Genomic DNA, 57,307 nt, shown 5'->3' on the forward strand with positions numbered 1-57,307 from the left:
CGCACCCCGCGGGTGGTCCTGGCCGCACTGGCCGGTGCGGGCCTCGCCGTGTGCGGCGCGGTCCTGCAGACCGTGGTGTCCAACCCGCTCGCCGACCCCACCGTGCTGGGCTTGTCCTACGGCGCCACGCTCGGCGCCGTCCTCGTCATCACCCTGGGCGGTGGCGCCGCGCTCGCCGGGCTCGGGGTGTCGGCGGCCGCCTTCCTCGGCGCGGTCGCCGCCGGCACGCTGGTCTTCGCCCTCGGGCAACGGCGGGGACGCCTGGCGCCAACCCGGCTGGTGCTTGCCGGTGTCGCCGTCGGCTACGCCCTTCTCTCGGCCACCAGCTACGTACAACTCCAGGCGTCACCGACCGAGTTGCGGACGGTCATGTTCTGGATGCTGGGCAGCGTCGCAGGGGCCCGGTGGGACCAACTCCCCACCGTCGCCGTGGTGGTGCTCGTCACGACCACGCTCCTCACCCTCTTCGGCCGACGCCTCAACGCCCTGCTGGCCGGTGACGAGTCCGCCACCGCTCTCGGCGTCAACGTCAACCGGCTGCGCGCCGTACTCCTGATGCTCACCGCACTGCTGACGGGGACCGTCATCGCCGTCGTCGGCAGCATCGGCTTCGTCGGCCTGATGATCCCGCACCTGGTGCGCCTGACCACCGGTGCCGACCACCGCCGACTGCTCCCCCTGACCGCCCTGCTGGGAGCCGTCTACCTGGTCCTCGTCGACCTGCTCTCCCGCACTCTCGACCGCCCCAACGAAATCCCCCTGGGCATCCTCACCGCTCTCCTCGGAGCCCCCTTCTTCCTGTGGCTCCTGCGCCGCAACAAGGGCCTGGACTGAACCATGAAACTCACCGTCGACCGACTCCACGTCACGCTCGACCGCAACCCGATCCTCCGCGATGTCAGCCTTCGGGCCCACCAGGGCGACATCGTCGGTCTCGTCGGTCCCAACGGCAGCGGCAAGTCCACCCTGCTGCGCGCCGTCTACCGCTCACTGCGACCGGCGGGCGGTGTGGTCAGGGTCGGCGAGGACGACATATGGGCCCTGTCCCCCCGCACCGCGGCCCGTCGCACCGCCGCCGTCCTCCAGGACAGCGGCGGCAACACCACCGGACTGACCGTCACCGAGATCGTCGCCCTCGGCCGCGCCCCCCACCACGGTCTGCTGGGCCGCGACGGAGCCGAGGACCGCCGGGCCGTGGCCGATGCCATCGACCGCTGCGGCGTCCGACCGTTCGCGGACCGGGACTACGCCTCCCTGTCCGGCGGAGAGCGCCAACGCGTCCTTCTGGCCCGCGCGTTGGCGCAGACCCCCCAGCTCCTCGTGCTGGACGAACTCACCAACCACCTCGACATCCGCGCCCGCTACGAACTGCTGGATCTCATCCGCGCCACCGGTATCACCACCCTGGCGGTCCTGCACGACCTCGACCTGGCCGCCCGGCTCTGCGACCACCTGGTCGTCCTGCACGAGGGAACCGTGACGGCGGCGGGGCCGGTGCTGGACGTACTGACCCCGCGGATCCTCGGCGACGTCTTCGGCGTCCGCGCCCGCACGGAACGACACGCCGACGGCGTCATCCGCATCACGTACGCCGCCCATGCCCTCGCCGGCGGAGAGACCACGGCGGACCGCGACCCGCTGACGTACCGGACAGAGCCCGGCCGTGGATAGGGTTGATCATGTCCCCGCCGCGCACGGGATGCCTTCGGGGATACAGTCCGACAGGGGTCATGGCCAGGTATCACGGGAGGGGCTGGGGTGTTCGAGATCGCGACGGTGGGTGCGCTCACCGCCTTCTTCACGGCGGTGGGCAACGGCGCCGCCGGGGAGGTCGGCAAGCAGGTGCTTCTGTCGACGGGCGCGCTGGTGCGGCGGACCCTGGGGCGGGAAACGCCGCTGCCGAGCACCCCGGAAGGCTGGGAGCTGCTGGCGCGTCAGATGCAGCCGCACCTCCGTGACGATCCACGGCGCAACGATGAGCTGGCCCTGCTGGCCCGCAGTCTGCCGCAGCTGGCATTGCGCCCCGGCACCGGACTGCCGCCCGCCACACGGGACTTCACTGACCGTCAGAGCGTCTTGCGGCAGCTGAGGCGCGAGGCGACCCGCCCCGCCGCCGGGCGGCCCCGGGCCGCGCTGCTGTACGGGCCGCCCGGCATCGGCACCAGCGCGGTGGCGCTGCACTGGGGCGCCGACCGGATCGCGCAGTACCCCGACGGGCAGTTCTACGTCGACGCCCGCGACGCCGCCGCCGACAACGGGCTGGAACCCGCCGCCGTCCTGGAGCGCCTGCTGCGCCAGATGGGCGTCGATCCCAGCCTCATGCCGCCCACGGAGGTGGGGCGCGAAGAGGTGTACCGGCGGCTGACGGCGGGCCGCCGGGCGCTGGTGGTCATCGACCACGCCTCCTCGGCCGCGCAGGTCCGGGGCCTCATCCCGGCCACCCCGGAGGTGTTCCTGCTGGTCGTCGCGTCCGGCCCGGCGTTCCTGCTGGAGGCCGAGCGGATCGCCGTACCCCCGCTGAAGGACCGGGACGCGATGCAGCTCCTGCGAAAGGTCGCGGGGCCGGAACCGGTCGCGCGCGCCAAGCCGCAGATGCCCGCCCTGCTCGACGGCTGCGCGGGCAACGCCTTCGCGCTCAAGGCCGCGGCGGTACGCCTGCTGACCGGCGAACAGCCCGCCGCGTCCGGAACAGACCGCCATCCGGTGCGCGCCATGGCCCAGGACGCCTGCCGCCGCCTCCGCCCCGAGACAGCGCGGCTCTGCCGCCTGACCGCTCTGGGCGGCTGGCCCGCGATCGACGCCCGCCTTGCGGCGGAGGCCGCGGACGTCGCCCCCGAGGACGCCGCCCGGATGCTCGCCGAGGCGGCGGACGTGCGGTTGCTGGAACCCCTGGGCGACGGCCGCTACCGCTTCCGGCCCGAGGTCCGCCGCCATCTGGCCGACGCCGCAGGGCCCGAGCACGGCATCCCGGAGTGCTTCGCGGCCATCTCCCGCGTCCTGAACGGCCTGCTGAACCTGGCCCTCCACGCCGCACACGCCGCCCTGCCGCAGAGCTGGCGCACCGAACCCGCACCGGCGGACGGAACCCCGTACGGCCACGAGTCCGCAGGCATGACGGCCCTGCGCGCAGAGGCGGGAAACCTCGTCCGGGCGGTCTCCGTCGCCGAGGAGTACCAGCACATCGAAACGGCACTGCGCCTGGCCCGCGCGCTGTGGCCCCTCCAGCTGAAGGCCGGGCACTGGGACGAGACGCTGCCCGCCCTCCGCATCGCGGCCCGCTGCGCCGACGAGCACCACCCCCGCACCCGCCTCGCGGGTGCCCTCCACTTCCAGCTCGGCCACTGCCTGGGCGAGCTGCGGCAGTGGGAGCAGGCCGAACGCGCGGTGCGCGCCGCCGTCGACTGCGAGCGCGCGGCCGGGCACGCCCGGGGCGAGGCGTCGTCCGTGGAGATGCTGGGCCTGCTGTGCCTGTACCAGTGGCGGTACCCGGAGGCGTACGAACGCTTCGCCGAGGCGGAGCGCGTCTACGGGCGCATCGGCCCCGACCAGGAGGGCGCCCGGGACCTCCCGCGCGCCCTCGCCCTGATCCAACGCCACCAGGGCCGCGCCCTGCGCGGTATGGGTGACCTGGCGGAGTCCCGCAACCGCCTGGAGTCCGCGCGGGACTCCTTCGCCGGGGAGGCGTACAACCTGGCCCGCACCCTCACCGACCTCGCCGAGACCCTGCACGACGCCGGGGACGACGCCGCCGCCCTGACGAAGATCGCCGAAGCGGAACGCCTCCTCACCCCAGAACAGGCAGCCCCCCACCTGGCCTACCTAGCCGGTCTGCGGGAGCGCTGCGAAACGTAACGCCCGCGCCCGGCAGCCGCCTGACGGTGGCTGGGGGGTGGGGAGCATCCCCCTGCCCCGCCCCGGACGTATCGCCCCGGCACCCGCGCCTCACGCGCGCGCCACCCCCACCTCGTGCACCCCACCCGCCACCCGCACCCGCAGGGTCACCGGCACCGCCCCGCCGCCTCCCGCCTGCCACGCGTGCAGCGACGACGCGTAGGCGGCCGGGTCCGCGTCCGCGTCCGGGGCGCCTGATAGGTGGAGTACGCCGTGATCCCGCAACCGCACAACGCACGTGTCCGGGCCCGTCACGTACGCCGCCACCGCACACCCCGGGTACCGCCGCAGCACCTCCGCCGTCCAGCCCTCCGCGCCGCCCAGGCGCGGATCGTCCGGCGTGCCCTCGCGCCAGATCACGTCGGCCCGCGTCAGGTCGCCCGGGTCGCGGGTGTCCTCGTGGACGGCCAGGTGGGCGTCGCCGACCGCGTCGTACGGGTGGCCCGTGGTGCGTTCGACCCAGACATCAGGCCCGCTCACCCGCGTGCGGACGTTCAGGGGCGCCGTACGACGCGGCGGGCCGTACGGGGGCAGGGGCAGCGGCTCCAGGAGGGCGGGGGACGGGGGTTCGGGGAGGTCCATCAGGGCGTAGAAGTGGCGCCGCAGCAGCGCCGCCGACGCGCCCGGGGCGGACGTGGTGAACGATGCCGGGCCCGGCGCCGGACGGTGCCGCGCCACAAGCTGCTCCACCTGGTCCCGCAGCGGACCCTGCGGATCCAGCCGTGGCGCGTCCCGGACGAACGCCGCCAGGGGCGCCTCCGGGTCCAGCCGGTCCTGCGCGGCGGACGCGGCGGAGGCCAGCAGGACGGGAGTGCCCAGCGCCGCCGCGTAGTACGAGACCGCCCCGAAGTCCCCGACCACGGCATCGGCGGCCAGCAGCGCCTGCCGCCACGCGTGCGCGGGGTCGACCAGGGTGAGCCCGCTGCGCAGGGCACGGTCCAGCCAGACGCGGATCTGGCCGGGCCCGTGCCCGTACCAGATGTTGGGGTGCAGCACGGCCGCCAGCCGGTAGTCGTCGGCGGGCAGTTCGGCGGCGAGCCGGGGGAGCAGCCCGGGCAGCACGTCCTGGTCGCCGCCGTTGCCGAAGAAACCCTCCGGGTTCCAGGTGGAGTTCAGGACGACGAGGCGCTGCCCCCGGCGTACACCCAGCGCCCGCCGGAACCGCTCCCGATGCGGTACGGCGGCCAGCATGCGGTCGAAGCAGGGGTCCCCGGCCAGTACGGAGGCGGCCTCGGCCTCGGGGCAGACCCGTCGCAGCCGCTCCAGCTGCTCGGGGTGGGACAGGACGAGCCCGTCCACGAACGGCTGCCCGTCCACGAGCAGCCAGTCAGGCGAGAGGCCGAACGTCGGCTCGCGGATCCTGCCTCCCGGCGCGGAAAGCCGCTTCGTGTAGCCGACCCCGTGCGACAAGACGGTCAGCTTGCCGCGCAGACCGCTGAGCTGGCCGCCGAAGCTCGCGGAGACCGCCAGATCCACCGGCGTCGCCAGCGCCTGTTCCCACGGCAGCACCGGCAGCTCCAGGTCCGCGAACAGCTCGCGCACTCCGCCCTGGAAGGCGGACGAGTCCGTCGAGGTGACCAGGAGCTGCAGCCGGAAGTCGTCGTGGAACAGCGGCAGCACGTCCAGCAGCCGCCCGGCCGAGGTGACGTTGTGCACGACGAGCAGGACGCGGCGGCTCGCCGCACGACTCGCCCAGCGCTCCGCGTCGTCCCCGACCGGCACGCGTATCGCCCGAGGATCAGCCGACGTCACCGGCCACCGCCATTCGTCAGCACTCGATGACGTTGACCGCGAGCCCGCCCCGCGCCGTCTCCTTGTACTTGACCTTCATGTCGGCGCCGGTGTCCTTCATGGTCTTGATGACCTTGTCGAGGGAGACATGGTGGCGGCCGTCGCCGCGCAGCGCCATCCGCGCGGCGGTGACGGCCTTGACGGCGGCCATGCCGTTGCGCTCGATGCAGGGGATCTGCACCAGCCCGCCGATCGGGTCGCACGTCAGGCCCAGGTTGTGTTCCATGCCGATCTCGGCGGCGTTCTCGACCTGCTCCGGGCTGCCGCCCAGCACCTCGGCGAGGCCACCGGCGGCCATGGAGCAGGCGGAGCCGACCTCGCCCTGGCAGCCGACCTCGGCGCCGGAGATGGACGCGTTCTCCTTGAAGAGCATGCCGATGGCACCGGCCGCGAGGAGGAAGCGGATGATGCCTTCCTCGTCGGCGCCCGGCACGAAGCGGCTGTAGTAGTGGAGGACGGCCGGGATGATCCCGGCGGCGCCGTTCGTCGGGGCGGTGACGACGCGGCCGCCCGCCGCGTTCTCCTCGTTGACCGCCATGGCGTACAGCGTGGTCCACTCCATCGCGCGGGCGGCCGCGTCGCCTTCGGAGCGCAGGGCACGGGCGGCGTTGGCGGCGCGGCGGCGGACCTTGAGGCCGCCGGGCAGGATGCCCTCCTGGCCCAGGCCGCGGGCGACGCAGGCCTCCATGACCTGCCAGATCTCCAGCAGGCCCGCGCGGATCTCGTCCTCCGTGCGCCAGGCCTTCTCGTTCTCCAGCATCAGGGCGGAGATGGACAGGCCGGTCTCGCGGGAGAGCCGCAGGAGTTCGTCGCCGGTGCGGAAGGAGTACTTCAGGGCGGTGTCGTCGAGCTTGATGCGGTCCTCGCCGACCGCGTCCTCGTCGACCACGAAGCCGCCGCCGACCGAGTAGTAGGTCTTCTCCAGCAGCGGATGGCCGGTCTCGTCGTACGCGAAGAGGGTCATGCCGTTGGCGTGGTACGGCAGGGAGCGGCGGCGGTGCAGGATCAGCTCGTCCGACGCGTCGAAGTCGATCTCGTGCCCGTGGCCGCCCTCCATCTCGGCGGCGAGCAGCCGCAGCCGCTTGGTGGTGCGGATGCGCTCCACCTCGCCGTCGGCGGACTCGACGTCGACGCTGCGCGGCGAGTGGCCCTCCAGGCCGAGCAGGACGGCCTTGGGGGTGCCGTGGCCGTGGCCGGTGGCGCCGAGGGAGCCGAAGAGTTCGGCGCGTACGGAGGCGGTGGGGGCGAGCAGACCCTCGTTCTTCAACCGGAGGACGAACATCCGTGCCGCCCGCATCGGGCCGACCGTGTGCGAGCTGGACGGGCCGATGCCGATCGAGAAGAGATCGAATACGGAGATGGCCACCGGGGACTCCTTCGTCTGCACGTGGGGGCGCGTGCGGGGTGGTGCGGTGCGGCGGCGCGCCGCGGTGGGCGCACCTCCGGGGGAGGCGCGGGGGCGCACCTCCGGGGGAGGCGCGGGGGCGCACCTCCGGGGGAGGCGCGGGGTGGGCGCGCCTCCAGGGGCGCGGGGGGTGGGTGCGCCCCCTGGGCGGCACGCGGGGTGAGCGCGCCGCCCAGGATCCGGCCGGGACCGGGGTTACTTCGTCAGGTGCGGGTACAGCGGGTGCTTGTCGGCGAGGGCGGTGACCCGCGCCTTCAGACCCTCCGCGTCGTACGACGGCTTGAGCGCCTCGGCGATGATGTCCGCGACCTCGCGGAAGTCCTCGGCGGTGAAGCCGCGGGTGGCCAGCGCCGGGGTGCCGATGCGCAGACCCGAGGTGACCATCGGGGGCCGCGGGTCGTTCGGGATGGCGTTGCGGTTGACCGTGATGCCGACCTCGTGGAGCCGGTCCTCGGCCTGCTTGCCGTCCAGCTCGGAGTTGCGCAGGTCGACCAGGACGAGGTGCACGTCGGTACCGCCGGAGAGGACGGAGACGCCCACCTCGCCGACGTCGGCCTGGGTCAGCCGGTCGGCGAGGATCCGGGCGCCCTCGACCGTGCGCTCCTGGCGCTCCTTGAAGGAGGAACCGGCCGCGACCTTGAAGGACACCGCCTTGGCCGCGATGACGTGCTCCAGCGGGCCGCCCTGCTGACCCGGGAAGACCGCGGAGTTGATCTTCTTGGCGAGGTCGGCGGTGGAGAGGATCACGCCACCGCGCGGACCGCCCAGGGTCTTGTGGGTGGTGGTGGTCACGACATGGGCGTGCGGCACGGGGGAGGGGTGGAGCCCGGCCGCGACGAGGCCCGCGAAGTGGGCCATGTCGACCATGAGGTACGCGCCGACCTCGTCCGCGATCCGGCGGAAGGCGGCGAAGTCCAGCTGGCGCGGGTACGCCGACCAGCCCGCGATGACCAGCTTGGGGCGGTGCTCCTTGGCGAGGCGCTCGACCTCGTCCATGTCGACCAGACCGGTCTCGGCGTCCACGTGGTAGGGCACCACGTTGTAGAGCTTGCCCGAGAAGTTGATCTTCATGCCGTGGGTGAGGTGGCCGCCGTGCGCCAGGTTCAGCCCAAGGATGGTGTCGCCGGGCTGGAGCAGCGCGAACATCGCGGCCGCGTTCGCCTGGGCACCGGAGTGCGGCTGGACGTTGGCGGCCTCGGCGCCGAAAAGCTCCTTGACGCGGTCGATGGCGATCTGCTCGACCACGTCGACGTGCTCACAGCCGCCGTAGTAGCGGCGGCCGGGGTAGCCCTCGGCGTACTTGTTGGTCAGGACCGAGCCCTGGGCCTCCATGACGGCGGCCGGAGCGAAGTTCTCCGAGGCGATCATTTCGAGGGTGGACTGCTGGCGGTGGAGTTCGGCGTCGACAGCAGCGGCGACGTCCGGGTCGAGCTCGTGCAGGGAGCTGTTGAGAAGCGACATCTGGGTCCCGATCGAAGAAGAGGGTCAGTTTCCGGAGAAGGCGGCGTATTCCTCGGCGGAGAGCAGGCCGTCCGGCTCGTCCGTCACCTTCACCTTGAACAGCCAGCCGCCCTCGAAGGGGGCGGAATTCACCAGCGCCGGGTCGTTCACCACGTCTTCGTTGATCTCGGTGACCTCACCGGAGACCGGCGCGTACAGGTCGCTGACCGACTTCGTGGATTCCAGCTCACCGCAGGTTTCACCGGCGGCGACGGTGGAGCCGACATCCGGGAGCTGGACGTACACGACATCGCCGAGCGCGTTGGCCGCGTGTTCGGTGATGCCGATCGTCGACACGCCGTCCTGGTCGGCGGCCGACAGCCACTCGTGCTCCTTGCTGTAGCGCAGCTGCTGGGGGTTGCTCATGGTCCGATTCTCCTGGATAGGGGGGAGTGCTTGGGAAACGGGTCTTAAGCGGTGGGACGGATCACTGGAGAGAGGCGGCGCGCGGGAGGTTTCAGCGCTCGCGGCGATAGAAGGGGAGCGCGACGACCTCGTACGGCTCCCGGGTACCGCGGATGTCCACCGTCACGCCCTTCGCGCCGGGCGCGGCGTACTCCGCGTCGACGTACGCCATGGCGATCGGCTTCCCCAGCGTCGGGGACGGGGCGCCCGAGGTGACCCGGCCGATCTCCGAGCCGTCGGGGCCCAGCACGGCGTATCCGGCGCGCGGTACCCGGCGGCCGTCGGCGACCAGGCCGGTCAGCGTGCGCGGCGGCCGGGCCTCGGCCTCGCGCGCCGCGGCCTCCAGAGGCGCGCGTCCGACGAAGTCACCGGGCTTCTGGAACTTCACGACCCGGCCGAGCCCCGCGTCGAACGGGGTCGTGTCGGTGGTCAGCTCGTTCCCGTACAGCGGCATCCCGGCCTCAAGGCGCAGCGTGTCCCGGCAGGACAGCCCGCACGCCACCAGGCCCACCGGGGCGCCCGCCTCGGTCAGCGCCTGCCAGACCCGCTCGGCGTCGTCCGGCGAGACGAACAGCTCGAAGCCGTCCTCACCGGTGTAGCCGGTGCGGGCGATCAGGGCGGACACGCCCGCGACGGTGCCCGGCAGCCCCGCGTAGTACTTCAGCCCGTCCAGGTCGGCGTCGGTCAGGCCGCCCAGGATGCCGGGGGACTGCGGCCCCTGGACGGCGATCAGCGCGTACGCGTCGCGGTCGTCCCGTACGGCGGCGTCGAAGCCGGTGGCGCGCTCGGTCAGCGCGTCCAGCACCACCTGGGCGTTGGAGGCGTTGGCCACGACCAGGAACTCCTGCTCGGCGAGCCGGTAGACGATCAGGTCGTCGAGGATGCCGCCCTCGCTGTCGCAGATCATGGTGTAGCGGGCGCGGCCCACGGCGAGCGCCGAGAGCTGGCCGACCAGGGCGTAATCGAGGGCGTCCGCGGCCTGCGGCCCGGTGAGAGCGATCTCACCCATGTGGGAGAGGTCGAAGAGACCGGCGCGGGTGCGCACCGCGGTGTGCTCGTCGCGCTCGCTCCCGTACCGCAGGGGCATGTCCCAGCCCGCGAAGTCGGTCATGGTGGCGCCGAGCGCACGGTGGACCGCGTCCAGCGCGGTGTGGCGGGGCGTGGGCGGGGCGTCGGTCATGGTTCAGCTCCCAGGGGCATGATCACGGCGATGACGGGACGGGTGGGCCGGATGGGACGACAAGGACGGCACACGCGTCCTCCCCATCTGTCATCGGAACCTGAGAGGTTCGCCGTGACCTTCCCGCGCGGCGGGGCTGGTCCGGCTTGCACCTTGGGTGGGGCCACCTGACGTGGCCCGCTTTTCAGATCTGCCTCATCCGTGCGGTATCGGGGCCTGAGAGATTCAAGGGAGGACTTGCTCCTTCGGCGCCTCGGACGACCCGGCGGATTCGCCGGTGCCCGAGAACTCTCCCGCGCGGATTCAAGCGGCCGGTATGCAGTTGGCGCGGACATCATCGCACGTCCGCTCCGGAAGGGAACCCCCGATCTGTGAGCGGGGTCGCTCCGGGGCCTCCTTGATGGGCATTACCTTTTCTTGACACTCTCGGGGTACGGAGCCGCTTGACCGACCTTGGAGGACGATCACGGTGCACGGGCAGGGAACATACGCGACAACCCGAGGAACCCTGCCCGCGCGGCAGGAGCAGACGCGATCAGACGGCGGCACGGTCAGACCGGACCGCCGCGCCCCCGTGCACGACCTGCGCGGCGGAGTGGGGACGGAGCTGCGCTACCCGGCGCGCGACCTGATCATCGCCTCCGGACTGCCCGGCAGCGGCAAGTCGACCCTGATCAACCGGGTGGTCCCCGGGCTCGACCCGCGCGGCACGGCCGTGGCCCGGGTGGACTCGCAGCGCACCCGGGAGGCCTGGGAAAGACGCATGCCCGGCTGGCTCCCGTACGCCGTCTACCGGCCGCTGGTCCGCTGCGCCCACTACGCGGGGCTGCGCCGGGCGCTCGGCTCGGGCGCGAGCGTCGTCGTCCACGACTGCGGCTCACAGCCCTGGGTGCGCCGCTGGCTGGCCCGGGACGCCCGGCGCACCGGCCGTGGCCTGCATCTGGTGCTGCTGGACGTGGACCCCGCGGTCGCCCTGGAGGGCCAGGCCGCCCGCGGCCGGGGGGTCTCCGGCTTCGCCTTCGGGCGGCACCTGCGGGCGATGGGGCGGCTGGTGGCGCGGGTGGAGGGCGGACAGCCGCCCGAGGGCTGCGCTTCCGCCGTGCTGCTCGACCGGGCAACCGCGAGCAGGCTGCGAGCCATCTCCTTCGAGTGACGCGGGTGGCCGTGTGAGGAAGTGCTGTGGAGATGCCCGGGCGGCCCATGGCCTTCCGCCGCGCAGCCGTTATGGTGCTGGTGCAGGTCGGACGAGATGGCGGTTGGGACGAAGATGAGTATTCCGGAGCACCAGGGCATAACCCCCGCTCACGGAGGATTTCCCGACGGCGCTTATCCCGGGTCCGCGTTCCCCGGCAATGAGCTGGAAGAGGTGCTCGCCGCCTCGATCGGCGTCCCGGGAGCCGGAGCGCGGATCGTCGAGACGCTCGCCCGCGCCCATGTCTGGATCCCGCTGCCGAACGGCGGCGGCCCCGACAGCCGCAGCCTCGACCTGCCCACCGTGGAGATCGAGGGCCAGGCGTACGTTCCGGTCTTCAGCTCCGAGCAGCAGTTCCTGCAGATCGTCGGCGGCCACATGTCGTTCACGGTCGCCCCGGCCGTGGAGTTCGCCCGCGGGCTGCCGCCGCAGCTCGGCATCGCGGTGAACCCGGACGGGCCGGTCGGCGTCCCGCTGCCGCCGCCCGCGGTCGAGGAGCTGTGCAAGGCCGGGCGCAGCGAGCTGGACGGCCCGGCGCGCGGCGGCAGGGTGCGGCTGTTCGAGCCCGACTGGCAGCAGGAGCCGGTCGACTTCCTGGCCGCGGCCGGGATCGAGTTCGGGAGGGAGCCCGGGGTACGCACCGCGCGGCGCGCGCTGGCCAGCGTCGAGGGCGATCAGCCTGCGCTGTTCGTCGGGGTCCAGCTGGACGCGCCGGGCCCGGAGGGGCAGGCCCTCGCGGTGGAGGCGCTCGGCAGGGCGCTCGGGTCGGTGCCGGTCCCGTGGACCGTTCAGCTCGTCGCGCTGGACGTCGCGCAGGGTGACCCGGTGGCCACCTGGATGCTGGAGCGCGTACGGCCGTTCTACGACCGTGACCTGTGACGCACCCCGGGGACGGCCACGGGGGCCCGTAAGCTGGTTGGATGACCAGACGGGGCGGCGCGCGTCCCGGTGAGTGCGGGCAAGGCCGAGAGAGGGGCGGACCCAGGTGAGCGCGGGCGCGGATTGGGGGGCGGCTGCCGGTCAGGTCGAGCGGATGCTGCAGCAGGTAGCTCCCGGCCGGTACGACGCCTACGAGGCGCTGCTGCACGCCCTCGCCGAGGGCCAGGTCTGGATGCTGCTGTGGAACGGCGCTCCCGGCGCACCCGACGCCCAGTACGGGAACATGGACGTGGACGGCCACGGCTACGCACCGTGTGTGACCTCCGCCCAGGAACTCGCCGCCAGTGGCTGGAACCGCGCGCATGAGGTGGTGGACGCGCGGCGGATCGCCGACTCCCTCTACCGCGACCACTACGGCCTGTGGCTCAACCCGCACGCCCACGGCGGCGGCGTCGGCATCCCCTGGCTCGATCTGCGGCGCATCGCGGGCGGTCTTGACCGGCTGCCCGCCGGTCCGCTGCGGCTGACCGAACCGGCCATCGAAATCCCGCAGTTCTACGCCCTGTTGGGGCAGAACGCGCACCGCACCGCCGTGGTGCGCTCGCTGCGCCGCGCCTGGGTGCAGCCCGCGCTGGGCGCCCCGTATCTGGCCATCGGACTCGATCTGTACGACAACAGCCAGCAGGCCGTGGAATCGGTGCGGCTGATGATGCAGCAGTCGGTCGGCGTGGTGCCCGAGGGGCTGCCGGTCTCGACGGTCGAACTGTCGGACGTGCACGACCCGGTGGCGATGTGGATGCGGGCCAACGCCCGCCCGTTCTTCGACCGTGACGCCCACGCCGGCGCGCCCGCGGCCCCGCCGCCGCCCCCGTCGTACGGGTACGGCTACCCGCCGCCCCGCCACGCGTACTGAGCCCATGGCCTGAAGCGCGCCCTCCGCCACCTGTACCGCCCCACCTGCGAACTGTCTGCGGTGGGGCGGTTGTTACTGATGCGTTCTCGTGTCACAACTGTCCGTATACCGGAACCGCTTACCGCACATCACGGTTAGGCATCCATTGCCCGTGGGTACTGGCGGGTGATCACAAACGCGATGAAGACTCCCGCTCCAAGGGGCGCGGTTCCTGCATTCCCGGATAACGACCCCTTTCGCTCACCTTGTGAACTTAAGCCGCCACAGCGGCGAGTCGTGGGCCGGTCACCGCCGGTCGAGAGGGGTCCCCACCACGATGACGGCACCATTGCACGGCACGAGCGCCGACGCAGAGCCGGTCGCGACTGCCGATGTAGCGGCGGATGTGGTCAAGGCGTCGGTCGAGGGAAGATCGCTGCGACAGATCGCCTGGAGACGCCTCAAACGCGACAAGTTGGCGCTTGCGGGCGGGGCCGTGGTCGTCTTTCTCGTGCTAGTGGCGATCTTCGCGCCGCTGATCGTGAGCCTGCTGGGCCACCCGCCCAACGAGTTCCACCAAGAGGAGATCGACCCGCTCTTCGGCACCCCCAAGGGCAGCCTGGGCGGCATCAGTTCGGACTTCCTCTTCGGCGTCGAGCCGTCCAACGGCCGCGACGTGTTCAGCCGGGTCGTCTACGGCGCGCGGATCTCGCTGCTGGTGGCGTTCCTCGCGGCCCTGGTCGCCGTTGTCCTCGGCACCGTTTTCGGCATCATCGCCGGATATTTCGGTGGCTGGGTGGACTCGGTGATCAGCCGGGTGATGGACATGCTGCTGGCCTTCCCGCAGCTGCTGTTCATCATCTCCCTGGTCTCGGTGCTCCCGAACGACCTGCTGGGGCTCACCGGCAGCGGGGTGCGCATCGCGGTACTGGTCTCCGTCATCGGCTTCTTCGGCTGGCCGTACGTCGGCCGCATCGTGCGCGGCCAGACGCTGTCGCTGCGCGAGAAGGAGTACGTTGAGGCCGCGCGCAGCCTCGGCGCGGGCCGCCGCTACATCCTCTTCAAGGAGCTGCTGCCCAACCTGGTGGCGCCGATCACCGTCTACGCGACGCTGATGATCCCCACCAACATCCTCACCGAGGCGGCCCTCAGCTTCCTGGGGGCGGGCGTGAAACCGCCGACCGCGTCCTGGGGGCAGATGCTCTCCAAGGCGGTGGGCACCTACGAGGACGATCCCATGTTCATGATCATCCCGGGTGCGGCGATCTTCATCACCGTGCTGGCCTTCAACCTGTTCGGCGACGGCGTCCGCGACGCCCTCGACCCCAAGGGCACCCGATGAGGCGCCCCGGCCGCGCAGCTCAGGCGGCACCCCGAAGCTTTCCCGGCGCCATGCCACGTACCGCTATCCCGGAGGTTGCAGGAACCATGAAACCCCTACGTTCGTCGAGAAGCAGGCGGATCGTCGGCGCGACGGCTGTCGTCTGCGCCCTGCTGAGCACCGCGGCGTGCGGTGGCGGCAGCGACGATGACAAAGGCTCCGGTGCCGGATTCAACGCGGGGGCGGAGGGCATAGCCAACAAGTCCGCCAAGAAGGGCGGCACCCTCAAGTTCATCAACAAGCAGAACTTCGACTCGCTCGACCCGCAGCGCCAGTACTACGGCTTCGCCTGGGACTTCGCCCGGTTCTACTCGCGTCAACTCATCACGTTCGCGCCGAAGCCGGGCGAGGCGTCCAACGAGCTGGTTCCCGACCTGGCCACCTCCACCGCCAAGATCACCGACGGCGGCAAGACGTACACGTACACCATGCGTGACGGGATCACCTGGGAGGACGGCTCGGCCATCACCTCCAAGGACGTCAAGTACGGTATCGAGCGCATCTGGGCCAAGGACGTCGTCTCCGGCGGCCCCGGCTATCTGCGCCAGGCCCTCGACCCCAAGGGCGAATACCCGGGCCCGTACAAGGACAAGTCCAAGGACAAGCTCGGGCTGAAGACGATCGAGACGCCGGACGACAAGACCATCGTCTTCCGTCTCGCGGAGCCCAACAGTGACTTCGAGCAGATGCTCGCGATGCCCACCGGCTCCCCCGTCAAGCAGGAGAAGGACACCGGCGCCAAGTACACCAACCGGCCGTTCTCCTCCGGCCCGTACAAGGTCCAGTCGTTCACCCCGGGCAAGAGCCTGGCCCTGGTGCGCAACGACAAGTGGAAGAAGTCGTCCGACCCGGTCCGCGCCGCCCTGCCGGACCAGGTCACGGTCACCTTCAACTCCAACCTGGAAGCCATCGACAAGCTGCTCGTCAAGGGCGACTACGACGTCTTCCTCAGCGCCACCGGCATGGGCCAGTCCGGCCGCGCCGCCGCGCTCAAGGAGCACAAGGGCAACGTCGACAACATGAACACGAACTTCGTGCGCTATGTCGACATCGCCACCAAGGTGAAGCCGTTCGACAACATCCACTGCCGCAAGGCGGTCTTCTACGCGACCGACTACACCCAGCTCCAGACCACCCGCGGCGGCCCCCAGGCCGGTGGTGACCTCGCCCCCAACATGCTCCCCAAGACCGTCAAGGGCTCGGACGACTACGACCCGTACGGCGTCCTGAAGCGCAAGGGCAAGCCGGACAAGGCCAAGGCCAAGGACGAGCTGAAGCAGTGCGGCAAGCCGAACGGCTTCTCCGCCAAGATCGTCTCCCGTAACGACCAGCCCAACGAGACGGCGGCCGCCGAGGCGCTCCAGGAGTCGCTGGAGAAGGTCGGCATCAAGCTCGACATCAACGAGATCGAGGGCGGCTCGTCGGCCAGCATCACCGGCTCCCCGTCCGTGATGCACAAGCGCGGCTACGGCCTCAACATGACCGGCTGGGGCCCCGACTTCCCGACCGGCCAGGGCTTCTCCCGCCCGCTGTTCGACGGCCGCTTCATCGAGCAGACCGGCAACTACAACGTCTCCGAGACCAACAACAGCGCGATCAACAAGGACTTCGACAACGCGCTCAAGGAGACCGACCCCGCCAAGGCCGGTCAGATCTACGCGGACATGAACCACAAGGTCGCCGACCTGGCCATCGCGATGCCGTTCCTCTACGAGAAGAACATCACCTGGCGCAGCTCGCGGCTGACCAACGCCTACTCGTCCTCGGCCTACAACGGCCGGTACGACTACGTGTCCCTCGGGGTCAAGTGACGGTCGGCCACCGGCCACCGGCCACCCACCCCCACCGTCGCTTCATCCGATAGGCCCGAAGGGCAGGTGATGGCCACGCGTGGCGGTCCCGGAACCCCGCACCCCGGGGTTCCGGGACCGCCACCGGGCCGCGCACAGTGCTTGCTTACGTCATCCGGCGCTTGTTCGCCGTCGTCATGATGCTGCTGGTCGTCACCCTGACGACCTTCGCCATCTTCTTCGTGATCCCGAAGTGGGCCGGTTCCGACCCGGCGCTGCTCTTCGTCGGCAAACAGGCCGACCCCGAGGCCATCGAGGGCATCAGGACGAAGCTGGGGCTCAGCGATCCGGTCCTGGTGCAGTTCTGGCACTTCGTCGAGGGGCTGTTCGCCGGGCGCGACTACGCCAACGGCTCCGACGTCACCCACTGCCCGAGGCCCTGCTTCGGCTACTCCTTCCGCACCGAGCAGGCGGTGTGGCCGCAGCTGACCGACGCCATGCCGGTCACCCTCTCGCTCGCCGCGGGCGCGTGCCTGCTGTGGCTCGTCGGCGGCATCGCCACCGGCGTCGTCTCCGCGCTGCGCCGGGGCACCCTGTGGGACCGCTCGGCGATGACCGCCGCGCTCGCCGGTGTCTCGCTGCCGATCTACTTCACCGGTCTGCTCTCGCTGGCGATCTTCAGTTACCAGCTGAAGTGGGTCGACGTGGACTACAAGGGGCTCGGCGACGACCCCGCCAAGTGGTTCGAGAGCCTGATCCTGCCGTGGATCACGCTCGCCTTCCTCTACGCCGCCATGTACGCCCGGCTCACCCGCGCCACCATGCTGGAGATCATGGGCGAGGATTACATCCGCACCGCCCGCGCCAAGGGGCTGCGGGAGCGTACGGTCATCGGGCGGCACGCGATGCGCTCCACCTGGACTCCGATCCTCACCCTGCTCGGCCTGGACCTGGGCGCGCTGCTCGGCGGCGCGGTGCTCACCGAGAGCACCTACAACCTGCCCGGCCTCGGCCGGCTCGCGGTGAACGCGATCAGCGACAAGGACCTTCCGCTCATCCTGGGCGTCACCCTGATCGCCGCGTTGTGCATCGTGCTCGCCAACCTCGTCGTGGACCTCCTGTACGCCGTCATCGACCCACGAGTGAGGCTCGGATGACCGACCTGAACAAGCCCGCCACCGCCGCCGCGGGGGAGTCCCCGACCGCCGCCGTGGGGGAGGTGGCCGCGGCCGGTTCGCCCGCCCCGACGGCCTTCCTCGAAGTGCGCGACCTGCGGGTCCACTTCCCGACCGACGACGGCCTGGTCAAGTCCGTGGACGGGCTCAGCTTCCGGCTGGAGAAGGGCAAGACCCTCGGCATCGTCGGCGAGTCCGGCTCCGGCAAGTCGGTCACCTCGCTCGGCATCATGGGGCTGCACACCGCCGGGCAGTACGGCCGCCGCAAGGCCCGGATCTCCGGGGAGATCTGGCTCAACGGGCAGGAGCTGCTGGGCGCCGACCCCGACGAGGTGCGCAAGCTGCGCGGCCGCGAGATGTCGATGATCTTCCAGGACCCGCTGTCGGCGCTGCACCCGTACTACACGATCGGCCGCCAGATCACCGAGGCGTACCAGGTCCACCACGACGTCTCCAAGGACGTCGCCCGCAAGCGCGCGGTCGAGATGCTCGACCGGGTGGGCATCCCGCAGCCGGACAAGCGGGTGGACAGCTATCCGCACGAGTTCTCCGGCGGGATGCGCCAGCGCGCGATGATCGCGATGTCGCTGGTCAACAACCCCGAGCTGCTGATCGCAGACGAGCCGACCACCGCCCTCGACGTCACCGTCCAGGCGCAGATCCTCGACCTCATCCGTGATCTGCAGAAGGAGTTCGGCTCGGCGGTCATCGTCATCACCCACGACCTGGGCGTCGTCGCCGAACTCGCCGACGACCTGCTGGTGATGTACGGGGGCCGGTGCGTCGAGCGGGGCCCTGCCGAGAAGGTCTTCTACGAGCCCCAGCACCCCTACACCTGGGGGCTGCTCGGCTCGATGCCCCGTATCGACCGCGACCAGACCGACCGCCTGATCCCGGTCAAGGGCTCCCCGCCGAGCCTGATCAACGTGCCGTCCGGCTGCGCCTTCCACCCGCGCTGCCCGTACGCCGACGTCCCCGAGGGCGGCATCACCCGCACCGAGCGGCCGGAGCTGCGCGTAGTTCCGGGCGCGGCCGGGCACTTCTCCGCCTGTCACATGGCGCAGGAGGACCGTACGCGGATCTGGACCGAAGAGATTGCGCCGAAGCTGTGACGGATTCCCAGGGCCCTCAGGGCGCGAAGGACACGAAGGACACGAAGGATCCGAAGATGACGGTCCCGCGGCAGGCGACCACCACGCCCGAGCCCCTGCTCACGGTGTCCGGCCTGGTCAAGCACTTCCCCATCAAGAAGGGGCTGTTGCAGCGGCAGACCGGCGCGGTGCAGGCGGTCGACGGCCTCGACTTCGACGTGCGCCAGGGGGAGACCCTGGGCGTGGTCGGCGAGTCGGGCTGCGGCAAGTCCACCATGGGACGGCTGATCACCCGGCTGCTCGAACCCACCTCCGGGAAGATCGAGTTCGAGGGCAAGGACATCACGCATCTGGGCACCGCCGCGATGCGCCCGATGCGCCGCGACGTCCAGATGATCTTCCAGGACCCGTACTCCTCGCTGAACCCCCGGCACACGGTCGGCGCGATCGTCAGCGCGCCCTTCCGGCTCCAGGGCGTCACCCCGGAGGGCGGCATCAAGGCGGAGGTGCAGCGGCTGCTGGCGCTGGTCGGCCTCAACCCCGAGCACTACAACCGCTATCCGCACGAGTTCTCCGGCGGCCAGCGGCAGCGCATCGGCATCGCCCGCGCGCTCGCCCTCAAGCCCAAGCTGGTCGTCGCCGACGAACCGGTCTCCGCGCTGGACGTCTCCATCCAGGCCCAGGTGGTCAACCTGCTGGACGACCTCCAGGACGAGCTGGGGCTGACGTACGTGATCATCGCGCACGACCTGTCCGTCATCCGGCACGTCTCGGACCGGATCGCGGTCATGTACCTCGGGAAGATCGTCGAGCTGGCGGACCGCCGCGCCCTGTACGAGAGCCCCATGCACCCGTACACCAAGGCGCTGCTTTCCGCCGTGCCCGTGCCGGACCCCCGGCGGCGTGCCCAGCGCGAGCGGATCCTGCTCAAGGGCGACGTACCCTCGCCGATCTCGCCGCCGTCCGGCTGCCGCTTCCACACCCGGTGTTGGAAGGCGACCGAGGTGTGCAAGCGGGAGGAGCCGCCGCTGGTGGCGCTCGCCACCGGCCACCAGGTGGCCTGCCACCACCCCGAGAACGCGCCGGGCCAGGCACCCGGTCAGGTCGCCGGACCGGTGCGGAGCGCGACGAAGAAGACCGAGAGCTGAGACGGGGCGGGCGCGGCGGCCCGGTCGTTTAACAATGTCGGGTGTTCATCGAACTGGTCACCCCGTCCGTCCAGCACGCGTTCGAGGTCGTCGGGATCTTCGTCTTCGCGATCTCAGGTGCGCTGCTCGCGGTGCGCAAGAACTTCGATGTCTTCGGCATGGCGGTGCTGGCCGAGGCCACCGCGCTGGGCGGCGGGGTGTTCCGGGACCTGGTGATCGGCGCGGTGCCGCCCGCCGCCTTCACCGACCTCGCCTACTTCTTCACCCCGCTCGTCGCCACCGTCATCGTCTTCTTCCTGCATCCGCAGGTCGAGCGGATCACCCGCGCGGTGGGCGTCTTCGACGCGGCCGGGCTCGGGCTGTTCTGCGTCGAGGGCACCGTCAAGGCGTATCAGCACGGGCTCGGCCTCACCTCGTCCGTCACCCTCGGCATGGCGACGGCGGTCGGCGGCGGTGTGCTGCGCGACGTCCTCGCCCATGAGGTGCCGTCGCTGCTGCGCTGGGACCGGGACCTGTACGCCGTACCGGCCATCGTGGGTGCGTCCATAGCCGCGCTGCTCCTCCACCTCGACGCGCTGACCGGGGCCACCAGCGCGCTCGCGGCCGTGGTGGCGTTCACCGTGCGGCTGCTGGCGATGCGGTACGGATGGCGGGCGCCGAGGGCGTGGAACCGGCGCAGCACGGCAACCGAGGAGCCCTAGCTACATCCCATTGCGGCTATATAGCCATCCAGTTATATTCGCCGCATGCCCATACCGTTCGACGTACTCGCGGAGCCGAGCCGACGGCAGATCCTGGACCTCCTCCTGGAGCGCCCCCGCCTGGTCGGCGAGCTGACCGACCAGCTGGGGCTGACCCAGCCCGGCACCTCCAAGCACCTGCGGGTGCTGCGCGAGGCCGGGTTGGTGCGGGTGCGCCGGGACGCCCAGCGCCGGTGGTACGAACTGTGCCCCGAACCGCTGGCCGAGATCGACGCCTGGCTCGCCCCGTACCGGCGGCTGTGGACGGACCGCCTGGACGCCCTAGAACGGCACCTCGACGCCATGCCCGACGTCTCTGACGGAGAAGCACTATGAAGGACACCCTCAGCCAGCCCGGAGGCGGCCGTTCCGCCCTGCGCCTGGAGCGCCGGATCGCCCACTCCCCGGAGAAGGTCTGGCAGGCCCTGACCGACCCGGCCGAGCTGGCCCACTGGTTCCCGTCCGAGGTCCGGGTGGACCTCAGGGTCGGGGGCCGGATGGGCTTCGTCTTCCCCGGCCGGGAGGCCCCCGACATGGAGGGCGTGATCACCGAGCTGGACCCGCCCCATGTCTTCGCCTTCACCTGGGGCGAGGACCAGCTCCGCTGGGAGTTGCGCCCCGACAGCGACGGCTGTCTGCTGACCCTCACCCACACCTTCGGCGACCGCTTCGGCGCCGCGAGCTTCGCGTCCGGCTGGCACGCCTGCATCACGGCCCTGGCCGCGCTGCTCGACGGCGTGAAGGCGGCCCCGGGGGACATGGCCGAGCTGCACGAGTCGTACGTCGAGGCGTTCGGCCTCGCCGAGGGCGCGGTGGAGACCACCGAGGACGGCGGCTGGCGGCTGCGCTTCGAGCGGCAGCTGGTCCGCCCCGCCGAAACGGTCTGGCAGGCCCTGTCGGGCCAGCAGGGCGCGGCGGGCCTCACAGCGGGCGACGATGTCCCCTTCGGATTCCGCACGGACGGCGTTCCGGCGGGCCCGATCACCGAGGCCGAGCCGCCCCGCACGCTGTCCTACGACTGGGAGCGCGCGGGTCACCCCGCAGGCCGGGTCCGCTGGGAGCTGGTGGAGGGCACGGGCCACGGCGCCCGCCTGATCCTCACCCAAACCGGCCCCCCGGGATCCGACCAGGACCGCACGGCAGCCCTCACGTCCTGGCGCCACCACATCACCCTCCTGGCCGCCAAACTCCTCCGCATGCGCGGCTGACCCCGCCCGGTTGCGCTGCTCGGTACCGCCATCTCCAGCCCGTCCGGCGTTTGAGGACCGGGGTACGGGGCGGAGCCCCCCGCGCGGCGGAGCCGCATATCGGATACTGCGGGAAGGGGCGGGGTGGGGGACAGCCCGCCGCAGGCGCCCCGCGACCTCACTCCTCGCCGAGGAACCCGACCACCGCGGCCATCAGCTCCGCAGGGGCGTCCTCCTGCACCAGATGCCCCGCGCCCTCGATCAACCGCACCCGCGCCCCCGGGATCCGCCCCGCCAGCTCCTCCGCATGCGCAACCGGAATCCACGCATCCGCCGTCCCCCAGCAGACCAGCACCGGAGCATCGACCTCCCCGTACCGCCCCGCGACGTCATCAACGAACCGCTGATCGTTCTGCGCGATCTGCCGGTAGAACGCGGGCTGCCCCTCCTCCCCGCACCACGGCTCGACAAGCCGCTCCCACACCGCCGGGTGGAGCCCGGGCCCACCCACCGAGCCGATGTACTCCCGCACCAGCGCCCGGTGAAGCGCCGGAGGCAGCCGCTCAAAAACCTCGGCGTTACCGCCGAACAACTGATACGCGGCAGACCCGAAGGGCGGGAGCGCCACCGGATCGACCAGCGCCAGCCGCCGGTAGCGCGCCCCGTGCAACAGATGCGCCCGCAGCGCGACACACCCACCGAAGTCATGCGCGACGACGGCCGGTTCCGCCCCGGCCCCCGACAGCCCCCAGTGGTCGAGCAGCTCACCGAAGACCCGCCCCTGCGCGGCGAGCGAGACGTCCTGGCCGGCGCGCATCTCGGACGCCCCATAGCCCGGCATGTCCCAGACGAACACCCGGTACCGATCGGCGAGCGCCCGCGCGAAGGCCCGCCAGACGTACGAGGAGAACGGCGTGCCGTGCAGCAGGACGACCGGCGGGGCGTCCGCCGCCCCGAAAACGCGCCAGCGGACCTCCCCGGAGGCGCTGCGATAGGTGCGGTCCAGTTCCCAGTCAGAGCGTGTCATGAGTAAAACTCTAGACACTCCTTACCGAAGAAAAAAGGGTCCACGCGGACCCATCGGCTACACACCGGCACGCCCTCGCCCCACGGCTCGTAGAATCGGGCCCACCATGGTTTATCTCGACCACGCCGCCACCACCCCGATGCTCCCGGAGGCGGTGCAGGCGATGACCGCCCAGCTCGCCGTCACCGGCAACGCCTCCTCGCTGCACGCCGCAGGACGGCGGGCCCGCCGTACCGTCGAGGAGTCGCGCGAATCCCTCGCCGACTCGCTGGGCGCGCGCCCGAGCGAGGTGGTCTTCACCTCGGGCGGGACCGAGGCCGACAACCTCGCCGTCAAGGGGCTCTACTGGTCCCGCCGCGACGCCGACCCGGCCCGCACCCGGGTGCTCGCCAGCCCCGTCGAGCACCACGCCGTGCTCGACGCGGTCGACTGGCTCGCCGAGCACGAGGGCGCGCGGGTCGAGTGGCTGCCGGTCGACCCGTACGGCCGCGTCCACCCCGACGCGCTGCGCGAGGCGATCGCCCGCGACCCCTCGGACGTCGCCCTCGCGACCGTCATGTGGGCCAACAACGAGATCGGCACCATCCAGCCGGTGCGCGAACTCGCCGACGTGGCCGCGGAGTACGGCGTTCCACTGCATGCCGACGCGGTCCAGGCCATCGGCCAGCTCGACGTCGGCTTCGCCGCCTCGGGTCTGTCCGCCATGACCGTCAGCGCCCACAAGATAGGCGGCCCGTACGGCATCGGCGCGCTGCTGCTGGGCCGCGAATACGCCCCCGTGCCCGTCCTGCACGGCGGTGGCCAGGAGCGCCAGGTGCGCTCCGGCACCCTCGACGTCCCCGCCATAGCGGCCTTCGCCGTGGCCGGTGCGCACGCCGCCCAGCACCGCGAGGAGTTCGCGCGCGAGATCGGCGCCCTGCGCGACACGCTCATCACCGCCGTCCGCACCGCCGTCCCCGAGGCGGTCCTCGGCGGGGACCCCGATCCGGCCGGGCGCCTCCCGGCCAACGCCCACTTCTCCTTCCCCGGCTGCGAGGGCGACTCGCTGCTCCTGCTGCTGGACGCGCGCGGCATCGAGTGTTCGACGGGCTCGGCCTGCACCGCCGGGGTCGCCCAGCCCAGCCATGTGGTGCTGGCCACCGGCACCGACGTGGACCTGGCGCGCGGCACCCTCCGCTTCTCGCTCGGCCATACGTCGACCAAGGCCGATGTCGAGGCGGTGGTGGAGGCGATCGGCCCGGCCGTGGAACGAGCGCGCAGCGCGGGCCTGAGCTGATGACCGAAAGCGTCACCGAATAATAACCGCAGAATTCCCGCTGTTCTCCCGGACATTTCAAGTAATCCACGGAACATCAAGCTCCGCTTGAAATCGCAAAGAGCGGTCGGCAAGGATCTACCCCGTCAACGGGCCCGGCATGCACGTAAAAGTGCACGGGCCCCATAAACGGGGAAAACGGGAGAACTTTGATGTCGCAGCGTTCGGGCCGCATGGCCCTGGCGACCCTGATGGTGGGCGGTTTGGCATTCCTTTCCGGATGCGGGGACGGCGAGGGCGACGAGAAGGGTGGCGGGTCGTCCTCGTCGGCCGCCGAGGCGAAGACGCTGGGCAAGGTCAGCATGCCGAAAGTCACCAAGGACACCAATGCCATGGGCATGTGGGTGACCGGTAAGAATTTCGTGAAGGGTGATATCGACAAGATCGTCGGCTATTCCCCGGACGGCGCCAAGGCGCAGTGGACGATAGAACTCGACGGGGAAATCTGCTGGGCCTCGCCGCACACCACCAAGGACGGACGCACCGCCGTGCTGTTCAAGGGCGGCAAGGGCAGCGACGCCGAATGCACCCAGGTCGGCCTGGTCGATCTGAACAAGGGCGAACTGGTCTGGCAGAAGGAGGGCACGGACACCGAGGGCAACGACGGCGTCGACTTCGACGAGGTCACGATCAGCGGCAACACCATCGCCGCCGGAGGCACCAGCGGCGGCGGCGCCTGGTCGCTCGAAGGCAAGCCGCTGTGGAAGCCGGAGTACATCGCGGACTGCGACGACGACGGCTACGCGGGCGGCGACGGCAAGCTCGTCGCGCTGCGCGGCTGCAGCAGCGCGGACTCCAGCACCGACAAGCTGGAGCTGCAGACCGTGGATCCGACGACGCGGAAGGTGCTGTCGTCCTACCAGCTCGACGGAGAGTTCGAGCGCGCCCACGTCCTGTCCACCGCGCCCCTCGTCGTGGCCGCCGACACCGGCGACTCCGACGGCGGCAGCGGCGTCACCGACATCCTGACCATCGACGACAGCGGCAAGCAGGGCAAGCTGATCAACTCGATCGACGTCCTGGCCCAGGGCTTCCAGCCCGACTGCCCCGCGGTCAACGTCGAGGGCTGCAAGGACCTGGCCCTCGACAAGAAGAGCAGCACGGTCTACCTCTCCTCCGACGTGGACGTGGACGACGGCGGCCCCGGCGAGAAGATCACCGGCGTGAACTTCAAGACCGGCAAGCAGACCGGCCGGACGAAGATGGCCGAGAGCAGGTCGCTGACCCCCATCAGCACCGAGGAGGACGGCTCGCTGATCGCCTACCAGGGCAGCATGTACAGCGAGGCGGGCGGCGTCGTGCGCATCGACCCCCAGTCCTTCGAGGTCGAGGAGATCCAGCGGCACCCGGACGCCATGAAGGAGGTGGAGTCGGACCTGGAGACCTACGGCGACGCCCGGATGCTCTTCACCGACAAGAAGCTCTACCTCGGCAGCGACACGGCCACGCGGCCCACCAGCGACAGCAAGGACCGCCCGCTCGCGGTGGTCTTCGGCACCGCCTGAGCCGCGACGCGTGAGCCACCGCGCTCACTTCACGACCCGCACCGCCCGCACCAGCTCCAGATAGCGGTCCCAGTCCCAGTGGCGGCCGGGGTCGGTGTGGTCGGTGCCCGGCACCTCCGAGTGGGCCACGATGTGCTCGCGGTCCCGCTCCATCCCGTAGCGCTCGCAGAGCGTCGCGGTCAGCCGGGCCGAGGACCGGTACATGGCGTCCGTGAAGTCCTGGGGCCGGGTGACGAACCCCTCGTGCTCGATGCCGACGCTGCGCTCGTTGTACGAGCGGTTGCCCGCGTGGAAGCCCACGTCCAGCTCGCGGACCGTCTGCGCTATATGCCCGTCGCGGCGCACCACATAGTGCGCCGCGGCGCGGTGCCCGGGGTTCTGGAAGACCCTCAGCGCGTCTGCGTACGAGCCCTGCACGACATGGATCACCACCCGGTCCACCGTGTAGTCGTACGGCCGGTCGGCGCGCCGGTAGTTGGCCGTGGAGGCCGCCACCCAGTCCGCGCCCGGGTAGTCGACCGCGCCCTCCTCGCGCGGCTGCTGCGCCCCGGGCGCCCGCCACCACAGCCGCTTCAGGTCGTCCCGCGCGGCGTATCCGGCGACTCCGGCCGCGCCAAGACCGGCCGCGGTACCGCCCAGCAGCAGCGTGCGCCGGCTCACATGGCGGCGCACGCCACCGTTGGTCTCGTTCACGGAAGGCTCAACGCGCGGGCCCACGTGCACGGTTCCGCCGCCGCGGATCAAGCCGTGGATCATGGCGCGAAACACATCCCGCCCGGTAGCTGAATGTTGAACCAACCGCGAGGATCACCGGCACCACGAGGACAACGAGACCCTTGAGGCTGACGAGAACCACGAGGAGCCGCCCTATGCGCATCGGGTTCACCCTTCCCCAGTTCGGTGAGCTGGCTCACCATCCGCAGCACGTCGCACGGTTCGCCCGGGAGGCCGAAGCCCTCGGCGCGGACAGCCTGTGGGTCGGCGACCGGCTGCTCGCCCCGGTCGACCCGAAGGTCGGCTACGCCGGTACGGACGTGATCCCTCCGGAATTCCGCTCCGCCCTGGACCCGTTCGCCCTGCTGGCCACCGCCGCCGCGGCCACCGACCGCGTCCAGCTCGGCACCAACGTCATCAACGCGCCCTGGTACGCGCCAGCGCTGCTCGCCCGCTCCTTCACCAGCGTCGACCTGCTGAGCGCGGGACGGCTGCTGGTCGGCCTCGGTACCGGCTGGTCGCCCGAGGAGTACGAGACGACGGGCATCCCCATGGCCGAGCGCGGCCGCCGCCTCGACGAATGCCTGGACATCCTCACCGCCTGGTGGACGCGGAATCCGGTCGAGTACCGCGGCGAGCACTGGACCGTGCCCGCCAGCCACATCGACCTCAAGCCCGCCGCCCGCCCCCGCCCGCCGGTCTACCTGGGCGCCTTCGCCCCCGCCGCCCTCACCCGGGCCGCCCGGCGCGCCGACGGCTGGCTGCCCATCGCGCCCGTCGGCCGGAAGTACGCCGGGAGCGACCCCATCGCCGCCCTCGCCCGGAACCTGGCCGGACTGCGGGAGACCGTCGAGCGGGAGGGACGGGATCCGGCCCGCTTCGACGCGATCCTCCGGGTCAACCCCGACGCCGACGCCTCGGTCGAGGACATCGTGGCCACGATCGTCCGGGCGGAGGGGGAGGCGGGCGTCGGGCACTGCTTCGTCGAGCTGTCCTATCTCGCCAAGGACGTCGAGCAGGCCCTTGACCTGGCCCGGCGCGTGCTGGAGAGCGCCCGCGCGAGCTGAGCGGGTAACCCGTTATTCGTTCCCCGCGGAGCGAATTATGCTGGCTGGGTTATGACTGATTTCCCCGGTGCGCCCACAGGTCCCCGCGACGGCCGTCGCCTCCGCGTCCTCGCCGCCATGTCCGGCGGCGTGGACTCGGCTGTCGCCGCCGCGAGGGCGGCCGAGGCGGGCCACGATGTGACCGGCGTCCACCTCGCGCTCTCCGCCAACCCGCAGTCCTTCCGCACCGGCGCCCGCGGCTGCTGCACGATCGAGGACTCACGGGACGCCCGCCGGGCCGCCGATGTGATCGGCATCCCGTTCTACGTGTGGGACCTGGCCGAGCGGTTCCGCGAGGACGTGGTCGAGGACTTCATCGCCGAGTACGAGGCGGGCCGCACGCCCAACCCCTGCCTGCGCTGCAACGAGAAGATCAAGTTCGCCGCGCTGCTGGACAAGGCCCTCGCGCTCGGCTTCGACGCCGTGTGCACCGGCCACTACGCCACGGTCGTCCGAAGCGACCAGGGCGTCCTGGAGCTGCACCGCGCCAGCGACATGGCCAAGGACCAGTCGTACGTCCTCGGCGTCCTGGACGAGCGGCAGCTCGCCCACGCCATGTTCCCCCTCGGCGACACGCTGACCACCAAGGACGAGATCCGCGCCGAGGCCGAGCGGCGGGGCCTGGCCGTCGCCAAGAAGCCCGACAGCCATGACATCTGCTTCATCGCGGACGGCGACACCCAGGGCTTCCTCGCCGGTCACCTCGGCACCGCCGAGGGCGACATCGTCGACGAGGGCGGCCACAAGCTCGGCACCCACGAGGGCGCGTACGGCTTCACCATCGGCCAGCGCAAGGGGCTGCGCATCGGCCACCCGGCGCCCGACGGCAAGCCGCGGTACGTGCTGGACATCTCCCCGGTGAACAACACGGTCACCGTCGGACCCGTCGAGGCCCTGGACGTCTCGGCGCTGGTCGCCATCAAGCCCCGCTGGTGCGGCGCCGCCCCCACCGGCCCCGGCGCCTACACGGCCCAGCTCCGCGCCCACGGCGGCGAGACCGAGGTGACGGCCGAGCCGGTGGACGGGGACGGCGCGGACGGCGGCGAGCTGCGGGTGACCTTCACCGAGCCGGTCCGCGGCGTGGCCCCCGGCCAGGCGATCGTGCTCTACGACGGCACCCGCGTCGTGGGCTCGGCGACCATCGCGGCGACGGAGCGGTCCCGCCCGGCCGTGCCGCAGGCGTAATAGGGGCAAAACACTAAAAAACCCGCATAACCCACATAATTCGCATAAAGCGGTGTATTCCGGATTCGCCAGTCCCTGTTGCTTTGTATTTACATACAATTTGACACCGCAGGTGGCATAGATCACGCGACTTCGGGGAGGCGCACCTCCGGACACGGGTGCCGTTGTCCGCTGTCTCAGCACCGGAGGTTTCGTTATTTCTGCGCGAGCTGTTCAGAAATTCGGAGACAATCCATTCGAGGTCAGGGACACCGATCACTACACCGAGGAGTATGTACCAAGCTTCGTCGAAAAGTGGGACTCGCTCATCGACTGGGAAAAGCGATCAGAAAGTGAGGGTACGTTCTTCATAGATCTCCTGCGGGAGCGTGGCGTAAAAAAGGTCCTCGATGTCGCCACCGGGACCGGTTTTCATTCGGTACGGCTTCTTGAAGCCGGGTTCGAGACCGCGAGCGTCGACGGAAGCGCCGAAATGCTTGCCCAGGCGTTCGACAACGGGCTCAAAAACGGCGAACACATCCTCCGCGTCGTCCAGGCCGACTGGCGCTGGCTCAACCGCGACGTGCACGGCCCGTACGACGCCATCGTCTGCCTCGGCAACTCCTTCACGCACCTCTTCTCGGAGCGTGACCGCCGAAAGGCCCTCGCCGAGTTCTACGCGCTGCTCAAGCACGACGGCGTCCTCATCCTGGACCATCGCAACTACGACGCGATGCTCGACAACGGCTACACCAGCAAGCACGTGTACTACTACTGCGGCGAAGACGTCGCCGTCGAACCGGAGCACGTCGACGAGGGGCTGTGCCGCATGCGCTACAGCTTCCCCGACGATTCCGTCTACCACCTCAACATGTTTCCGCTGCGCAAGGACTACACGCGGCGGCTCATGCAGGAGGTCGGCTTCCAGCGGATCGAGACGTACGGCGACTTCCAGCACACCTACCGGGAGGAGCAGCCCGACTTCTTCATCCACGTCGCGGAGAAGGAGTACATCGCGACGGACGACCCGTCCGGGGACTACTCCCCGGCCGTCGGCACCGCCCGCGACTACTACAACTCCTCCGACGCCGACGCGTTCTACTCGCGCGTCTGGGGCGGCGAAGACATTCACATCGGCGTCTACGAGCGGGAGGACGAGCCGATCGCCGAGGCCAGCAGGCGCACCGTCGCCCGCATGGCGAGCGGCCTCGACCTCACGCCGTCGTCCACCGTCCTCGACCTCGGAGCGGGCTTCGGCGGCTCGGCGCGCTATCTCGCCGAGACCTACGGCTGCCGCGTCACCGCCCTCAACCTCAGCGAGGTGGAGAACGAGCGGCACCGCGCGATCAACGCCGAGCGCGGGCTCAGCGAGATCATCGAGGTGCTGGACGGCTCGTTCGAGCGGATCCCGCTGCCGGACAACAGTGTCGACGTCGTCTGGTCCCAGGACGCGTTCCTGCACAGCGGCAACCGCCGCCGCCCCCTGGAGGAGGCCGCCCGCGTCCTGCGCCCCGGCGGTCAGCTCATCTTCACCGACCCCATGGCGGCGGACGGCTGCCCGACCGACACCCTGCGGCCCATCCTGGACCGCATCCACCTCGACACCATGGGCTCCCCGGACTTCTACCGCCACGAATTGGCCCGCCTCGGCTTCACCGAGGTCGGCGCCGGCTTCGAGGAGCACCGTGAACACCTGATCACGCACTACAGCCGGGTCCTGGAGGAGACCCGCCGCCAGGAAGATGAAGGCTTGGCGGAACACGTCAGTGCCGGCTACCTCGCCCACATGAAGAAAGGTCTCACCAACTGGGTCGAGGGCGGCAGGAAGAACCATGTGACGTGGGGCATCTTCCACTTCACCCGGTGACCCGGATTTTCCGGTAACCCGGTACGGCCGGTGGCGGGCCCAGCCCGCCACCGGCCGCCTGTGGGTGCTCAGTACGTGTAGAGCGCCTGTGTGTCGAGCGTCGCGCCGATCGGCTCGCTGATGGGCACCGGCTCGCCGAAGTCGGACTCAAGCGATCCGCGGTAGTGATCCCCGCTAGGCAGCGAGTAGAGCAGGCACTTTCCCTTGATGGGGTTGACGATCAAGTAGTACGGGATTCCCGCGAGGGCGTACTTCTTGACCTTCTTGTCGGTGTCGTTCTCCGGATTGGACTCCGAGACGACCTCGACGACGAGCATGATCTCGTCGGCCGGAAATTTAGCGAGCCGTGTCCCTCGGTAGGAGGGATCCGCGACGGAGATGTCCGGCCTGAGTAGCGTCGTGCCGTGCCAGCCGTCGTAGACGGTGTCGACCTCGGTCATGACGAACCATTGAGACACGAGCTGGGAGGCGATGGTGAGGACCATGTTCCCATGTGGGCTGCTGACCACAGTGCTGACGTAGACCTCTCCATCGATCATCTCGGCGTGGTAGTCCGGGAATGCCGCGTCGAATTCTTCGAAGCGCCGCATCTCTTCGGTCTGCACTGGGCTCTCCATCTGCGCTGTCATGGTGTGCCCTCCCCTCGTGATCCTGGCCTCTGCCAGGGTAGCTGTGCGTATGTGGCCCTGCACGCAGTCAGCGCTATGGGCGGCGTCAGGCGCGCGGCAGGCGAGCCGCTGTGTGTGCGTGTCATGCGGTCATGTCGCTTTCAGGCTGAAGCGTTGGTTCATGGTCAAGCGGCGAGTGGCGCCGAGGCGGGCGCCGAGTTCCGGCAGTCGCGGCAGCGGCCCGGGCGGGGCGCGCGGAAGGGGCGGTCGCAGCCGTCGCAGTCCTGGAAGGGGATCGGGCGGGGCGGCGTGGGAGCGGCGGTGGGCTCCGGTGGCCGCAGGGCGGCCAGGCGGTAGGCCAGCAGCCGCGCCGGGCGGCGGTCGATGCGGTCGGGGAGCCCGGACGTCAGCGCCTCGGCGATCTCGTACGGCCCGACCCCACGGTCGAGCCACCCCACGACGGCGGGCGCCAGCGCGGCGGTCTCCCGCTCCGACAGGACGAGGCGGCCGTCCCGGTGGCGCAGGGAGCCCAGGACGGCGGCGGCCCGAGGATCGGGCGCGGCGCCCGGCTCCGGTTCGTGCGCCGGTTCCGGCTTCGGCCCGGGCTTCGGTTCCGGCTTCGGCTTCGGCTCCGCGACGGGCGCCTCGGGCGCGGGTACGGCCGGGGCCGCGTCGCTCTCCGTGCGGCCCGGCGTGTCGTACACGAACGTCCGGGTGACGACCCGCCCGCCCGGCCCCCGCTCGACGCGCCGCTCCAGCCAGCCTTCCGCCTCCAGCTCGTTGAGCGCGGCGGAGATCCGGGCCCGGCCCTCCTTGAAGTGGGCACAGAGCGCGTCGATGCGGATGGAGGCGCCGTCGGGCAGGGACAGGATGTACGCGGCGACACCGACGGTCACCGCACTGCCCGCCCGCTGGGCGAGCCGATTCGAGAGCACGGTGAAGTTGGCGGTGTGCCGGGTGCGGACGTGGATGACGCCGGACGCGGGAGCGTCGGCGTGAGCGCGCACGGGCGCACTAGACTGCGAGTCAGCCATCGGGAAGGTACGACTTCCTAGTTGGTCAGGCCCTCGTCTCGGGATGGCAGTCCCGGCGGGGGCCGACGTCTGTGTGCGGTTGTTGCGGCGAGACTAACCCGACCCTTGGCATATTCGCGCCCAAGTCACCTGATGGGGTGACGAGTTGGGCGGGCGGGTGGGTGGGTGGGAGTTCTCTACCGGGGTTCTTGGGTAGGGCGCGGCCTGACCGGATGCCGGTTGCCCGGCACCTGGCGCCGCCCGACCGGATGCCGGGCGCCCGGCATCCGGTCGGGCCGGATCAGAGCAGCCGCTGGATGTCACCGCGCACCCGGTAGAAGCCGCCCGCCGCCGGGTGCAGGGATTCCACGACATAGCGCGCCCCCGGCTCCCGTATCGCGCGCGGGAACTGGACCTTCCAGGAGGGGTCGTAGCCCTCGGACACCACGTGCACCCGGACCCGGCCACCGTCCTGCACGCACTCGACGACGACCGCCCCGGCCGGGGCCTGCTCGACGGTGGTCACCGATTCCACGGCCGTGGCCGGAGCGTAGGTCGGCAGAGCGGCGGCGAGCTTGACGTCCCGTACCGCCGGGACCGTGCCCTGATGTGCCGCCGAGATGGCCGCCTCGCTCGCGTCCACGCACACCAGCGAGCCGTCCGTGGTCACCAGGTACAGCCGGTCGTCGTGGTACTGCATCGACAGCGCTGAGCCGCCGCCCGTGCCGAGCTTCCACAGGCGCGTGCCGTCCTGGTCGAAGCAGTAGACGGACGACGCCGAGTCACCGGCGAAGACGAACCGCCCACCGGGCGAGGTGGCGCACGAGTACACCGCGTTGTCGCAGGCATAGGTGGCCTCGACCGCGCCGGTCGCCTTCGACAGCCGCTGGACCACGTGGCGCCCGGTCCCCGCGTACACGCTGTCGGCCTCCTGCCATCCGAACAGAACGGAGCCCGTGGTTGGCCTGTGCCACAGCTCGCCGCCGCCGTCGGGAGCGTAGGCGGTGACGCCCTGCCCGTGGCCGTGGTAGACGGCCCGGCCATCGGCGCGGACCATCCAGCCGCTCCGGCCCACGCTGCGACGGGCCCACTGGTGCTCGTCCTCGTGGTCGATGACGGTGAGCCGACCTTCTTGGTCCGACACGTTCAGGACGCCCTCATGGATGTCCAGCCAGAAGATGTCGATGTCGGCCGCGATGTCGTACGCCGCGAACGGCAGCTTCGAGGACAGGTCGTAGACCTTGCCGTCGTCACAGCCCGCGTAGATCCAGAAGTCGTCGGCCACCAGGCACTTCACCCCGTCCGGCAGGCTGAAGCGGGCGAGGACGCCGCCGTCGTGGTCCAGGGTGAAGACATCCCCCGCCTGGTTGCCGACCCAGCAACGGTCGTCATCGACGTGGATGCCGAATGCCGACGAGCCGGTGCGGAACCGCCACAGCACGGGGGCCACGGCGCGGGCGGTGGACGGAGCGGAGGTCACCTGGCGCCGGGTCACCCGGCGCGGGGCCCGCTGCCCGGGAACGGCCGGGGCGTACCCCTTGCGGACCTTCTCCCCGACTTTCTTCGCGGCGGCGGCCTTCGCCTTCTCGGCCGTGGCGAACGTCGACGTCTGCGTCTGCCCGGCGGCGCCGATCCGCCCGTACCGCACGGTCACGGTCATGCCGTTGACGGCGACCTCGTAGAACTTGTGCGCGCCTTCGCCTTCCTGCGACAGCTCCAGATACGTCGTCGACACGGCAGACCCCTCCCCAGGACGGACCCGCCGCCTTGTCCGGCGGGTCCCACTGCTCAGACCGTAGGAGGGGCCACTGACAATCAGCCCGCGTCGCGGGCGGCGGCGAAGGCGACGAAGGCCGCCCAGGCAGGTGCGGGGATGGTGAGGGCCGGTATGGCGGTGTCCTTGGAGTCGCGGACGTGTACGGCGTCAGGGCACGCGGCGACCTCAACGCAGGCGTTGCCTTCGGCACCGCTGTAGCTGGACTTGTGCCATTCGACGGCGACTTCGACGCACGCGTTGCCAGAGCCGCCGCTGTAGCTGCTCTTGAACCAGGTCAGTTCGGTGCTCATTGCTCTCCTGTCAGGAGTCCCTCGATGAAGGCGACCGACGCTTCAGGGTCCAGGGCCTGCGACTGGATCGTGCCATACACGTGCTTCAGCTCGCTGATGTCTTCAGGGTCGGAGAGGAAGTAGCTGCCCCGCTGCCCTTCGACGTAGCCGACGATGCAGTGGTTCGGAGTCTCCAGCAAGACCATGGGGCCGTCGACGCCAGCGTTGGTCTCACGGGAGTTTGGCATGACTTGCAGCTGAACATTGTGCAGGGCCGCGCACTTGAGGAGGTGGCGTAGTTGGCCCTCCCAGACCTCCCTGCCGCCGATCATCTTCCGCAGCACAGCCTCCTCCAGGACGAACACCAGCCTGGGGGCGGGCTTGCGGTAGAGGAGCTGCTGCGTTGCCAGTCGCCTTTGCACCGCGCGTTCCACCCCTTCCTCGTCCAAGCTGGGACGCAGTGATCGGAGAACCGCTCGGGCGAAGTCCTCAGTCTGAAGCAGTCCGTGCAGGATGTGGGTCGAGTACACGTGCAGGGACAGGGCTTCCGCCTCAAGCTCCAGGTACTCCCGTGTCCATTCCGGCGGGCCGTCCTGCCATAGCAGCTTTGCCGCCTCCATCAGCAGCCCCTGCGCGCCGAGCGCTTCGTCCACCGCCACCACATACGGCGGCTTCGGCACCCGCTCGGCGCGCTCCACCTTGGCGATCATTGACTCCGTATACGGAATCCGCTTCTCCAGGTCCTTCATGGTCCAGCCGAGCCGTTCCCGCATCATGCGGGACTGCGCTCCGAAGACCTTCGCGGCCGGTGACGGCTTCTTCTTCCGCTCGGTCAACGCTTCCCCTCCCCATCGCACAGATCGCACAGTCGCAGTGCGATCACGCACCGTTACGTCGATTCTGTGACCAGGCTAGACGCGACCTGTGACAGTAGGCACATGTCACGCGAAGTCACCTCACCGACCGGTCTCCGCTTGCTACCCTGGACGACTCCCGACGGCCGCCCCTGCTATCTCTCGACCGATGGCGACGGCCCCGTGGCCGCCCTCGCTGGCGAGGTCGAGGACATGCAGCTCTCCACCGGAGACGAACTGCTGCTCCACGCCCGCGCGATGCTCGCTGACCCCAAGGTCCCGCTCGGCGAGTTCCGCTTCCTCTCCGCCCGCCTCACCGAGGCGCTGCACGACGCGATCCGTGTGGCGCGGAGCCGTGAATGTGCTCAACCCGGCTCGTAGGGTGACCGCCATGAACATCTGCGTCTTCTGCTCCGCCGCCGACCTCGACGACCGCTACACCGCCCCCGCCCGGGAGTTCGCCGAGCTGATCGGCAAGGGCGGGCACACCCTCGTCTGGGGTGGGTCGGACGTCGGGCTGATGAAGGTCATGGCCGACGGGGTGCAGCAGAACGGCGGGCGGCTGGTCGGGGTCTCGGTCGAGTTCCTGGCGGACCGGGCCCGGGAGGGCGCCGACGAGATGGTGATCGCCAGTGACCTCGCCGAGCGCAAGGCGCAGCTCCTCGCCCGCTCCGACGCGGTCGTGATCATGGTGGGCGGGACCGGGACGCTGGACGAGGCGACGGAGATCCTGGAGCTGAAGAAGCACGGGCTGCACATCAAGCCGGTCGTGCTGCTGAACGCGGCGGGGTTCTATGACGGGCTGAAGCAGCAGTTCCAGCGCATGGAGGCGGAGGGCTTCCTGCCGCGTCCGCTCAGCGACCTCGTCCACTTCGCGGAGAACGGCGTGGAGGCGATGACCTACCTGGAGGCCGTCTGATCCGCCTCGGCGGTGGCCTTCAGGTCGCGCAGCCACTGTTCGAGACCCCGGCCGAGGGCCTCGGTCGCGGTGGGGACGTCGGCTTCGACCTGGTCGCCGGTCCACGTCTCCTCGGTGTGCACCCGCACGCCGCCCCGGACCTTGGTGAAGGTCCACAGATGGACGCCCTCGTCGATGCGCAGTCCTTCGCCGATCGCGGGTCCTTTCCACAGGATGCAGGAGCCGTGCTGGAGTTGGCGGATGGTCGAGGTGATGTTCAGGGTCGTCTCGGGCGTCGTGGGGGTGGCGGGTGCCGGGGTGGTCCACCGGAATCGCGAACCCTTCCGCAGAGGGCCCGGGTCGAGCCGCTTCATCGTGAGGACGGGGGCCTGCCAGGCGGGCCAGCGCTCCACATCGGTCTGCAGCTTCCAGATGGTGCTGAGCGGCGCCTTGATCACGGTGTCGGTCCGGTAGCGGATGAGCGCGCTGGCGTCGACGCCTTCTCCCCGGCAGGTGGACGAAGGGCTCGGGGGTGCGGTCTGCGCGTGGGCGGGGGCGGCGATCGCGAGGATGCCGGTGACGGAGATGGCGACGCGCAATAACGGACGAATGCTCGGCATGGAGTCCTCCAGTTAGGCCTTCTTGTATTCGTTAGAAGTTCTAACGCGCGGTCGGCTGGAACGTCAAGAGGGCGATGCCGTGCGGCCGGAGAAGGTGCGGCAAGCTGGGGGCATGGGAACGCATCTGATCACTGGGGCAGGTTCGGGCATCGGCACGGCGGTCACCGAGCGGCTGGCCGAGCGGGGCGACGAGCTGTGGCTGCTGGCGCGGGACGCCGGGCGGGCGAAGGAGCTGGCCGGGCGGTTCCCGGGGGCGCGTACGGTCGTCGGCGACCTGGGGGCCCCCGAGAAGCTGTCGTGGGCGCTCAGCCATCAGTCGTTGCCCGAGCGGCTCGACTCGGTGCTGCACATCGCGGGCGTGGTCGACCTCGGTGAGATCGGCGAGCTGACCCCCAAGGCCTGGAACCGTCAGCTCGCCGCCAACCTCGTCTCGCCCGCCGAGCTGACCCGGCTCCTCCTGCCGCAGCTCCGCCTCGCGCAGGGCCATGTCATCTTCCTCAACTCCGGCGCGGGGCTGCGCGCCAACGCCCAGTGGGGCGCGTACGCGGCCAGCAAGCACGGCCTGAAGGCGCTGGCCGACGCGCTGCGCTGGGAGGAGAGCGGCAACGGGGTGCGGGTGACGACCGTCTACCCGGGGCGTACGGCGACGCCGATGCAGGTGAAGGTGCATCAGCAGGAGGGCAAGGAGTACGACGCGGAGCGCTGGATCGCCCCGGAGACCGTGGCGACGACCGTCCTCACCGCGCTCGACCTGCCGCGCGACGCGGAGATCACGGATCTCCAGATCCGCCCGCGTGGCTGAGCGGCGCTCACCCCATAGGCTTTTGGGGTGAGTGAGAAGCAGAAGCACAGCTGGGGCGCGGGAGCCGCGACCGGCGTCGGGTCGATGCCGGGCGAGGACGCGCGGGAGGCCGTGAAGACCGTCACCGGGTCGCTGGAGGCCCTGCCGTATCTGCCGGAGCTGCCCGCGCGGGGGCCCGGGGCGGACATGCTCGGGCGGACCGCCGGGATGCTCGTCGAGGTGTACGCCCATGTGGAGCCGAGTGGCTGGCGGATCAGCGACCGGCCGGGGCGGGACACCCGGCGGGCACGGTCCTGGCTGGGCGAGGACCTGGACGCGCTGGAGGAGTACGCCCAGGGCCACCGAGGGGCGCTCAAGGTGTCGGCCGTCGGGCCGTGGACCCTCGCGGCGGGCCTGGAGCTGCGGAACGGAGAGGTCGCGCTGAGCGACCCGGGGGCCTGCTGCGACCTGACGGCCTCGCTGGCCGAGGGCGTGCGCGCGCATCTGGCCGAGGTGCGCCGCAGGGTGCCCGGTGCCGAGGTGGTGCTGCAGCTGGACGAGCCGTCGCTGACGGCGGTGCTGACCGGAACCGTCCGTACCGCAAGCGGCTACCGCACCCACTCCGCCGTGGACCGGGGCGTGGTGGAGGGCGCGCTGCGGGATCTGGTGGCGGCGGCCGGGGCGCCGGTGGTGGTGCACTCGTGCGCGCCGAACGTGCCGTTCGGGCTGCTGCGGCGCGCGGGGGCGAGCGGGGTCTCGTTCGACTTCTCGCTGCTCACCGAGCGTGAGGAAGAGGCGATCGGGGAGGCCGTCGAGGGCGGAACGGCGCTGTTCGTCGGCGCCGTCCCCGGCATCGAGGCCGCGTTGTCGGACCCTGCCGGTAGCGTCGGGGGTGTCAGGACGCTGTGGCGCAGGCTGGGGCTGTCACCGGGGACTCTCGCGGAGTCCGTGGTGATCACGCCGTCGTGCGGGCTCGCGGGCGCTTCGCCCGCGTACGCGCGCGCCGCGCTGGCCCACTGTGTCCGGGCGGCGAGATCGCTCGCGGACAACCCTGAGTGACTGGGAGGACGACACGGTGGCCGGCGAACAGCAGTCGACGGTGCCCACGGAGGCACGGGATGAGCACGCCAAGCTCGCTGAGCAGGTCGAGGAGCACCGCTTCCGGTACTACGTGAAGGACGCCCCGATCGTCAGCGACGCGGAGTTCGACAGGCTCCTGCGCAGGCTGGAGGCGCTGGAGGAGGAGCATTCCGAGCTGCGCACCCCCGATTCGCCCACCCAGAAGGTGGCGGGGGCGTACGAGACGGAGTTCACCGAGGTCGAGCACCGGGAGAGGATGCTCAGCCTGGACAACGCGTTCGACGATGACGAGCTGGGCACCTGGGCCGACCGCATCGCCAAGGAGCTGGGCACCGGCGCGTACCACTTCCTGTGCGAGCTGAAGGTGGACGGCCTCGCGGTCAACCTCACCTACGAGCACGGACGGCTGACCCGCGCCGCGACCCGGGGCGACGGGCGCACCGGTGAGGACATCACCCCCAACGTGCGGACCATCGCCAAGATCCCCAACCGGCTGACGGGTGACCGTGTCCCGGCGCTGGTGGAGGTGCGCGGCGAGGTCTTCCTGCCCCGGAAGGCGTTCGAGGAGCTGAACGCGCGGCTGGTGGAGGCGGAGAAGCCGCCGTTCGCCAACCCGAGGAACGCGGCGGCGGGTTCGCTGCGCCAGAAGGACCCGAAGGTCACCGCGAGCCGCCCGCTGGACATGGTGGTGCACGGGATCGGCGCGCGCGAAGGCTTCGCCATCGACCGGCTGTCGCAGGCGTATGAGCTGCTGCACGAGTGGGGGCTGCCGACCGCGGCCCACTTCCGGGTGGTGGACACGATCGAGGGCGTGCGCGAGTACATCGCGCATTACGGGGAGACCGAGCACCGTCATTCGGTGGAGCACGAGATCGACGGCGCGGTCATCAAGCTCGACGAGATCCCGCTGCAGGGGCGGCTCGGCTCCACCTCGCGGGCACCGCGCTGGGCGATCGCGTGGAAGTTTCCGCCCGAGGAGGTCAACACCAAGCTGGTCGACATCCGGGTAGGCGTGGGGCGCACGGGGCGGGTGACGCCTTATGCGGTGGTTGAACCGATCACAGTCGCGGGCTCGGAGGTCGAATTCGCGACACTGCACAACCAGGACGTGGTCAAGGCCAAAGGTGTGCTGATCGGTGACACCGTGGTGCTGCGTAAAGCGGGCGATGTCATTCCGGAGATCCTGGGCCCGGTCGCCGATCTGCGGGACGGCAGCGAGCGCGAATTCGTGATGCCCGCCGCGTGCCCGGAGTGCGGGACCCCGCTGCAGCCCGCCAAGGAGGGCGACGTCGATCTGCGGTGTCCCAACAGCCGGTCCTGCCCGGCGCAGCTGCGCGAGCGGATTTTCTATCTCGCCGGGCGGAAATCCCTGGACATCGAGAACCTCGGTTATGTCGCCGCGGCCGCCCTCACCCAGCCGCTGGAGCCCGCCGAGCCGCCGCTGCGGGACGAAGGCGATCTGTTCGACCTCAAGATCGAACAACTGTTGCCCATTCGCTCGTATGTGCTGGACCCGGACAGCGGACTGCCCAAGCGCGATCCGGAGACGGGCGAGGAGAAGGTCGTCACCTTCTTCGCCACGCAGAAGGGCGAGGCGAAGAAGAACGCCCTGGCGATGCTGGCCAATATCGAAGCCGCCAAGCAGCGTCCACTGGCCCGGATCATCACCGGCCTTTCGATCCGTCATGTCGGCCCGGTCGCGGCCACCGCGCTGGCCCGGGAATTCCGCTCGCTGGACCGGATCGCCGAGGCCAGTGAGGAGGAGCTGGCGGCCACCGAGGGCGTCGGCGGAATCATCGCCACCTCGGTGAAGCAGTGGTTCGCCGTGGACTGGCACCGCGAGATCGTGGAGAAGTGGCGGCGCGCCGGGGTGCGGCTGGAGGAGGAGGCGGCCGAGGACGCGGGCCCGCTGCCGCTCAAGGGGCTGACCGTGGTGGTCACGGGCACGCTGGAATCGCACACCCGGGACGGGGCCAAGGAGGCGCTGCAGAACCGTGGTGCGAAAGTCACCGGCTCTGTTTCGAAAAAGACTGATTTCGTGGTCGTCGGGGACAATCCCGGATCGAAGTACGACAAAGCCATGCAGTTGAAGGTCCCGGTTCTCGATGACGACGGATTCGCCGTCCTCCTCGAACAGGGCCCCGACGCCGCACGCGACGCCGCCGTAACGCCTCCGGAGGAGTCCGGGGAGGAGTCCGGGGAGTAGCCCGAGGGGGAGTCAGGTCGCTCACGAGGAGTAGTCCGGACACCCGTCCGGCGCAGTAGTCCGGCCATCTTGGGCGCTACGGCACCGTAAAGCTGGCCGGAATACGACTGGGAGCACTTCCCGGGCACAGCCAGCGGGCATCACCCTTACAGCGCATACCAGAAGGTCATGGATCGTCGGGCGGCATTCGGGCAACCGCTGCCGATCGCCGCCCGCCATGCCCTTCTGCCGCCTACTGTTGAGGTGTGCGCCTGCCGTGGCGCTGGCACCGCCGGCTGTGAGAGGGACGGGTATGAAACCGACCGAAAGCGCCGCACCGGCGCCGCGGCTGCGCCGGCTTCTGCTGCCCGCGTTGCCCGCCGCCGCGGTCGCCATGGCCGCTTTCGCACTCGGCATCGGAGTATTCCGAGTGCTCGACGCGGGCCATGCGCTCTTTCCCGACGGCACCGAGGGCTGGTCGCTCGCGGTCCTCACCGGAATCATCGTCGGCCACCTCGTCGCCCTCGGCCGGGACCGCTGGTGGGGCGGCACCGGATCGGGCGCCGCGTTAACCCTGGCCGCGCTCCTGCTCTACGGCTGGCTGCCCGCCATGCTGGTCAGCCTCGCCGTCGTGGTCCTCGTCGGCGCCGCCCGGCGGCACCGCTGGCGGCAGGCGGCTCTGCACGGCGCGGTCGACATCCTGGGCGTCGGCGCGGCCGCCCTCACCCTCGCCGCCTTCGGCACCACGCCCTCCGTCGAAGAGCCCTGGCACACCGACACCTGGCACGCCTCCGCCATCCCCCAGACGGTCCTGGCCGCCGCCGTCTACCTCGTGATCACCCGCGGCCTGCTGTGGTACTCCCTGGCGCCCCCCGGCGCCGGACTGCCCACCGTCGCCCGCACCGCCCTCCTCCGGCAGGCCCTCGTCGGCATCGCGCTGCTCGGCATCGCCCCGCTCATCGTCGTCGTCGCCGGGGACACCCCGCTGCTGCTCCCGCTGTTCGCGGTCCCGCTGGTCGCCCTCGACTCCACGCTGTGGATCGCCCGGGTGCGCGCCGAGGAGCAGCTGCGCGACCCGCTCACCGGGCTGCCCAACCGCCAGTGGCTGCTGGAGCGCACCTGGACCGCGCTGGACGAGGCCGAGCGCGCCGGGGCCCGCACCGCGCTCGTCCTGCTGGACCTCGACCGCTTCCGCTCGGTCAACGACACCCTCGGCCACCTCGCGGGCGACCGGCTGCTGCTCCAGATCGCCGAGCGGCTGCGGCTGGCGCTGCCCCGAGGGGCCGAGGTGGCCCGGCTCGGCGGCGACGAGTTCGCCGTCCTGCTGCCCACCACCGACTCGCTCACCAGCGCCCAGCGCAGCGCCCGCGTCCTCGTCGGGGACCTCGGCTCCCCGCTCGACCTGGACGGGCTGACCCTGGTGCTGGAGGCCAGCGCCGGGGTCGCCGTCTACCCCGACCACGCGCTCGACGCCGAGGGGCTGCTGCGCCGCGCGGACGTCGCCATGTACCAGGCGAAGCGGGACCGCAGCGGCGTCGAGCTGTACGAGGCGCGGCGCGACGGCAACACCCCCGACCGGCTCGGTCTGCTGGGCGATCTGCGGCGCGCCCTGGACGCGGGCGACGTCGAGCTGCACTACCAGCCCAAGGTCGGCTTCGACGGCCATGTCGCCGGGCTGGAGGCGCTGGTCCGCTGGGTGCACCCGGACCGGGGGAAGGTGCCGCCGGACGAGTTCATCTCCATGGCCGAGAGCTCCGGGCTGATGCCCCGGCTCACCGAATACGTCCTGGAGACCGCGCTCGGCCAGGTCGCGCGCTGGCGCGCCGACGGCCTGGAGGTGCCGGTCGCCGTCAACGTCTCGCCGCGCGATGTCCACACCCCCGGCTTCGCCGGGGCCGTCGCCGGGCGGCTCGCCCGGCACGGGGTCCCGGCCGGGGCGCTCCAGCTGGAGATAACGGAGCACGTGCTGCTGGAGGACCCGCAGCGGGCCGCCGACACCCTCGCCGGGCTCACCGGGCACGGGGTGAAGATGTCCCTGGACGACTTCGGCACCGGGTATTCGTCGCTGGTCCACCTGCGGCGGCTGCCGGTCAGTGAGCTGAAGATCGACCGCTCGTTCGTGGCCCGGCTCGCCGTGGACAACGAGGACGCGGAGATCGTGCGCTGCACGGTCGATCTCGCGCATTCGCTGGGTCTGCTGGTGGTCGCCGAGGGCGTCGAGGACGACGAGACGTGGGAGCGGCTGCGGGATCTGGGCTGTGACGCGGTGCAGGGGTGGCTGGTCGCCGCCGCGATGCCGCCCGACGAGACCACGGCGTGGCTGCGGGCCCGGGGCGAGAGCGGCTGGCGCCGCGAGGATTCCGCTCCCGCCGCCGCGGAGAAGGACGCCGATCAGCCCGTGACGTAGCGGGTGCGGGGTCCGCGGGTGCCCCCTGCGGTTTCGTTGCCGGGTGCGGGCCGGTGGGTGGGTTGTGCCCACCCGTTCCGCCCCGCGGAACGATTGCCCACAACGGCGCAGGACCAAAGCGTTTCGCGCGGGGTGTGGGGGGCGCCATAGGATTGGGCCCGGAAAACACTTCACACTCACCCTGAGGATCGCTGCATGCCTGGCATCACGCGCGAGGAGGTCGCCCACCTCGCACGGCTGGCGCGTCTGGAGCTCAAGGCGGAAGAGCTAGACCACTTCGCCGGACAGCTGGACGACATCATCGGCGCGGTGGCCCGCGTCTCCGAGGTCGCCGACCAAGACGTACCGCCGACCTCCCACCCGCTGCCCCTGACCAACGTCATGCGGCCGGACGAGGTCCGTCCGTCGCTGACCCCGCAGGAGGCGCTGTCCGGCGCCCCGGCCCAGGAGCAGCAGCGTTTCAAGGTGCCGCAGATCCTGGGGGAGGACTGACCCGCATGACTGATCTGATCAGGCTCACCGCGGCGGAGATCGCCGCCAAGGTGGCTTCCGGCGAACTGACCGCCGTCGAGGTCACCGAAGCCCATCTGGCCCGTATCGAGGCCGTCGACGAGAAGGTGCACGCCTTCCTGTACGTGGACCGAGAGGGCGCGCTCGCGCAGGCCCGCGCCGTCGACGAGAAGCGGGCGCGCGGCGAGGAGCTGGGCCCGCTGGCCGGGGTTCCGCTCGCGCTCAAGGACATCTTCACCACCAAGGGGATCCCGACCACGGTCGGTTCCAAGATCCTCGAAGGGTGGATTCCGCCGTACGACGCGACGCTGACCCAGCGGCTGCGCGACGCGGATGTGATCGTCCTCGGCAAGACCAACATGGACGAGTTCGCCATGGGGTCCTCGACCGAGAACAGCGCGTACGGGCCCACCGGCAACCCGTGGGACCTCACCCGCATCCCCGGTGGCTCCGGAGGCGGCTCCTCCGCCTCGCTGGCGTCCTTCCAGGCGCCGCTGGCCATCGGCACCGACACCGGCGGCTCCATCCGCCAGCCCGCCGCCGTCACCGGCACGGTCGGCGTCAAGCCGACGTACGGGGCGGTCTCCCGGTACGGCATGGTCGCCTTCTCGTCCTCGCTCGACCAGGGTGGCCCCTGCGCCCGTACCGTGCTGGACGCGGCCCTGCTGCACGAGGTGATCGCCGGGCACGACCCGCTCGACTCGACCTCCATCGACGCCCCGGTCCCGCCGGTCGTCGAGGCCGCCCGCAACGGCAGCGTCCAGGGGATGCGCGTCGGCGTGGTCAAGGAGTTCGCGGGCGAGGGCTACCAGGCCGGTGTCATGCAGCGCTTCAACGAGTCGGTGGAGCTGCTGCGCGAGCTGGGCGCCGAGATCGTGGAGATCTCCTGCCCGTCCTTCGACAAGGCGCTGGCCGCGTACTACCTGATCGCGCCGTCGGAGTGCTCGTCCAACCTGGCCCGCTTCGACGCCATGCGCTACGGGCTGCGGGCGGGCGACGACGGCACCAAGTCCGCCGAGGAGGTCACCGCGCTCACCCGCGCGGAGGGCTTCGGCGCCGAGGTCAAGCGCCGGATCATGCTCGGCACGTACGCGCTCAGCTCCGGCTACTACGACGCGTACTACGGCTCGGCGCAGAAGGTCCGTACCCTCATCACCCGGGACTTCGAGAAGGCGTTCGAGCAGGTCGACGTGTTGATCTCGCCGACCACCCCGACCACCGCCTTCCCGATCGGCGAGCGCGCCGATGACCCGATGGCGATGTATCTCGCCGACCTGTGCACGATTCCGGCGAACCTGGCGGGGAACGCGGCCATGTCACTGCCCTGCGGCCTGGCGCCGGAGGACGGTCTGCCGGTCGGACTGCAGATCATCGCTCCCGCCATGGCCGACGACCGGCTCTACCGGGTCGGTGCCGCGGTCGAGGCCGCGTTCACCGAACGGTGGGGCCACCCGCTGATCGAGGAGGCACCGTCGCTATGAGCGCGATCAAGAAGGCCAAGGGTTTCAAGAAGTCCAAGCCCGGCACCTACCTGTCCATCGCGACCTCGCTGTTCGGCGCGGTCAGCGTGATCAAGCAGGCGAAGAAGGCCCGCTTGGAGAACGACAAGCTGCAGCTGGCCGACGCGGTGGTGTCCGCCGCCGCCATCGCCACCGGCGTCGCCCTGCTCGTCCGCGAGCTGAAGCGCCTGGGCGACGACGACGTCCTCGCGGGTTGAGAGGTTAGTTTTCCGTGACCGTCACTGAACTGGTGTCGTACGAGGACGCCCTGGCCGCCTACGAGCCCGTGATGGGGCTCGAGGTCCACGTCGAACTCGGCACCAAGACCAAGATGTTCTGCGGGTGTTCGACGTCGCTCGGCGCCGACGCCAACGCGCAGACCTGCCCCACCTGTCTCGGCCTGCCCGGCTCGCTGCCCGTCGTCAACGCGACGGGTGTCGAGTCCGCCATCAAGATCGGTCTCGCGCTGAACTGCGAGATCGCCGAGTGGTGCCGCTTCGCCCGGAAGAACTACTTCTATCCGGACATGCCGAAGAACTTCCAGACCTCGCAGTACGACGAGCCGATCGCCTTCAACGGCTATCTGGACGTCGAGGTCGACGGCGAGATCTTCCGCGTGGAGATCGAGCGCGCCCACATGGAGGAGGACACCGGCAAGTCCACCCACGTGGGCGGCGCGACGGGCCGTATCCACGGCGCCTCGCACTCCCTCCTGGACTACAACCGGGCCGGGATCCCGCTCATCGAGATCGTCACCAAGCCGATCGTCGGGGCCGGGGAGAAGGCCCCCGAGGTCGCCCGGGCGTACGTCGCCGAGCTGCGCGAGCTGATCAAGGCTCTCGGGGTCTCCGACGCGCGCATGGAGATGGGCCAGATGCGGTGCGACGTGAACCTGTCGCTGCGGCCGCACGGCGCCGACAAGTTCGGCACCCGCTCCGAGACGAAGAACGTCAACTCGCTGCGGTCCGTCGAGCGGGCCGCCCGCTTCGAGATCCAGCGCCACGCGGCGGTGCTGGGCGACGGCGGGACGATCATCCAGGAGACCCGTCACTTCCACGAGGAGGACGGCTCCACGACGTCCGGCCGGATCAAGGAAGAGGCCGAGGACTACCGGTACTTCCCCGAGCCGGACCTCGTGCCCGTCGCGCCTTCGCGCGCGTGGGTCGAGGAGCTGCGGGCCACGCTTCCGGAGCTGCCGCGGGTGCGGCGTACCCGGCTGCGGGAGGAGTGGGGCATCTCGCAGCACGAGATGCAGTCCGTGCTCAACGCGGGTGCGATCGATCTGATCACCGCGACGATGGACGCGGGCGCGGATGCCTCCGCCGCACGCAAGTGGTGGATGGGCGAGCTGGCCCGCCGCGCCAACGAGGAGGGCGTCGAGCTTGCCGCCCTCCCCATCACTCCGGGCCAGGTCGCCCGGGTGTGCGCCCTGGTCGACGAGGGCTCCCTCAACGACAAGCTGGCCCGCCAGACGATCGAGGGCGTGCTGGCGGGTGAGGGCGGCCCGGACGAGGTCGTGGCCGCCCGCGGCCTGAAGGTCGTCTCCGACGAGGGTGCGCTGGGTACGGCCGTGGATGAGGCGATCGCCGCCAATGCCGCCATCGCGGACAAGATCCGTGGGGGGAAGGTCGCGGCGGCGGGCGCGCTGGTCGGTGCCGTCATGAAGGCCACGCGTGGCCAGGCGGATGCGGCGCGGGTGCGGGAGCTGATCCTGCAGAAGCTGGGCGTGGAGGGCTAACGCGCTTTCCGCTGTGTGCGGTTCGGCGGCGGGGTGCGTGTTGCGCACCCCGCCGCCGTCGCGTGCGCGGCCTGCGCCGTGGGTTTCGCCGCCGGGTGCGGCTCGGTGGCCGGGTTGTGCCTCAGCGCCGTCGCGCGTGCGGCCTGCGCCGTGGCGCCGCGGGTTTCGTTGGCCGGGTGCGGGCCGGTGGCCGGGTTGTGCCCACCCGTTCCTCCCCCAGCTACCGCTGGGAGGTGCCCCCCGGCGGAACGATTGCCCACAACCTGGGGTACATCCGGCTCTCCGGGGAGCGGGGCCGGGGCGGAGGTGTCCCGCCATCCGGCCTCGGTCGGCACAGCCCAGCCCCTCCGGCGTTTGAGGAGCGGGGTCCAGGGGCGGAGCCCCGGCGGGGGTTTGGGGGCGGAGCCCCCACCCGGGGTCCGGGGCTTGCCCCGGTTCGGGAAGGGGCGGGGTGGGGAACAAGCTGCCGCAGGCTCCCTACAGCAGGATCGGGGTCAGGTCGGGTTCCGACATCTCCTCGTCGAACGGGTACAGCGGCCGCTCGACCCGGTGGTGGCCCAGCCGCAGGAGATCCTGGTCGACCCCGCCCGGGGTCAGGGCGAGGCGCCAGTCGGCGGCCATCTCGTAAAGCTCCGGCTCCAGGTAGCCGATCTTCACCACAACCAGGTCGTACGTCCGCGGATCCAGCGCCCCGAAATCCGCCAGCCGATGAAACGGCTTGCGACGGCTCGTCAGGATCACGGTCACCCCGCCGCGCCGAACGGCCGCGAGGTCGCCGCCCACATCGTCCCGCCACACCGCGACCACCTCGCCGACCAATTCGTACGGGCCCCCGTGCGCCGTCGCACCGCTGAAGTGCCCGCCCACCGACAGGGAGACCGTCGCACCCACCCCCGCGGCAACGCACCGCGCCACCGCCGCCGGGTCGGTGATGCCGGGGTGGAGGGCGGTGGCGCGGCCCGCCGCCAGGTCCTCGTGGGCGAGCAGGCGGCGCAGCATGTACGCGAGGTCACCGGCCCCGCCCGCCGTCGGGTTGTCGCCGGAGTCGCTGATGAGGAACGGACGGTCGGACGAGACGAGGGCGGCGGCGACGCACGCGTCGGCGTCGCCGGTGGGGCCGACGAAGGCGAAGTCGCGGCGCACCTCCCAGTACTCACGGGCCAGCGACCGCGCCTGGTCGACGACGAGCGCGGGATCCTCACCGGTGACCACGACACACGCCCGGCACCGCGGCTCGTCGGCCCAGGCGTAACCGACCCAGATCGCCGCGTCCACGACCCCGTCCAGCGCCTCGACGGCCGCCAGCCGTCCGTACAGCGAGGTGGCGGGCTCCAGCCGGGTGCTGGTCTTCTCGCCGGGCAGCAGCACCGGGATCTGCACCCAGGCGACATGGGGGCGGCCCTTGCCGGAGTCGAGCCGTTCGACGAGCTTGCGGGCGGCGCGTTCGCGCGTCTCCCAGGCGTCCTCGTGCGGGGCGAGCCGGTGCGCGGTGAGCAGGTCGAGGCGGTCGGCGAAGTGCCGTGAGACGTTGCCGTGGAGATCCATGGCGGCGGAGATCAGCGCGTCGGGTCCGATGGCGTCCCGTACCGCGTCGGTGAGATCGGCCTCGGCGTCCTCCAGGCCGACGACGCTCATCGCGCCGTGGATGTCGTACACCAGCCCGTCGAGCCGACCGGCCGTCCGGATCCGGTCGGTGAGTTCGGCCTTGATGCGAGCGTAGACGGCGGGCTCGACGGGCCCGCCGGGGAGCGCGACGGCGTGCACGAGGGGCACCCACTCGACGAGCCCGGAGAGGTCGCCGTCCGGCCGGGTCCAGCCGTAACGGGCCAGCAGCTCGTCGCCGCGGGTGACGACGAAGTCGTCGTACCCGGCGCGGTGCGGGCTGAAGGTGCTGGATTCGATGTGCATGCCGCCGATGCCGATCCGCAGGCGGCGGCCTCGGGAGGTGGTGGGTGCCATGCTGCCTCGCTTCCGGTCGGTCCGCGCTCACCCTATGCGTTGGCCGAATGAAGGCGGTGTCACAGCAGGCGTTCCGTGGTTACCATCCGTTCCAGATCGCCGACGCGATCCTGTACGTCGCCTATCTGTCGTTCCTCGGCCTGTCCATCCCGCCGCCCGCCGCCGACTGGGGCTCCATGCTCAGCACCGGCATCACCTACACCCAGGTCGGCTACTGGTGGCTGATCTTCCCGCCCGGCATCGCGATCGTGCTCGTCGTCGCCGCGTTCACCTTCATCGGCGACGGTCTGCGGGACGCCTTCGACGTGCGGCTCCAGAGGCTCACGAAGAACCGAGGCGACCGCCGATGACCGACTCCGACTTCTTGCTGCGCGTCGACGACCTCCACGTCGAGATCCCGGCCCGCGACGGCGACCGCCGCCGTACCGTCCACGCCCTCGACGGGGTGTCCCTGGACCTCGCCCGGGGCGAGGCGCTGGGCATCGTCGGCGAGTCCGGCTGCGGCAAGACGATGACCGCGCTGAGCGTGCTGGGCCTGCTGCCGGACGGGGCGCGCATCACCGGGGGGTCCGTCACCTTCGCCGGTACGGACCTGGCGGGCGCGCCCGAACCGGTGCTGCGGGGCGTACGCGGCAACACCATCGGCATGGTCTTCCAGGACCCCCTGACCTCCCTCAACCCCACCATGACCATCGGCGCCCAGGTCGCCGAACCGCTGCTGCTGCACCAGGGCGTGGGGCGGGCGGAGGCGTGGCGGCGGGCCGAGGAGATGCTGCGGCTGGTGGGCCTGCCGAAGCCGGGGGAGCGGCTGAAGAGCTATCCGCACCAGCTCAGCGGAGGTATGCGGCAGCGGGTCGCCATCGCCATGGCGCTGATCTGCGAACCCGAGCTGCTGATCGCCGACGAGCCGACGACGGCGCTGGACGTCACCACGCAGGCCCAGATCCTGGAGCTGATCGACGAGCTGAGGGCGCGGCTGGGCATGGCGCTGATCCTGGTCACCCACGATCTCGGGGTGATCGCCCGGCGGGTGGACCGGGTGGCGGTGATGTACGCGGGCAGGACGGTGGAACGGGCCGGTGTCCGGCGCCTGTTCGCGGCCCCGCGCCACCGCTACACCCAGGCGCTCTTCGCGGCCCTCCCGGAACGCGCCGCCGACGCGTCCCAGCCCCTGGTCACGATTCCGGGGCTTCCGCCGTCGCTGGCGGACCCGCTCACGGGGTGCCGATTCGCGCCGAGATGCGGGTTCGCGTCGGAGCGGTGCGGGACGGAGGAGCCGCCGTTGGAGGGGGCGCCGTTGGAGTCCACGGCTGGGGGCGCGCGGCGTGATGCGCACGCCTTCGCTTGCTTCCATCCCGTACCGCTGGGCGCCGATCCCGTCGCGCAGGTGGTCCCTGCCGTACCGGCCCCTCCGGCGCCTGCCGACGATGTCCTGCTGCGGCTCACCGGCCTGACCAAGGACTACCCGCTGCGCGGCGGCCCGTTCGCCCGCCGCAAGGGCGCGGCGGCGGTGAGCGCGGTGGCCGGGGTGTCGCTCTCCGTGCGGCGCGGGGAGACGTTCGGGATCGTGGGGGAGTCCGGCTGCGGGAAGTCCACCCTCGGCAGGCTCGTCGTCGGCATGGAACCCCCCACGGCGGGCTCCATCCGCTTCGGCGAACACGACCCCGCCGCACTGGACCGCCGCGCCCGCAAGGCACACCGCCGCGCGGTGCAGCTGATGTTCCAGGACTCGTACGCCTCGATGGACCCGCGGATGCGCGTGGCGGCGATCCTGCGCGAGCCGCTGGCCATCCAGGGCATCGGGGACCGCGCCGGGCAGCGCGCGCGGATCGCGCGGCTGCTGGACGACGTGGGGCTGCCGCGCGACGCGGCGGACCGGTACCCGCACGAGTTCTCCGGCGGGCAGCGCCAGCGGCTCGGACTGGCCCGGGCGCTCGCGCTCTCGCCCTCGCTCGTGGTGGCGGACGAACCGGTCTCCGCGCTGGATGTCTCCGTACAGGCGCAGATCCTCAACCTGATGCGGGAGTTGCAGCGCGAGAAGGGCGTGGCGTATCTGTTCATCTCACACGACCTCGCGGTGGTCCGGTACGTCGCGGACCGGGTCGGGGTGATGTATCTGGGCAAGCTGGTGGAAACGGGCCCCGTCGCGGCCGTGTTCGCCTCGCCCCTCCATCCGTACACCCGCGGTCTGCTGGACACGGCTCTGCTGGATGCGGCGGAACATGCCGATCCTGGCGTACGGCCGTCGGCCGCGCCGCTCGGCGGGGAGACGCCGTCGGCCGCCGATCCGCCCTCCGGCTGCCGGTTCCGCACCCGCTGCCCGTACGCCCGGGACCTCTGCGCGCGCGAGGAGCCGGTGCCCGCGGAGGCGGCCGTCCCGGGGCATACGGTGGCCTGCCACTTCCCCTTGGCCCCGGCCGGCCGCTGAGCCGGGCCGCCCTCTGAGCCGGGCTGCCATGCCGCCGTAACGCCGCGGACGTTCGGCGGCCATCTGCCCTCCGTAGCTTCCCGAGCGGACGCTCACGGACAGGGGAGACACAGGTGGCATCGGACATCGCACGCCGCAGGCTGGTCGCACTCGGTGCGGGCGCGACCGGGGCGGCCGCGGCGGGCTCGCTGCTGCCGCCGTCGCTGCAGGCCGCGCTCGCCGCGCAGCCGTCGCCGCCGCCCGGCGGTCTCGACGGCATTGAGCATGTGGTGCTGCTGATGCAGGAGAACCGTTCCTTCGATCACTACTTCGGCACGCTCCGGGGCGTCCGTGGCTACGCCGACCAGGGCGCCGTGACCCTGCCCGGCGGGCAGAGCGTCTTCGCGCAGCCGAAGCCGGGCGGCGGCCACGTACTGCCCTTCGGCGCACGCGAGGCCGCCGAGACGCAGCGCGAGGACCTCCGCTTCGTGGGCCAGCTCGACCACTCGTGGGACGGCGGCGCGGCGGCCTGGCACGGCGGCTGGATGGACAACTGGATCGCCGCCAAGTCCCCGGCCACCATGGTCCACTTCGACCGTGCGGACATCCCGTTCCACTACGAGCTGGCCGACGCGTTCACCATCTGCGACGCGTACCACTCCGCCATCCACTCCTCCACCAGCCCCAACCGCAACTACTGGGTCAGCGGCACCACCGGCTACGAGCCGGGGCCGGGCGGGCGGCGCGCGGTCGGCAACGACGCGTACGAGGAGGACAGCCACCCCGGCTACGACTGGACCACCACCGCCGAGGTGCTGGAACGGGAGGGAGTGAGCTGGAAGGTCTACCAGGAGTGGGACAACTTCCAGGACAACAACATCGAGTTCTACCGGCCGTTCAAGGACGTGGCCCGCAAGGCACTGGCCGGGCTGGGATTCACCAGCACCAACGCGTTCTACACCAAGGTGCTGGAGGCGTCCGGCGCCGAGCGGCGGCGGTTGCTCGACGGGCTGGAAGCGGGCCTGGAGAAGCTGACGGACGACGAACGGCGGCTGTTCGAGCGGGGTCTGCGCCGGGCTCCGGAGGGCGGCTTCGAGGAGGCGTTCCGCGCCGACGTGGCGGCCGGGCGGCTGCCCGCGGTGTCGTATCTGGTGCCGTCCCCGCTGGACTCCGAGCACCCCGATGTCTCCACCCCCGCGCACAGCGCCACCGTGACGTACGCGGTCCTGGACGCGCTCGCCGCGCACCCCGAGGTGTGGCGCAAGACCGCGGTCTTCCTCACCTACGACGAGAACGACGGCTTCTTCGACCATGTGGTGCCGCCCAACCCGCCCGCCGACGTGGCCGAGGAGTGGTGGCAGGGCCGGCCGCTGGGCCTGGGGATGCGGGTGCCGATGCTGGTGATCTCCCCGTGGACGGTCGGCGGCTACGTCTGCTCCGAGCTGTTCGACCACACCTCCGCCAACCGCTTCCTGGAGAAGTGGCTGGGCATCGAGGTGCCGAACATCTCCGCCTGGCGCCGGACCGTGTGCGGCGATCTGACCGGCGCCTTCGCGTTCGGCAGCGCCGCCGCCCCGCAGTCGCTGCGCCGGCCGGGGCCGCCCCCGCCGGACCGCGACCACTGGACGCCGCAGCCGCCCGCCGACCAGCGGATGCCGCGACAGGAGGAGGGCACGCGTCCGGCCCGCCCGCTGCCGTATCAGCCGGAGGTGTCCGGGGTGTTCGAGCCGGGGGCGGGGGTGATGCGGCTGGCGCTCGCCAACGCCGGGGTACGCAGCGCGCACGCCATCCTCTTCCCGTACGCGGCGGAGTACGAGGCGCCGCAGCACCGCGATCTGGCGCCCGGGGCCCTGTCCACCTGGGACGTCCCGGTGCGGGACGGGCGTTACGACTTCGTCGTCACCGGGCCGAACGGCTTCCGCCGCGAGTTCCGGGGCACGGCCGACGGCGCCGCGGCCGGGCTGCGGGTGCGCGGCGGCATCGACGGCCGCCGGCGGCAGCTCACGCTCACCATCACCAACAAGGGGGAGCGTGCGATCGGGCTCACCGTGCGCCCGCGCGCCTATGTGGCCGACGCGGACGCGCGGCAGCGGACGGTGACCGTGCGCGCGGGCTCGACGAAGGTCGTGGAGTTCTCGGCGCGGGAGGGCCAGGGCTGGTACGACCTGGTGCTGACGGCCGAGGGCGACTCCTCCTTCCACCGCCGCCTCACCGGGCACATCGAGAACGGGCGTCCCTCGGTCAGCGGCTGATCCGACGGCTACTGGAGCCATACGCTCCGGATGTGGCGAAGCCCACAAAGGGGACAAAGGATCTTTTCCGGCTGACACAGTGCTTTGGTCACAAGCACATCACGCCGCACTCGGTGCACAGACCGGAAAGCAGCCATGGCCGCACTCGCACGATGGTGTATCAGGCGCAGCGCCGTCGTGATCGTGCTCTGGCTGGCCGCCTTCGCGGGGGTCGCCGCCGCGGCGGCCGTGACCGGCTCCGCGTACTCGAATAACTACGACATCCCCGGCACCGATTCCTCCACGGCCTCGCGTCTGCTGGCGCAGCGGTTCCCGGACCGGGCGGGGGACACCGACACCATCGTCTGGCACACCGACCGGCACGCCGGAACGGTGCGCTCCGCGAACGTCGAGCGGCGGATGGCGGCGGCGCTGGGGCGCGTCGCCGAACTGCCCGGCGTCGTCTCCGTCACCGGCCCGTACGGCACCGACGACACCAGCCGCATCAGCGCCGACCAGCACACCGCCTACGCCACTGTCGTCTTCCGCGAACCCGCCGCCGACCTGGGCGGGGACGAGGTGCGCCGGGTCCTGGACACCGCGCGCTCCGCCGCCGCCCCCGGTCTGCGGATCGAGATGGGCGGCGTGGGCGCCGGGCTCACCGAGACGGCCGGGCCCGCCCATCTCAGCGAGGCCATCGGTGTCGCCGTGGCCGCCGTCGTCCTCTTCCTCGCCTTCGGCTCGCTCGCGGCGACCCTGCTGCCGATCGCCACCGCGCTCATCGGTGTCGGCACCGCGTACGCGGCGATCGGGCTGCTCGGCCACGCCATGACCGTCGCCGACTTCGCGCCCATGCTCGGCATGCTGATCGGGCTCGGCGTCGGCATCGACTACGCGCTGTTCATCGTCACCCGGCACCGGCGCGGCCTGCGGCAGGGGCTTCCGGTGGCCGAGGCCGCCCAGCGCGCGGTGGTCACCTCGGGCCGTGCGGTGGTCTTCGCGGGCGCGACCGTATGCCTGGCCCTGCTCGGCATGCTGGTGCTGCGGCTGAGCTTTCTCAACGGCGTCGCGGTCGCCGCCGCGCTGACGGTCGCGCTCACCGTCGCCGCCTCCCTCACCCTGCTGCCCGCGCTGCTCGGACTCATGGGAACGAGGGTCCTGAGCCGCCGCGAACGCAGGCGGCTGGCCGACCACGGGCCACGGCCGAAGGCGGTGCCCGGACTCGCCACCCGCTGGGCGTCGTTCGTGGAACGCCACCCCAAGGTGCTGGGCGCGGTCGCCGTCGCCGTCATGCTGGCCCTCGCCCTGCCCACCCTCTCGCTCCGGCTCGGCACCTCCGACCAGGGCAACAACCCCGCGACCTCGACCACCCGGCAGGCCTACGACCTGCTCGCCGAGGGGTTCGGGCCCGGCTTCAACGGACCGCTGACACTCATCGGCAGCATCGACGGCGCCGAGGACCGGATGGCCTTCACCCGGCTGACCACCACCCTGCGCACCACCGAGGGCGTCGCCTCGGTGAGCGCCGCGGAGCTGGGCGGCGGAGGCGACACCGGCGTGATCACCGTCGTGCCCAGCACCGCCCCGCAGTCGCCCGACACGTCGCGGCTGGTCGAGCGCCTTCGGGCCGACGTGCTGCCGAAGGCTGAGGAGGGCACCTCGCTGCGGGTGTACGTCGGCGGACTGACCGCGGGCTACGACGACTTCGCGTCGGTGATCGTCTCCAAGCTGCCGCTGTTCGTGGGGGTGGTGGTGGCGCTCGGCTGTGTGCTCTTGCTGCTCGCGTTCCGCAGCATCGGCATCCCGGTCAAGGCGGCGGTCATGAATGTGGCCGCCGTCGCCGCGTCCTTCGGCGTCGTGGTCGCGGTCTTTCAGTGGGGCTGGGGGAGCGAGCCGCTGGGACTGGGCAGGGCGGGCCCGATCGAGCCCTTCCTGCCGGTGATCATGGTGTCGGTGCTCTTCGGACTCTCCATGGACTATCAGGTGTTTCTGGTCAGCCGGATGTACGAAGAGTGGCAGCACACCCGCGACAACCGGCTCGCGGTCCGGGTGGGCCTCGCCGAGACCAGCCGGGTCATCAACTCCGCGGCCGTCATCATGATCGCCGTCTTCTCGGCGTTCGTGGTCAGCGGCGACCGGATCATCGCCATGTTCGGCATCGGGCTGGCGGCCGCGGTCGCCCTGGACGCCTTCGTCCTCCGCACGCTGCTGGTGCCCGCCCTGATGCATCTGCTCGGCGGCGCCAACTGGTGGCTGCCGGGCTGGCTGGAGCGGATACTGCCGCGCATCAGCATCGAGGCGCCCGATCCGGATCCGGATCAGAGGCCGCTGCCCGTGCCCAGGCCGCGCGCGCCCGAGGAGGACGCGGTCCGCACACCCGTGCCGTAGAGCCCGAGGCCGTCAGCCCTCGCGGGGGCGGATCACCACCTGGCCGGAGTCGAGGTCTATCGGGCCCTTCCACGGCGGATCGCCGTCGCCGACATCCTGCAGCGTCAACTCCAGCCGGTTGCGCTCCTCTTCGGTGTGCTTGCGACCGGGCGCGAACAACTCCTCGATGAGGTTGAACATGGCGACCCCCGTAGGTGTGGGACTGGGGCCAGTGTAAGCAGACCAGCCGAAAAGGGGCCGGAACCGCCCGCGTCAGCTGATGTCCAGTCGCAGGATCCGGTCATCGTCCTTGCCCGGATCACCCCGCCCGTCCGTATTGTTCGTGATCAGCCACAGCCCGCCGTCGTCCGTGGCGACCACAGTGCGCAGCCGCCCGTACTTCCCGGTGAGAAACGCCTGTGGCTCGGCCACCGGCTTGGTGCCCCGCAGCGGAATCCGCCACAGCCGCTCACCGCGCAGCCCCGCCATCCAGATGGAGCCCTTGGCGAACGCGATACCGCTCGGCGAAGCGTCCTCGGGCTTCCACTGCTCGACCGGATCGACGAACCCCTTCTCCCCGGCCTTGCCCTCAGCCTCCGGCCAGCCGTAGTTCTTGCCCGGCCGGATCAGATTCAGCTCGTCCCAGGTGTCCTGGCCGAATTCCGATGCCCACAGCCGCTTCTGGGCGTCCCAGGCCAGCCCCTGCACATTGCGGTGGCCGTAGGAGTAGACGACGGAATCGGCCGACGGATTGCCGTGCGCCGGTTCACCGTCCGGGGTCATCCGCAGGATCTTGCCGCCGAACGAGTCCATGTCCTGGGCGAGCCCCCGCTCACCGCTCTCGCCCGTGCCCGCGTAGAGCATCTTGTCGGGGCCGAAGGCGATCCGGCCGCCGTTGTGGATCGAGCCCTTGGGAATGCCCTTGAAGATCGTGTCCGGGGCACCCAGCTGATCGCCCGAGGGGCGCTTGTCGTTGTAGACCATGCGGACGATCCGGTTGTCCGAGTCGGTGGTGAAGTACGCGTACACCATGTGGTCCGTGCCGAAGTCGGAGGAGACCGCCAGCCCCAGCAGACCGCCCTCGCCCGCGGGGGAGACGCCGGGCACGGACCCCAGCTCGGTCTGCTTTCCGCTGTCCGCCGCGATCTTGAAGATCCTCCCGGTGTCCCGGGAGGACACCAGCAGGTCCCCGCCCGGCAGCGGGGCCACCCCCCAGGGCGATCGCAGGTCGGTCGTGAGCATGCTCGCGACCTTGGCCGACCCCTTCTTCGGCGCCGCGGACTCACTGGCCGAGGGAGCCGCCGACGACGGCGAGCCGCCCTTGGACCCCTCTTTCCCGGGCGCGGACGAACCCGGCTGTTCGAAGGGAGACTTCCCGTCGCCCGTCGAGCAGCCGGTGATCAGCAGCAGCGCGGCGGTGGTGGCGAGGGCGGGGGCGGCGAGGGCGGAGGTGAGGCGAGGGCGTCGCACGGTCGGGTTCCTCTCGGTGGGGCACGTGTGCCGCGGCACGGTTCCGATTCTTATACACCGCAGCTCCGCGGCGGGTTCCCTTCCCCGAAACGGAGCCCACCCGCCCCACAAGACACCACAGACACCGAGGGCACCGCAGACACCACTGGTCCCACGGCTAGTCCCACGACCCCCGCGCGGGCGGCAGCGTCGCGATCTCGGCCAGATCCGCGGCCGTCAGCATCACCTCCGCCGCCGCGGCGTTCTCCGCCGCCCAGCGGTCCCGCTTGGTCCCCGGCACCGGCACCAC

Annotated in this window: 49 protein-coding genes, 1 pseudogene and 1 riboswitch (2 of these 51 cut by a window edge); of the genes and pseudogenes, 33 read left to right on the forward strand and 17 right to left on the reverse strand. The window is 71.1% G+C overall.

Annotated features, from left to right (window positions below):
* The 3 genes from ACZ6CL_RS03765 to ACZ6CL_RS03775 all read left to right on the forward strand — a co-directional run.
* Window positions 1-834, forward strand: the 3' portion of a protein-coding gene (locus tag ACZ6CL_RS03765; RefSeq protein ID WP_468930714.1) for a FecCD family ABC transporter permease. It extends 132 nt beyond the left edge of the window; only the last 834 of its 966 coding nucleotides appear in the window; its start codon lies off the left edge, out of view; it ends in the stop codon at window positions 832-834.
* Window positions 835-837: 3 nt separating this feature from the next.
* The gene (locus ACZ6CL_RS03770) at window positions 838-1,671 is read left to right on the forward strand and encodes an ABC transporter ATP-binding protein (protein ID WP_468930716.1); all 834 of its coding nucleotides are present in this window, start codon (window positions 838-840) and stop codon (window positions 1,669-1,671) included.
* A gap of 87 nt (window positions 1,672-1,758) precedes the next feature.
* The gene (locus tag ACZ6CL_RS03775) at window positions 1,759-3,852 is read left to right on the forward strand and encodes an ATP-binding protein (protein ID WP_468930719.1); all 2,094 of its coding nucleotides are present in this window, start codon (window positions 1,759-1,761) and stop codon (window positions 3,850-3,852) included.
* Window positions 3,853-3,942: 90 nt separating this feature from the next.
* Here the strand turns inward: ACZ6CL_RS03775 and ACZ6CL_RS03780 are convergent, their stop codons facing one another.
* The 5 genes from ACZ6CL_RS03780 to gcvT form a co-directional block, all read right to left on the reverse strand.
* A complete protein-coding gene (locus ACZ6CL_RS03780; protein WP_468930722.1) occupies window positions 3,943-5,613 on the reverse strand; it encodes a hypothetical protein in 1,671 nt (556 codons plus the stop codon).
* Between the two features lie 46 nt (window positions 5,614-5,659).
* Window positions 5,660-7,048 (reverse strand): L-serine ammonia-lyase, encoded by a 1,389-nt coding sequence (locus ACZ6CL_RS03785; protein WP_468930724.1) that lies wholly within the window; start codon window positions 7,046-7,048, stop codon window positions 5,660-5,662.
* A 234-nt stretch (window positions 7,049-7,282) separates the two neighbouring features.
* A complete protein-coding gene (gene glyA, locus ACZ6CL_RS03790) occupies window positions 7,283-8,548 on the reverse strand; it encodes a serine hydroxymethyltransferase (RefSeq protein WP_468930726.1) in 1,266 nt (421 codons plus the stop codon).
* A 24-nt stretch (window positions 8,549-8,572) separates the two neighbouring features.
* On the reverse strand, window positions 8,573-8,953 hold the full coding sequence (gene gcvH / locus ACZ6CL_RS03795) for a glycine cleavage system protein GcvH (RefSeq protein WP_385448068.1): 381 nt from the start codon (window positions 8,951-8,953) through the stop codon (window positions 8,573-8,575).
* A gap of 91 nt (window positions 8,954-9,044) precedes the next feature.
* The gene (gcvT, locus tag ACZ6CL_RS03800; protein ID WP_468930729.1) at window positions 9,045-10,172 is read right to left on the reverse strand and encodes a glycine cleavage system aminomethyltransferase GcvT; all 1,128 of its coding nucleotides are present in this window, start codon (window positions 10,170-10,172) and stop codon (window positions 9,045-9,047) included.
* 194 nt (window positions 10,173-10,366) lie between these two features.
* Window positions 10,367-10,478: riboswitch (glycine riboswitch) on the reverse strand.
* Between the two features lie 163 nt (window positions 10,479-10,641).
* On the opposite strand from gcvT, the gene ACZ6CL_RS03805 reads away from it, so the two are divergent.
* From ACZ6CL_RS03805 to ACZ6CL_RS03855, 11 genes are all read left to right on the forward strand, one after another.
* Window positions 10,642-11,325, forward strand: coding sequence for an AAA family ATPase (locus ACZ6CL_RS03805; RefSeq protein ID WP_468930730.1), 684 nt, complete (start codon window positions 10,642-10,644; stop codon window positions 11,323-11,325).
* Window positions 11,326-11,439: 114 nt separating this feature from the next.
* Window positions 11,440-12,243, forward strand: coding sequence for an enhanced serine sensitivity protein SseB (locus ACZ6CL_RS03810; RefSeq protein ID WP_468930732.1), 804 nt, complete (start codon window positions 11,440-11,442; stop codon window positions 12,241-12,243).
* 154 nt (window positions 12,244-12,397) lie between these two features.
* A complete protein-coding gene (locus tag ACZ6CL_RS03815; RefSeq protein WP_468930735.1) occupies window positions 12,398-13,156 on the forward strand; it encodes an enhanced serine sensitivity protein SseB C-terminal domain-containing protein in 759 nt (252 codons plus the stop codon).
* Between the two features lie 316 nt (window positions 13,157-13,472).
* Window positions 13,473-14,477: an ABC transporter permease gene (locus tag ACZ6CL_RS03820; RefSeq protein ID WP_468930737.1), complete on the forward strand. Its 1,005-nt coding sequence runs from the start codon at window positions 13,473-13,475 to the stop codon at window positions 14,475-14,477.
* Between the two features lie 86 nt (window positions 14,478-14,563).
* The gene (locus ACZ6CL_RS03825) at window positions 14,564-16,327 is read left to right on the forward strand and encodes an ABC transporter substrate-binding protein (protein ID WP_468930739.1); all 1,764 of its coding nucleotides are present in this window, start codon (window positions 14,564-14,566) and stop codon (window positions 16,325-16,327) included.
* A 161-nt stretch (window positions 16,328-16,488) separates the two neighbouring features.
* Window positions 16,489-17,463 carry an ABC transporter permease gene (locus ACZ6CL_RS03830; protein WP_468930742.1) on the forward strand — a complete coding sequence of 325 codons (975 nt, stop codon included), beginning with the start codon at window positions 16,489-16,491 and terminating at the stop codon, window positions 17,461-17,463.
* Window positions 17,460-18,593, forward strand: a complete 1,134-nt coding sequence (locus ACZ6CL_RS03835; RefSeq protein WP_468930745.1) for an ABC transporter ATP-binding protein — start codon at window positions 17,460-17,462, stop codon at window positions 18,591-18,593. The genes ACZ6CL_RS03830 and ACZ6CL_RS03835 overlap by 4 nt, the downstream gene beginning before the upstream one ends.
* 56 nt (window positions 18,594-18,649) lie before the next feature.
* Window positions 18,650-19,720, forward strand: a complete 1,071-nt coding sequence (locus ACZ6CL_RS03840) for an ABC transporter ATP-binding protein (RefSeq protein WP_468930747.1) — start codon at window positions 18,650-18,652, stop codon at window positions 19,718-19,720.
* A 41-nt stretch (window positions 19,721-19,761) separates the two neighbouring features.
* Window positions 19,762-20,421: a trimeric intracellular cation channel family protein gene (locus ACZ6CL_RS03845; RefSeq protein ID WP_468930750.1), complete on the forward strand. Its 660-nt coding sequence runs from the start codon at window positions 19,762-19,764 to the stop codon at window positions 20,419-20,421.
* 45 nt (window positions 20,422-20,466) lie between these two features.
* A complete protein-coding gene (locus ACZ6CL_RS03850) occupies window positions 20,467-20,796 on the forward strand; it encodes an ArsR/SmtB family transcription factor (RefSeq protein WP_468930753.1) in 330 nt (109 codons plus the stop codon).
* Window positions 20,793-21,668: an SRPBCC family protein gene (locus ACZ6CL_RS03855; protein WP_468930756.1), complete on the forward strand. Its 876-nt coding sequence runs from the start codon at window positions 20,793-20,795 to the stop codon at window positions 21,666-21,668. The genes ACZ6CL_RS03850 and ACZ6CL_RS03855 overlap by 4 nt, the downstream gene beginning before the upstream one ends.
* Window positions 21,669-21,825: 157 nt before the next feature.
* Here ACZ6CL_RS03855 and ACZ6CL_RS03860 read toward each other — a convergent pair whose 3' ends face one another.
* Window positions 21,826-22,674, reverse strand: coding sequence for an alpha/beta fold hydrolase (locus ACZ6CL_RS03860; RefSeq protein ID WP_468930759.1), 849 nt, complete (start codon window positions 22,672-22,674; stop codon window positions 21,826-21,828).
* A gap of 106 nt (window positions 22,675-22,780) precedes the next feature.
* On the opposite strand from ACZ6CL_RS03860, the gene ACZ6CL_RS03865 reads away from it, so the two are divergent.
* On the forward strand, window positions 22,781-23,950 hold the full coding sequence (locus tag ACZ6CL_RS03865; RefSeq protein WP_468930761.1) for a cysteine desulfurase family protein: 1,170 nt from the start codon (window positions 22,781-22,783) through the stop codon (window positions 23,948-23,950).
* A gap of 191 nt (window positions 23,951-24,141) precedes the next feature.
* Window positions 24,142-25,494: a hypothetical protein gene (locus ACZ6CL_RS03870; RefSeq protein WP_468930763.1), complete on the forward strand. Its 1,353-nt coding sequence runs from the start codon at window positions 24,142-24,144 to the stop codon at window positions 25,492-25,494.
* Between the two features lie 24 nt (window positions 25,495-25,518).
* Here the strand turns inward: ACZ6CL_RS03870 and ACZ6CL_RS03875 are convergent, their stop codons facing one another.
* Window positions 25,519-26,187 (reverse strand): N-acetylmuramoyl-L-alanine amidase, encoded by a 669-nt coding sequence (locus ACZ6CL_RS03875; protein WP_468930766.1) that lies wholly within the window; start codon window positions 26,185-26,187, stop codon window positions 25,519-25,521.
* Between the two features lie 176 nt (window positions 26,188-26,363).
* Between ACZ6CL_RS03875 and ACZ6CL_RS03880 the strand changes: the two genes are divergently transcribed.
* From ACZ6CL_RS03880 to ACZ6CL_RS03890, 3 genes are all read left to right on the forward strand, one after another.
* Window positions 26,364-27,275, forward strand: coding sequence for a TIGR03619 family F420-dependent LLM class oxidoreductase (locus ACZ6CL_RS03880; RefSeq protein WP_468930768.1), 912 nt, complete (start codon window positions 26,364-26,366; stop codon window positions 27,273-27,275).
* A gap of 51 nt (window positions 27,276-27,326) precedes the next feature.
* A complete protein-coding gene (gene mnmA, locus ACZ6CL_RS03885) occupies window positions 27,327-28,499 on the forward strand; it encodes a tRNA 2-thiouridine(34) synthase MnmA (RefSeq protein WP_468930769.1) in 1,173 nt (390 codons plus the stop codon).
* A gap of 196 nt (window positions 28,500-28,695) precedes the next feature.
* Window positions 28,696-30,345, forward strand: coding sequence for a glycine/sarcosine N-methyltransferase (locus ACZ6CL_RS03890; RefSeq protein WP_468931267.1), 1,650 nt, complete (start codon window positions 28,696-28,698; stop codon window positions 30,343-30,345).
* Window positions 30,346-30,413: 68 nt separating this feature from the next.
* Here ACZ6CL_RS03890 and ACZ6CL_RS03895 read toward each other — a convergent pair whose 3' ends face one another.
* From ACZ6CL_RS03895 to ACZ6CL_RS03915, 5 genes are all read right to left on the reverse strand, one after another.
* Window positions 30,414-30,974, reverse strand: coding sequence for a Uma2 family endonuclease (locus ACZ6CL_RS03895; protein WP_468930771.1), 561 nt, complete (start codon window positions 30,972-30,974; stop codon window positions 30,414-30,416).
* Between the two features lie 164 nt (window positions 30,975-31,138).
* On the reverse strand, window positions 31,139-31,987 hold the full coding sequence (locus ACZ6CL_RS03900; RefSeq protein ID WP_468930773.1) for a hypothetical protein: 849 nt from the start codon (window positions 31,985-31,987) through the stop codon (window positions 31,139-31,141).
* Window positions 31,988-32,267: 280 nt separating this feature from the next.
* Window positions 32,268-33,701: a WGR domain-containing protein gene (locus ACZ6CL_RS03905; RefSeq protein WP_468930775.1), complete on the reverse strand. Its 1,434-nt coding sequence runs from the start codon at window positions 33,699-33,701 to the stop codon at window positions 32,268-32,270.
* Window positions 33,702-33,781: 80 nt separating this feature from the next.
* Window positions 33,782-34,033, reverse strand: coding sequence for a DUF397 domain-containing protein (locus ACZ6CL_RS03910; protein ID WP_468930777.1), 252 nt, complete (start codon window positions 34,031-34,033; stop codon window positions 33,782-33,784).
* Complete coding sequence (locus ACZ6CL_RS03915; RefSeq protein ID WP_468930779.1) at window positions 34,030-34,848, reverse strand: helix-turn-helix domain-containing protein; 819 nt, start codon at window positions 34,846-34,848, stop codon at window positions 34,030-34,032. The genes ACZ6CL_RS03910 and ACZ6CL_RS03915 overlap by 4 nt, the downstream gene beginning before the upstream one ends.
* Before the next feature lie 102 nt (window positions 34,849-34,950).
* On the opposite strand from ACZ6CL_RS03915, the gene ACZ6CL_RS03920 reads away from it, so the two are divergent.
* Both ACZ6CL_RS03920 and ACZ6CL_RS03925 read left to right on the forward strand, forming a co-directional pair.
* Window positions 34,951-35,247 carry a hypothetical protein gene (locus ACZ6CL_RS03920; RefSeq protein ID WP_468930781.1) on the forward strand — a complete coding sequence of 99 codons (297 nt, stop codon included), beginning with the start codon at window positions 34,951-34,953 and terminating at the stop codon, window positions 35,245-35,247.
* A gap of 10 nt (window positions 35,248-35,257) precedes the next feature.
* Complete coding sequence (locus tag ACZ6CL_RS03925) at window positions 35,258-35,785, forward strand: LOG family protein (protein ID WP_468930783.1); 528 nt, start codon at window positions 35,258-35,260, stop codon at window positions 35,783-35,785.
* Here the strand turns inward: ACZ6CL_RS03925 and ACZ6CL_RS03930 are convergent.
* Entirely contained in the window at window positions 35,767-36,384 is a 618-nt protein-coding gene (locus tag ACZ6CL_RS03930) for an SRPBCC family protein (protein ID WP_468930784.1), read from the reverse strand. The genes ACZ6CL_RS03925 and ACZ6CL_RS03930 overlap by 19 nt on opposite strands.
* A gap of 112 nt (window positions 36,385-36,496) precedes the next feature.
* Between ACZ6CL_RS03930 and ACZ6CL_RS03935 the strand changes: the two genes are divergently transcribed.
* The 8 genes from ACZ6CL_RS03935 to gatB all read left to right on the forward strand — a co-directional run bounded on the left by ACZ6CL_RS03935 (window position 36,497) and on the right by gatB (window position 46,584).
* On the forward strand, window positions 36,497-37,186 hold the full coding sequence (locus ACZ6CL_RS03935) for an SDR family oxidoreductase (RefSeq protein ID WP_468930786.1): 690 nt from the start codon (window positions 36,497-36,499) through the stop codon (window positions 37,184-37,186).
* Window positions 37,187-37,270: 84 nt separating this feature from the next.
* Entirely contained in the window at window positions 37,271-38,224 is a 954-nt protein-coding gene (locus ACZ6CL_RS03940; RefSeq protein WP_468931269.1) for a methionine synthase, read from the forward strand.
* 16 nt (window positions 38,225-38,240) lie between these two features.
* A complete protein-coding gene (ligA, locus tag ACZ6CL_RS03945) occupies window positions 38,241-40,451 on the forward strand; it encodes an NAD-dependent DNA ligase LigA (RefSeq protein ID WP_468930787.1) in 2,211 nt (736 codons plus the stop codon).
* A gap of 292 nt (window positions 40,452-40,743) precedes the next feature.
* Entirely contained in the window at window positions 40,744-42,837 is a 2,094-nt protein-coding gene (locus tag ACZ6CL_RS03950) for a putative bifunctional diguanylate cyclase/phosphodiesterase (protein WP_468930788.1), read from the forward strand.
* 195 nt (window positions 42,838-43,032) lie between these two features.
* The gene (gene gatC, locus ACZ6CL_RS03955; protein ID WP_358621318.1) at window positions 43,033-43,329 is read left to right on the forward strand and encodes an Asp-tRNA(Asn)/Glu-tRNA(Gln) amidotransferase subunit GatC; all 297 of its coding nucleotides are present in this window, start codon (window positions 43,033-43,035) and stop codon (window positions 43,327-43,329) included.
* Window positions 43,330-43,334: 5 nt separating this feature from the next.
* Window positions 43,335-44,828, forward strand: coding sequence for an Asp-tRNA(Asn)/Glu-tRNA(Gln) amidotransferase subunit GatA (gatA, locus tag ACZ6CL_RS03960; RefSeq protein ID WP_468930791.1), 1,494 nt, complete (start codon window positions 43,335-43,337; stop codon window positions 44,826-44,828).
* Entirely contained in the window at window positions 44,825-45,064 is a 240-nt protein-coding gene (locus ACZ6CL_RS03965) for a hypothetical protein (protein ID WP_385448407.1), read from the forward strand. The genes gatA and ACZ6CL_RS03965 overlap by 4 nt, the downstream gene beginning before the upstream one ends.
* Before the next feature lie 14 nt (window positions 45,065-45,078).
* A complete protein-coding gene (gatB, locus tag ACZ6CL_RS03970; protein ID WP_468930794.1) occupies window positions 45,079-46,584 on the forward strand; it encodes an Asp-tRNA(Asn)/Glu-tRNA(Gln) amidotransferase subunit GatB in 1,506 nt (501 codons plus the stop codon).
* A 477-nt stretch (window positions 46,585-47,061) separates the two neighbouring features.
* Here the strand turns inward: gatB and ACZ6CL_RS03975 are convergent, their stop codons facing one another.
* On the reverse strand, window positions 47,062-48,543 hold the full coding sequence (locus ACZ6CL_RS03975; protein WP_468930796.1) for a M81 family metallopeptidase: 1,482 nt from the start codon (window positions 48,541-48,543) through the stop codon (window positions 47,062-47,064).
* Between the two features lie 89 nt (window positions 48,544-48,632).
* Between ACZ6CL_RS03975 and ACZ6CL_RS03980 the strand changes: the two are divergent.
* The 4 genes and pseudogenes from ACZ6CL_RS03980 to ACZ6CL_RS03995 form a co-directional block, all read left to right on the forward strand.
* A pseudogene (locus ACZ6CL_RS03980) lies at window positions 48,633-48,893 on the forward strand (ABC transporter permease); the annotation flags it as partial.
* The gene (locus ACZ6CL_RS03985) at window positions 48,890-50,971 is read left to right on the forward strand and encodes a dipeptide ABC transporter ATP-binding protein (RefSeq protein WP_468930798.1); all 2,082 of its coding nucleotides are present in this window, start codon (window positions 48,890-48,892) and stop codon (window positions 50,969-50,971) included. The pseudogene ACZ6CL_RS03980 and the gene ACZ6CL_RS03985, both read left to right, overlap by 4 nt.
* A gap of 113 nt (window positions 50,972-51,084) precedes the next feature.
* Window positions 51,085-53,202, forward strand: a complete 2,118-nt coding sequence (locus ACZ6CL_RS03990) for a phosphocholine-specific phospholipase C (RefSeq protein WP_468930800.1) — start codon at window positions 51,085-51,087, stop codon at window positions 53,200-53,202.
* A 135-nt stretch (window positions 53,203-53,337) separates the two neighbouring features.
* Window positions 53,338-55,569, forward strand: coding sequence for an MMPL family transporter (locus ACZ6CL_RS03995; protein ID WP_468930802.1), 2,232 nt, complete (start codon window positions 53,338-53,340; stop codon window positions 55,567-55,569).
* A 12-nt stretch (window positions 55,570-55,581) separates the two neighbouring features.
* Here ACZ6CL_RS03995 and ACZ6CL_RS04000 read toward each other — a convergent pair whose 3' ends face one another.
* The 3 genes from ACZ6CL_RS04000 to ACZ6CL_RS04010 form a co-directional block, all read right to left on the reverse strand.
* Entirely contained in the window at window positions 55,582-55,749 is a 168-nt protein-coding gene (locus ACZ6CL_RS04000; RefSeq protein WP_199844298.1) for a DUF6191 domain-containing protein, read from the reverse strand.
* Window positions 55,750-55,821: 72 nt separating this feature from the next.
* The gene (locus ACZ6CL_RS04005; protein WP_468930804.1) at window positions 55,822-57,018 is read right to left on the reverse strand and encodes a PQQ-dependent sugar dehydrogenase; all 1,197 of its coding nucleotides are present in this window, start codon (window positions 57,016-57,018) and stop codon (window positions 55,822-55,824) included.
* Window positions 57,019-57,175: 157 nt separating this feature from the next.
* Window positions 57,176-57,307: the 3' portion of an aldo/keto reductase gene (locus ACZ6CL_RS04010; RefSeq protein ID WP_468930806.1), read on the reverse strand. 867 nt of this gene lie beyond the right edge of the window; only the last 132 of its 999 coding nucleotides appear in the window; its start codon lies beyond the right edge, outside the window — the gene reads right to left on this strand; the stop codon is at window positions 57,176-57,178.

This window comes from Streptomyces sp. NPDC041200 (assembly GCF_055591805.1).

Excerpts from the sequence above, each read along its gene's own strand:
- ACZ6CL_RS03770 (WP_468930716.1), top strand. The coding sequence starts at position 838 with ATGAAACTCACCGTCGACCGACTCCACGTCACGCTCGACCGCAACCCG.
- glyA (WP_468930726.1), bottom strand. The coding sequence starts at position 8,548 with ATGTCGCTTCTCAACAGCTCCCTGCACGAGCTCGACCCGGACGTCGCC.
- gcvH (WP_385448068.1), bottom strand. The coding sequence starts at position 8,953 with ATGAGCAACCCCCAGCAGCTGCGCTACAGCAAGGAGCACGAGTGGCTG.
- gcvT (WP_468930729.1), bottom strand. The coding sequence starts at position 10,172 with ATGACCGACGCCCCGCCCACGCCCCGCCACACCGCGCTGGACGCGGTC.
- ACZ6CL_RS03810 (WP_468930732.1), top strand. The coding sequence starts at position 11,440 with ATGAGTATTCCGGAGCACCAGGGCATAACCCCCGCTCACGGAGGATTT.
- ACZ6CL_RS03815 (WP_468930735.1), top strand. The coding sequence starts at position 12,398 with ATGCTGCAGCAGGTAGCTCCCGGCCGGTACGACGCCTACGAGGCGCTG.
- ACZ6CL_RS03820 (WP_468930737.1), top strand. The coding sequence starts at position 13,473 with ATGACGGCACCATTGCACGGCACGAGCGCCGACGCAGAGCCGGTCGCG.
- ACZ6CL_RS03825 (WP_468930739.1), top strand. The coding sequence starts at position 14,564 with ATGAAACCCCTACGTTCGTCGAGAAGCAGGCGGATCGTCGGCGCGACG.
- ACZ6CL_RS03835 (WP_468930745.1), top strand. The coding sequence starts at position 17,460 with ATGACCGACCTGAACAAGCCCGCCACCGCCGCCGCGGGGGAGTCCCCG.
- ACZ6CL_RS03840 (WP_468930747.1), top strand. The coding sequence starts at position 18,650 with ATGACGGTCCCGCGGCAGGCGACCACCACGCCCGAGCCCCTGCTCACG.
- ACZ6CL_RS03850 (WP_468930753.1), top strand. The coding sequence starts at position 20,467 with ATGCCCATACCGTTCGACGTACTCGCGGAGCCGAGCCGACGGCAGATC.
- ACZ6CL_RS03855 (WP_468930756.1), top strand. The coding sequence starts at position 20,793 with ATGAAGGACACCCTCAGCCAGCCCGGAGGCGGCCGTTCCGCCCTGCGC.
- ACZ6CL_RS03860 (WP_468930759.1), bottom strand. The coding sequence starts at position 22,674 with ATGACACGCTCTGACTGGGAACTGGACCGCACCTATCGCAGCGCCTCC.
- ACZ6CL_RS03865 (WP_468930761.1), top strand. The coding sequence starts at position 22,781 with ATGGTTTATCTCGACCACGCCGCCACCACCCCGATGCTCCCGGAGGCG.
- ACZ6CL_RS03870 (WP_468930763.1), top strand. The coding sequence starts at position 24,142 with ATGTCGCAGCGTTCGGGCCGCATGGCCCTGGCGACCCTGATGGTGGGC.
- ACZ6CL_RS03880 (WP_468930768.1), top strand. The coding sequence starts at position 26,364 with ATGCGCATCGGGTTCACCCTTCCCCAGTTCGGTGAGCTGGCTCACCAT.
- mnmA (WP_468930769.1), top strand. The coding sequence starts at position 27,327 with ATGACTGATTTCCCCGGTGCGCCCACAGGTCCCCGCGACGGCCGTCGC.
- ACZ6CL_RS03895 (WP_468930771.1), bottom strand. The coding sequence starts at position 30,974 with ATGACAGCGCAGATGGAGAGCCCAGTGCAGACCGAAGAGATGCGGCGC.
- ACZ6CL_RS03900 (WP_468930773.1), bottom strand. The coding sequence starts at position 31,987 with ATGGCTGACTCGCAGTCTAGTGCGCCCGTGCGCGCTCACGCCGACGCT.
- ACZ6CL_RS03910 (WP_468930777.1), bottom strand. The coding sequence starts at position 34,033 with ATGAGCACCGAACTGACCTGGTTCAAGAGCAGCTACAGCGGCGGCTCT.
- ACZ6CL_RS03920 (WP_468930781.1), top strand. The coding sequence starts at position 34,951 with ATGTCACGCGAAGTCACCTCACCGACCGGTCTCCGCTTGCTACCCTGG.
- ACZ6CL_RS03925 (WP_468930783.1), top strand. The coding sequence starts at position 35,258 with ATGAACATCTGCGTCTTCTGCTCCGCCGCCGACCTCGACGACCGCTAC.
- ACZ6CL_RS03930 (WP_468930784.1), bottom strand. The coding sequence starts at position 36,384 with ATGCCGAGCATTCGTCCGTTATTGCGCGTCGCCATCTCCGTCACCGGC.
- ACZ6CL_RS03935 (WP_468930786.1), top strand. The coding sequence starts at position 36,497 with ATGGGAACGCATCTGATCACTGGGGCAGGTTCGGGCATCGGCACGGCG.
- ACZ6CL_RS03940 (WP_468931269.1), top strand. The coding sequence starts at position 37,271 with ATGCCGGGCGAGGACGCGCGGGAGGCCGTGAAGACCGTCACCGGGTCG.
- ACZ6CL_RS03950 (WP_468930788.1), top strand. The coding sequence starts at position 40,744 with ATGAAACCGACCGAAAGCGCCGCACCGGCGCCGCGGCTGCGCCGGCTT.
- gatC (WP_358621318.1), top strand. The coding sequence starts at position 43,033 with ATGCCTGGCATCACGCGCGAGGAGGTCGCCCACCTCGCACGGCTGGCG.
- gatA (WP_468930791.1), top strand. The coding sequence starts at position 43,335 with ATGACTGATCTGATCAGGCTCACCGCGGCGGAGATCGCCGCCAAGGTG.
- ACZ6CL_RS03965 (WP_385448407.1), top strand. The coding sequence starts at position 44,825 with ATGAGCGCGATCAAGAAGGCCAAGGGTTTCAAGAAGTCCAAGCCCGGC.
- ACZ6CL_RS03975 (WP_468930796.1), bottom strand. The coding sequence starts at position 48,543 with ATGGCACCCACCACCTCCCGAGGCCGCCGCCTGCGGATCGGCATCGGC.
- ACZ6CL_RS03985 (WP_468930798.1), top strand. The coding sequence starts at position 48,890 with ATGACCGACTCCGACTTCTTGCTGCGCGTCGACGACCTCCACGTCGAG.
- ACZ6CL_RS03995 (WP_468930802.1), top strand. The coding sequence starts at position 53,338 with ATGGCCGCACTCGCACGATGGTGTATCAGGCGCAGCGCCGTCGTGATC.
- ACZ6CL_RS04000 (WP_199844298.1), bottom strand. The coding sequence starts at position 55,749 with ATGTTCAACCTCATCGAGGAGTTGTTCGCGCCCGGTCGCAAGCACACC.